The following is a 57,671-nucleotide window of genomic DNA, read 5'->3' as shown; positions in this document are numbered from 1 at the left end:
TGCGTTTTTCTTACTATTTTAAATAGATTCCTCAATCTTTTTAAAAAAACCCCAGCTAAGTTGAGGTGACATTATGGTCTTCGGTTCAATACATTGACAGCTCCGGTAGCCTCAATGACAGCTCCTGTAATCATATCTGAATTTTCACTGCATAAAAACGCAATCAGCCTTCCAATATCTTCTCCTGTACCGGATCTGCCAATCGGAGTCTCCGGATCTCGTTTTTCTCTTGCCTGAGAAATAGTCGCTTCCTTCATCTCTCCTGTGATATTGCCAGGGCAGATCATATTTGCTGTAATGCCGTATTCTGCTTCCTCAATGGCAATGGTTTTTGTGAGAGAAGCAAGCCCGGTTTTTGCTGCGCTGAAGGCTGAACGATGGAGCCAGCCGGATGATGAATCAGCTCCTTGAAAACCGTAGGTGATAATCCGCCCGTATTGCTGTTTTCGCATGATGGGAATTACTTTTTTCAAAAGATGAAAGACAGCGGTCAAATTGCCGTCTATCATTTCATGCCATTCCTCATCCAGATAATCAGCCAGTTTTTTTCTTTCAAATATGTAAGGACCGGCATTATTAATTAAACAGTCGATGCGGCCAAACTTTTTGAATGCCTCATCGACTAAATAAAGCAGGTCTTCTTTTTTTGTTACGTCCCCTTTAATAAAGAGCATACGGTCTTCAAGATGTGCATATTGTTTCTTTAGCTGCGCAGCGGCAGATTCATCACTGCGGTAATTAATTGTGACAGAGTAGCCTTTATTCAGGAACAGCTCTGTCACTTTTCTTCCTAAACCTTTTGAACCAGCTGTTATGATGGCATGTCTCAACGTTAAAATCCTCCTCGGTGCACCGGGATATATTATACTTTTTATCTTTTTCATTGTATTGAAATGCAAGCAATCTTACAATACGAAAAGCGGAACTGCCCGTTTAGCGCAGGCAGACAGATAAGAATTCATCCGAAAAGTCCGGGTTTGACTTTTTGGGGGAATTTGTTCTGGCCGAGGAGTTGGGCGGTGGGGCTGGACAATACAAAAAGCGGAAATTCTCCTAGCGCAGGCGACTTGAATCAGCTGAAGGTCATCAATTTACTATTTTGAGGCTTCATACGGATCCTTTTGTTATCCAATTCATCGATTTTTGCTGTATTAGGGCTTCATACGCATCCTATGATTACCCAATTCATTGATTTTTGCTGTTTTGGGGGCTCATACGTACCCTATGATTATCCAATTCATTGATTTTTGCTGTTTTGGGGGCTCATTCGCATCCTTTGATTACCCAATTCATTGATTTTTGCTGTTTTGGGGGCTCATACGTACCCTATGATTACCCAATTTATTGTTTTTAGCTGTTTTGGGGGCTCATACGTACCCTATGATTACCCAATTCATTGATTTTTGCTGTTTTGGGGGCTCATTCGCATCCTTTGATTACCCAATTCATTGATTTTAGCTGTTTTGGGGGCTCATACGTACCCTATGATTACCCAATTCATTGATTTTAGCTGTTTTGGGGTCCCATACGTACACTATGATTACCCAATTCATTGATTTTTGCTGTTTTGGGGCTCATACGTACCCTATGATTATCCAATTCATTGATTTTTGCTGTTTTGGGGCTCATACGTACCCTATGATTACCCAATTTATTGTTTTTAGCTGTTTTGGGGGCTCATTCGCATCCTTTGATTACCCAATTATTGGAGTTTAAGAGTTGGCTTTTTAAGTAATACATCTAATGCAGGCAATTTCTTCTTCCCGCATTGGCGGTTATGGAAGGAGGAGCCTCTTTATTTCAGTCTTTTTCTGCCTTTCGTTGATTGCTGGACAAAGATTTATTCTCTACTTGTATTTTACTACAAGGTCTGCAGCTCCTTCAGCCTTTGATATGCCCGCTTGACCAAATTCTGCTTTTTTGACAATGGCGCTTTATGCAAGCCTTGTTTTTGTTCAGTCTATTTCTGGTGTCAGCGCTTCAGCTGATATGGCGAGATACGCTCGGCTTTTACGCCGGCAATTTTTTTGGTTTAGCCTGACAGGATGCTTTGGGGTTTATAGTGCCTTTTATTATAACCAGCCGAATCCATTCATATCAGCAAGCTCTTTATCCGATTCATCCCAATCATGATGGGTATTTTACTTTGTTCGATTTTATCCATGTTTTCCATTAATTTGAACAATGATGGCAATTGTTTGCGGGTTAATGTATACATTTCATTATTCCTGAACGTTTTTCACCTGCTCTACTGGATCCTCATAAAAACAAGAAAAAAGTCATCATGATTGATGACTTTTTTCTTGTTTTCATGAGGTTTCACTATTCTTTTTCTTCTTCTCTCGGCTGAAGATTTTCCTGAAGGAAATTTTGCTCATATTGCTGCTCAACTACCCCGCTTGAATAAGCATCTATAATCAGCTGTGAAGTTTCATTTTCACCCTCATAATCATAATAAGCAGATTGATTTTTCGGATCTTTTTCTTTTCCCATCGATATCAGCTCCTCGTATTCAGATAGTGTATCTGTACTATCGTTTGTGAAAATGGAGCTGTTTACGATGGTAAAACCTTCAAATTTTACACATGTAATACTTTTTCAGCTTTAGCTATTGCTTCATTAACCTTTGAAAAACCGGTACCGCCATCACTGATTCTTTTTGCAACAGCAGTGTATGGATCGATTGTTTCGAATATATCTGAAGAAAATAAAGAAGATGCATCCTGATATTCTTCGAGTGAAAGATCTTTTAAATAAATGCCATTTTCAATGCAAGTATAAACAAGTTTCCCAACTACTTCGTGTGCTTCTCTGAAAGGCATGCCTTTTTTCGCGAGATAATCAGCAAGCTCTGTTGCATTTGAAAAGTCTTCTGTTGTAGCTTTCTTCATTTTCTCTTTTTTTACTTTCAGCGTTTCGATCATGCCAATAAATATTTGCAGACTTCCTTCTACTGTGCGGACTGTGTCAAACATGCCCTCTTTATCCTCCTGCATATCTTTGTTATATGCGAGCGGCAATCCTTTCAAAGTCGTCAGCAAAGCAAATAAATGGCCATAAACCCGTCCCGTTTTACCGCGAATTAATTCAGCCATATCCGGGTTTTTCTTCTGCGGCATCATTGAGCTTCCCGTTGCGTAAGTATCATCAAGCTCTACAAACTGAAATTCCTGGCTGCACCATAAAATCAGTTCTTCGCAAAAGCGTGATAAGTGCATCATCATCAGGGAGCTGTTGCTTAGAAATTCCACGATAAAATCACGGTCGCTTACTCCGTCAAGGCTGTTTTCATAAATTCCTTCAAACTCAAGCAGTTCAGCAGTTAAGTGACGATCAATCGGAAACGTTGTCCCAGCAAGCGCCCCGCAGCCGAGCGGGGAAATATTTATCCGCTTTAAGGATTCATCAAAGCGCTGTTTATCCCGCTCAAGCATCCAGAAATAGGCTAAGAGATGATGAGCAAACGAAATCGGCTGTGCACGCTGAAGATGAGTATACCCAGGCAAAATCGTTTCTACATTCTCCTTTGCTTTTTCTAAAAGCGTCTGCTGAAATGCTGTAATCAGCTGGGTAATTTCCTTTACATGATTTTTCAAATAAAGGTGCATGTCTGTAGCAACTTGGTCGTTCCGGCTTCTGCCGGTATGCAGTTTCCCTCCGACAGGTCCGATTTCATCAATAAGCAGCTTTTCAAGATTTAAATGTATGTCTTCATAATCAACTGAAAACTGAAGTTCTCCGTTTTCAGCTTTTTCTTTTAAGAGAAGAAGGCCTGTTTTAATTTGCTCGGCTTCAGCAGGTTCGATGATCCCGCATTGTCCGAGCATATGAACATGCGCAAGACTTCCCTGAAGATCTTCTAGAACGAGTTCTTTATCAAATGAAATGGATGCTCCAAATTCATCCACCCATTTTTCAGGTGTTTTTTGAAAGCGGCCACCCCACAGTTTTTTCATATATTCACCTTCTTTTTTCCCTGTACCATGCTGCTTACTTTGGTAGGAAGTCCATAAAGCGAGATGAACCCAACGGCTGCCTGATGATCAAATGAATCCTCTGTTGTATATGTTGCAAGCTTTTCATCATAAAGAGAGTATACAGATTTTCTTCCTTCAACAATGGCATGACCTTTAAAGAGTTTTACCCGAACCGTTCCTGTTACATAAGTTTGTGTCTCTTTCAGGAATCCAAGCAGGGCATCCTTGAGCGGCGAAAACCATAAACCGTTATAAATAAGCTCTGTCAGCTTCATTTCAATAACAGGTTTAAAGTGTGCCACTTCTTTTACTAAAGTCAGATCTTCTAATTCTTTATGAGCTTTAAGCAGCGTAATTGCAGCCGGACATTCATATACTTCACGCGATTTAATTCCAACAAGGCGGTTCTCTACATGATCAATTCTTCCGACACCATGCTTGCCTGCAAGTGCATTTAAATGAAGAATTAAGTCTGCAAGAGGATACGCAGTACCATTTAAGGAAACCGGCACACCCTGTTCAAATTCGATCTCCACCATGTCAGGTGAATCAGGTGTATTCTCAATGGAATTTGTCAGGTCATATGCTTCTTCGGGAGGAGCTGCCCATGGATCTTCAAGAACTCCGCACTCATTGCTTCGGCCCCATAAGTTCTGATCAATTGAAAACGGACTTCCAAGATTAATTGGAATCGGAATATTATTTTCCTGTGCATATTGAATTTCTTCCTCACGCGACCAGCTCCACTCGCGGACTGGAGCAAGCACTTCAAGGTTAGGGTTCAATGCTTTAATAGATACTTCAAACCGAACCTGATCGTTGCCTTTTCCCGTACAGCCATGTGCAACTGCTATGGCATTCTCCTGCTCAGCAACCTCTACAAGCTTTTTAGCTATCAACGGACGTGACAGGGCAGATATAAGCGGGTATTTCCCTTCATATAAAGCATGTGATTGAAGAGCAACCAATGCAAATTCATCAGCAAATTCCTTTTTAGCATCTATTACGTATGATTTAGAAGCTCCGACCTGCAGCGCTTTGCTTTGAATAAATGCAAGGTCTTTTCCTTCACCGACATCCAAACAGCATGCGATCACTTCATACCCTTGATCCTGAAGCCACTTGATTGCTACTGATGTATCTAAACCGCCTGAATAAGCCAACACTACTTTTTTATTTATATTCAACTTAATTTCCCCTCTCGGATGTATAAATATTAATTTTAATTTATATCTATTCATTTGATAAATACCACTTTAACAAGTTATTCATAGTTTTTCAATAGTTTTCTCAAAAATTTTTATGAAATAATCGTGAATTTTATGCACGTGTCATGTAGAATAAAGGAAAGCTTACGCACGGGGGAATGACAATGAAACATTTTCGTTTTAGCGAGCGGCTTGGAATCAATCTTCCAAACCTCGAAATGGCGTGGGAAAGAATTCACCCCCTTGAACAGGAAGAGATCCTGATGCAATGGGAAAAGATCCGGGGGAGCATACCGGACCAAATCGCAAAAATAGAAAAACAGATTAACGCGAAGCAGGATGAACTGAACAATGAAGAGGATTTTTCAAGATCCTGCAGGCTTAACGCCGAAATATCCGAGCACGCATCTATTATTAACGATTTATGGCTGTGGTTCAGACTTCATCAGCATGTATCAGATCGTGTGCATTATTAAGGTATAGATATCGGATAATTATGCATAAAAAAACATCACCTGAGACGGTGATGTTTTTAAGTTATTTCAGATCTTTATTAACTTCTCTTACAACATGTCCCAATTCCGGAATGATCAGCTTTTCCATTGCCAGTTTAACAGCACCCGCCGAACCTGGCATAGAGAAGATAACTGTATCATCTGAAACGCCGCCTATAGCTCTGCTCAGGATGGCTGATGATCCAATGTCCTCCTGGTAGCTCAGCATTCTGAACAGCTCTCCAAATCCTGGAATTTCTTTTTCAAGCAAGCTCTGAACTGCTTCAATAGTAACGTCTCTTTTTGCAATTCCAGTGCCTCCATTTAGAAGGATCACGTCAATCTCACTCGATTTGCACCCGCTGTTAACAGCGCTTTTAATTAACGTTTCTTCATCAGGAATGATTTCATATTGAACAACTTCATGACCTGCTTTTTTAATAAGTGCTGAGATTAGCTGACCGCTTTTATCCGTATCTGCCGTTCTAGTATCGCTTACCGTTATAATTTTGCAATATACCTTTGAAGGTGCCTGCAATTTATGTTCAATTGAACTCATAATCGGCATCCTTTTTTTCAAGCAGCAGCCTGTAGCGGTAATATTGATGGGCGAAATCTGTAATTTGTCTTGTCAGCTGGTAATTGATGCCGGCCCCAATGGCCATGCCGATCAAGGGAATACCGCCAATCATCTTTTTTCGCAGCATGGATATGGCTGATACTTTTACAAGCTGTTTAAGTAAATGATCAATACTCGCCAGATTTGCAAGCTTGTCTTCTCCCTCATAAAAAAACGGATTTTCATCTTTGTTATTCAGGTCTTCTGTCAGAGCAACCCATTGCTTATAGCGCAGATGCTTGGGAAGAAGTGAAGCATGGTAAACTTTTAAAGATGTCATCATTTCAAAAGGAGAATTCACTTCATAGCCGTAGCTTAGAGCCGTCATTTGTACTGCACGCAGGTTTAACAGCATTTGAGCTGGAAGATCAATCCCCATTAATAGGAATCCCCCTGTCCCTGCTAAACCGCCTTGAACGAATGAATAAAGACGATGCTTGGACAATTGTAAATCTGATATGTAATGCAGCTGCTCTACACTGAGTTTTTTTAGGTCATAAATGTGGTGAATGTCTTCATCAAATGTTTTTGCCGTCATGAGCAGCTGCTGTCTTGCATCATGCTGCACATGTGAGTTTTGAATGAAAGAATGCAAATGAAAGAGGATATCGTCAAACTTATCGAAGAATTTCCGTTTGATCGGCTCTGGAATGCCGTTAAGCTTTCGGTTTAGCCACTTGTCATACGTGCGGCCAAAATCTGAACGAAGATCCTCCCCCAAGTGCTGTTCCCACACTTGTATTTCTGCAAGCAACTGACTTTCCCGATTTGATAGCGTCATATTCCTTCCTCCCGTTTCAGACTCTCCATTATTTATTTAATTATATCATATTGGATCGTACAGATTCATTGATGGCAGTAAGCTGCTTTTTGCTCGCATCAATTTAATAAGAGACCTGCGGCAACATATAATATGGCTGCAGCTGCACAGCCGACTGCAGTAAAATTCAATTTATAGCGGGCATACTCTACAACAGGCATCTCGAGGATTGAGGCAGTAGTAATAGTAGTATCTCCTAGCGGCGAGGTCATGGCGCCAAATGCCCCGCTTGCAAATACTGCACCCACTGTAAGCGGTATGGAAGCACCCGAAGCGACTGCAAGTGTCATGCCAAGCGGCATAAATAATCCCCAGGTCCCCCAGGAAGATCCGATAAAATAACCGACAGCAGAGCCAAGCAAAAAGATAATGGCCGGCACTAAGGAAGCAGGCAGAACGCTCCCAAGCGTCAAACTGATGAAATCAGAAAAGCCAATATCCTCGGCTGAAAGGGACAGGGCCCATACTAGAATGAGAAGGATAATCGCCTGCATCATCTGATTGCCGCCGTCATAAAAATGATAGAGCGTTTCTTTCAGCGGGACACGGCGTATGCTGTAAAACAGAAAGGTAATCACCAGTGTCAAGAAGACAGCAAGCAGCATAACAAAGGTTGCATCCGCTTTAGCAAAAGCTTGAAAAACGGTGTTTCCGCCCTTTTCAGTGCCATCCTGCCAAAGAAGAAACATTGATAGTCCAAGAAGAAAAAATAAAGGGACAATTAAATGCCAGGGTTGGGCTTTTACTTCTTCCAGCTCTTGCTTAAGACCTATTCCATGATAAGGGTGCTCTTCTGCCGCTGCCTTTTGGCTTTTTGCCCTGCTCTGTTTTTTTGATTTTCTGAACGTGCTGATCAGTCCAAGAAAAAGCATGACAATTGCAAAGAAGTTAAAAGGTATGCTTGAGAGGTAAATTTGATAGGGATAGAGATCCAGGTGATTTCTTTCAATTCCGCCCTCTACCAGTGAAAGCATAAAGCCAGTAAATGCAGTGCCTGCAGGCAATAAAACAATTGTAGAAGCAGTTGAAACATCCATCGTAAAACCAATTTTTTGTTTTGACAGCTCGCTTTTTTCCATAAGCGACTTAATGACTGGCCCGATCATCATAATCCGAAACATCGGCATCATGAAGGTAAAGGGCAAAGACAGCCAAATAATGCTTAGCAGTCCCCGCTCTGACTTTACCTTCTTTCCGACCCACTCTGAGAACCCTTTAATTCCTCCGGATATTTTCATCATTCCGACTAACCCGCCAAATAAATACAAAAAACCGATAATTTTCATATTTGTATCATCCGACAGCGTTTCAAGCACATAATTCAGTACTTGCTGCAGACCTCCTAAAAGTTCAGCCTTTACAATAAAAGAACCTGCAAGCAGACCAAGCACGAGTCCGGGCAAAATTTCTTTCAGCCATATAGATAGTGCAATAACGATTAAAAACGGAACAAGTGAGAGCCAGGCGTATTCCAAACAGATTGCTCCTTCCTTTCATGCAATTTTTTATTAGTGTGCCAAAAACATAGCATTTCCACTAATGCATTTTGCTTGCATGAAAGGAAGAATTCAAAAAAAGACAGCCATCAATGATGACTGCCTTTCTATCATTCAATTCTTATTTAGCAATGCGTTCAACATCGCGCGCAATCATAACTTCTTCATTTGTCGGAATAATGATGACTTTTACTGGTGAGTGAGGATAGCTTACGAACGCCTCTTCACCGCGAACCTGATTAAGTGCAGGATCCCAGTATACACCCATGAATTCTAATCCGCGAAGTACACGTTCGCGAATATCGATGCTGTTTTCACCGATTCCGGCTGTGAAGATGATGGCATCTACACCTGACATGCGTGCTGCATAGGAACCGATATATTTGTGGATTCTGCTTGCAAATACTTCTAATGAAGTTCTTGCACGATCATTCCCCTCTTCTGCAGCTTTTGTAATGTCGCGAAGGTCGGATGATAATCCTGAAATTCCAAGCAGACCGCTTTTTTTGTTTAAAATGTCCAATACTTCAATTGCAGAATGACCAGTTTTCTCCATGATGAATGGAATTAAAGCAGGATCGATATTCCCTGAACGAGTTCCCATCGCTACTCCAGCAAGCGGGGTAAAGCCCATAGATGTATCAATGGATTTTCCGCCTTCAATCGCAGCAATACTTGCACCGTTCCCTAAATGACAGGAAATAAGACGAAGCTGTTCAATCGGACGGCCTAATAATTCAGCTGCTCTTTCTGAAACGTACTTATGGGATGTTCCGTGGAAACCGTATTTACGAATGCCGAATTTCTCATAATACTCGTATGGAAGGCTGTATAAGAAAGACTGTTCCGGCATTGTCTGATGAAAAGCTGTATCAAAAACAGCTACAGCAGGCACGTTTGGAAGAACCTCTTTAAATGCTTTAATACCGACAACATTAGCCGGGTTATGAAGAGGAGCAAGTTCTGAAAGCTCGTCTATTTCTTTCAATGTTTCAGGAGTAATAAGTACGGAATCATCGAATTTTTCTCCGCCGTGAACAACACGGTGGCCAATTCCTTCAATTTCATCCAGCGAACCGATAATTCCAAGCTCTGTTAATTTAGAAAGCAGAATTTTAACAGCAACAGCATGATCTGGAATATCTGTTGTTTCTGTTATTTTTTCCCCGTTTACTGAAATCGTAAATACGGCTTGCTCTAAACCGATTCGTTCTACAAGACCAGCCGTTAAAACGTCCTCAGCCGGCATCTCGAATAATTGGAACTTCAAAGAAGAGCTCCCTGCATTAATTGCAATTACTTTTGCCATTATGTTTACCGCTCCTTTTTATATAAAGCACTTTGCATATTTAATAAGAAATTGTTCTCTTCCTTATTCTTTACAAATGAACCCGAATATTATCTGACTTTCTCATTTAAACATTGCATGTCAGACATTTCAAGTACATTTCCAGCTTGCAATCGTTTACAGGTTATATTCATTTTATTCTGATTTTTCAAGTGAAGCAGAACCTTTCAGGTTGTTCAAAATTCCATAATGGCAGAGATGAAAATGTGCCCTTTCATTTTTTTTACATCTGCAGAGAGGTGCTCAGCTCAGCAAAAAAACGGGGAGACATCTGCTGTCTTCCCGTTTTTATTCTCAGCTATTTTATTTCAATTTAAAGCAGTAAAATTAATTTTTCATCCTAACTCACTTTTTATTCTCTGTAAACCAGCTGTCGAGCTGTTTCATAATGGACTGCATGGCTGCTTTATCTGAGAACTTGGGAAGTTCGGCAAGCATTGCGTGTTTAGGAGCAGTGACGCCTTCTCCCTTTTTCTGAAGGATAAAAATGCTTTTAGCATGCTGTTTGTCTTTGAACAAAGACTTTGGCAGCTGAAGAAGGCCTTGGACTATGACTTGTTCTTTTAAGTATTCCTTTAGCTTTGGAGCTTCTTTTGATTCAAATAAATGATTTGGCACGATAAAGAAAAGATATCCGCCTGCTTTTGTGTACTTAATGCTTTGCTCAATAAAGAGGTGGTGGGAATAGGAATGGCCGCTGTCAGCCTTGAGTTCAAATTTGTCTGCACCCACATCATTCGGATAATAGCCAATCGGCAAATCACAAATGACATAATCAACAGGATCAACATAGAGGGGTTCCAGAGAGTCCTGATTATAAAACTGAACGGAGTGCTCTCCCAGATTTGCATTTAAAAAAGCAAGTTTTATAAGAAGGTCATCAACTTCTACGCCAAAGCTTTCCGTTTGCTTTTGCTTCAAGTGATTTAGAACAGTTGTTAATAAATTCCCAGTGCCCACAGCTGGATCGAGAAGGGAGATTTCCTTTTGATCTGAAGCAAATTTATTAACTAGATATCCGGTGAACAAGCCCACTGTATCAGGGGTCATTTGGTGATTGGCATGGGCGCCTTCTTTCAGCCCTTTTAAGATAACGAGCTGGAACGCTTTGCGGATTTCTTCTTTTTCATATGAACGGATATTTAATTGCTCATATTTCTTTGCAAGGTTCTTTTTGGCGATTTCGCTCATATCCTCCTGAAGTACTTCATTTTGAAATAAATTCTCTCCAGTTTCGGCTACTGCCTCTATGTATGTACAATTTAATTCTTTTGAAATTAATTCGGCTGATTCGTTCATTAAACTAAACAGCTTCTCTACTTTCGAAACGGCTTGCATGGTCGTTTCCTCCTTCAATGTTCGTATCCCCCATTCTACTGATCAGCTATATATATTTCAAGCCGCAAACCCCAAGTCCTGCTTTTTCGCAAACAAAAAGAACCTCAGTGCCCCGGGGCCATGAGGTTCTTTTTGGCAATTATCAGTTTGCAGCTTTAGCAGCCTCAATTGCAGCATCGTAATTAGGGTGATCTGTTGCTTCACTTACGTATTCAACGTATGTCACTTTATCATTGGTGTCAACTACAAAAACAGCACGAGCCAGCAGTCTTAATTCCTGGATATGCACACCGTACGCTTCGCCAAAAGAAAGATCGCGGTGATCAGAAACCGTTTGGACATTTTCAATGCCGTTAGCTGCACACCAGCGCTTTTGTGCAAATGGAAGGTCTACACTGACAGTTATTACTTTTAAGTTATCCAATTTAGCTGCTTCTTCATTGAAACGGCGTGTTTGTGCATCACATACACCCGTATCAATGGAAGGTACAACTGAAAGAATACGGACTTGACCTTTAGAATCAGATAATGAAACTTCAGACATATCATTTGCAAGCACGGTGAAATTCGGAGCCGTGTCCCCAACCTTTACCTCATTGCCAATAAGCGTTACCGGATTTTGTTTAAATGTAATAGATGCCATAAAAAAACTCCTCCCCAATAAGTATGTACAGTGTTAATATAGCTTGATTAAAGCGCGTTTGCAATGTTTACGCCTATCTATTTACAAAATATTTAAATTATTAAATGGGAAATAAACGTTTACTCAAACATGCGGCGCGGATTTCATAAAAAAATGCCAGTCAATTAAATGACTGGCGCCTGTTATTAAATATCAAAATCTTCTTTTTGCTTCTGCTGATCCATTGATTGATTTTGGCCACTGCGATTTTTTTTGAAAATCCCCTGAATTTTCTCTACCGCCTGAGGAGCAGTATCCAGAATCTTTTCGTATAAATGCGTGCTTTCATCTAAATGAAGCATCTTTACGCCATTTGTGCCAACAATTAAAAATGCAATCGGAGTAATGGAAACACCGCCGCCGCTGCCTCCGCCAAAAGGTAATTTCTGACCTCCCGCTGACCCGCCTGTTCCAGTATGATTTTTTTCCTCGCTGCCTGAGGCGTTAAATTCACTTCCGCCAGCAGCAAAACCAAAGCCAACCTTTGAAACTGTTAAAATGACGCTGCCATCAGGTGTTTCTACAGGATCGCCAATGATCGTGTTCACATCAATCATTTGTTTCAGGTTTTCCATAGCTGTTTTCATAAGTCCTTGAATCGGATGATCACTCATGATAAGTAGCCTCCTCTAAGCTGGTTTATTTTTCTTTTCTTTAGAAAGAAAAGAAAGTTGCTGATTACTAAAGATTGGACGTCCGCCTCTCCAATATTTGAGCAAGCGTAATCCCGCTACCATAGCATGCCCGGTTCGAAAGTGAAGCATACATGAAAGGATCGTTTTTGAACTTTTTTGATAAAAATTTGGTTCAATTGATAGAATTGGCTGGCTTTTCAGCTTCATATGGGCACTGATAACCGCTACCGCTGCTCCTTTTATTGTCCAGCCCGGACCAATAAGCATACCTGTAGTCGCAGCATCTCCGGTCCCTAACTGAGAGCGCCATTCAAATTTAACAATTTGCACATGCTGTAAAAATTTCCGGATGATAGCATGTAAATGAACAATATGCTCTGTCAGTTCTTTAAAATCCTTTATATCCGTCAAAAAATCATCAGGTGAGATTTTTTCATCTTTTTCTTTCGGCTTGCTCGCCATACCCATTTTTTTCTCTTCCTTTAAAATGAGATTTGGGCCATTGGGATCTACTTTTATTAATGGGATTTTGATGGTATACTTCAGCAGCCCGAATACGGCTTTCAGTTTGACTTTTATTTCATCATCATCACCCACATGTTTTAAATCGAAAATAACCGTTATTTTCATAAAAGTAAGGAAAAGAAAGAACAAAAAAAGTGCACATGCAATAATCCAGATCCATAACACCTTCATTCACAACCTTTCAATCATTCATTATCACCTTCCTAAAAAAAAAATAAACCTGCAGCCATTATTCGGCAGCAGGTTCATGTTTTTTCATATATTCCGTTATAACAGCTGTATCTGCAAAGAGATCATGTACTCCCTGCTTTTTAGGCGTAAAGGCAGTGACAGCATATCCGATCCATGTGAATTTTGAAATGAAACGTCCGATCAGCTCTCTGAATAATATGGTACTCCACGACAGCTTTTCATGCTTAAGAGATATGACCTTAAGCCCAAATACCATTTTCCCCAATGTCTGACCCAAGTACTTTGTCATAAAGACAAAGTACAGGTAGAAAGAGACAGCCGTACAAATTTGAATGGGGGAGAAAATGAAATTGTCTGATGTCGGAATCTCTAGCCATGTAAACAGCGGATGAAAGACGATGCGATTTACGCTTCCAATGACAATTAAATCGATTAAATATGCCCAAAACCGGAGCCAGAAGCCTGCGTAATGAACATTCATTACTGGATGGCTTTCTTCTATTCTCTGAAGAGGCTGCTCATGGTTATGTCCTTCTTCATACGTAGCATCCATTTGCAAATCCTCCTCTTATTCTGAATACAGGTACATCATCCGCGGTGAATTAGATTGTGAGAAAAAGCGGTATAATCCCATCAGCTCAAATTCCTCGCTGAACACTTTATTGGCGCCAAGTGCAAGCAATGAATCGAGGCCTGCACTTGTTTCATATTCAATAACGTGAGCGCCTTCTAACTTCAGATCTTTTTTCATACCTTTAAGTGCATCATCGGAAAAACCCAGTTCATCAATTAAGTTTAATTCCTTAGCCTGACGTCCATCATAAATTCGTCCATCAGCAAGTTTGCGCACTTCCCCGTCAGACAAACCGCGTCCGTCGGCAATCACATCAACAAAGCCCTGATATGCATTATCAACCATCGTCTGCAGAATTTCTCTGTCTTCTGGCGTCATTTCACGTGCAGGAGACATAATGTCTTTAAACTCTCCGCTTTTCACCGTTTCAAATTTCACGCCGTACTTTTCTGCAAGACCGCTGTAGTTAATACCCTGCATAATAACTCCTAATGAGCCTGTCAATGTATCAGGCGCCGCATAGATTTTATCAGCTGGAGCTGAGATATAATATCCTCCAGAAGCAGCAGAGGTACCCATAGAAACATAGATACTTTTCTTGTGTTTTTCTTTTGCCTCGATTAAATGCTTATGTATTTCTGCACTTTCAACGACTCCTCCACCAGGAGAATTCACTTTCAGCATAATGCCGCGAACACTTTTATCTTTCGCAGCAGCATCAATCATATCTAAAAATTGCTGATGATGATAACCCGCCGTTTCAAAAAATGAAGTGACATTTTCGCCTGTATCCTGAATGACTCCGTTCACTTCAAGGACAACAATTTTTTTAGATTCATTTCCGGGTTCCAAAACCGTTTCGGTAAACTCTTCATTCGCTGTGAGAGCATTTGTAAAAGCATTGCTGTTTGCCAAAGCCATATTGGTTAAGCTGACTACTGCTGAAATACCAAACAGGACAGCAGCAATGACAAGGGCCCCCCATCGTTTTCCATTCATGATGATTCCTCCCTGATTTTCGCAAGACTTAACTGTTTTCGCATTTTATTGTTGTTTTTCACATAAAATTTGTTCCCGTCTACGGACTTATCTTAAGCACTTAAAACAACCAATTTTACGAAAAGAGATCATAAAAAACGTGCAATTCTTTCAATATTTATGTTAGAAATGGTAAACTAAATACCATAAAGTATTGTAACACCATTTGCTAAGATTGTGTAACTTTTCCAACATTAAGGAGGACTAACATGACAGATAATCGCCGCAACGTTTATTTTTATTACAAAAAAGAGGACGAACTCGTACATAAAGTGAAAGGGCTTACCTCTCTTGCTGAAGAACAGGGATTTACCGTTGTACCGGATTCAAAACAGGCAAATATAATCGTAAGCATAGGCGGTGACGGCACGTTTCTTCAGGCTGTAAGAAAAACGAATTTCAGAGATGACTGTCTATATGTGGGTATTTCAGTTAAAGGAACGGTAAGCCTGTACTGTGACTTTAAAATCGAAGAAACAGATAAAATCATTGAAGCAATGAAAGAAGCGCAAATCGAAGTAAGACGCTATCCGATTCTCGATGTTACAATTGACGGCCACACGACCTTTAAGTGTCTGAATGAATGCTCCATTCGCTCTGGCATTATCAAAACATTTGTCATTGATGTTTTCATTGACGGCCTTCATTTTGAAACATTCAGAGGAGACGGCATGATTATTTCCACGCCTACAGGAAGCACCGCCTACAATAAATCTGTACAGGGTGCTGTAGTTGATCCGCTCCTTCCATGTCTTCAAGTAAGTGAGCTTGCGTCACTTAATAACAATAAATACCGAACACTCGGATCTCCATTCATCTTAAGCGCAGACAGAAAATTGACTCTGAAAATTGTCCAGGATGGTAATGACCATCCCGTAATCGGCATGGATAATGACGCACTAAGCATCCGCCACGTCGAAAAAATTGAACTGTCACTAAGTCACTCAATAATTAAAACGGTAAAACTAAAAGATAATTCATTCTGGGAAAAAGTGAAGCGGACGTTTTTATAATTAGAAAAGCGGAGCCGACTGTTTAGCCCAGGCATGGCAGATAAGGATTCACCGGAAAAGTCCAGGTTTGACTTTTTCGGTGAATCTGTTCTGACCGAGGGGATGGGAGGTGGAGCTGGACACCACGGTCAGATAATAATCTGCATAAAACGGAGCCGATCTGGCGAAAAACATCAAACTGCATCTGCTTATTTAGCGGAAATCCCAGTTTTATTAGCGGTAATTTGATTTTATTTAGCCGATTTATTGAATTTATTAGCTATTTTCAATAATTTATTAGCAGACGATTTTTTTCCTTTCGCCTATATTATTAGGACCCTAGCTAAATTCTAATTTCCCAGCCGAAATGACCTTTATTTAGCCAAGATTCAGTGATTCATTGGATCCGAAAATTGGCCAAATTAAGTAGCACTGAAAGCTGTTCCAAAAGTCAAGAAAAGAGAAAGACATGAAGCTTATTTTGCATGTCTTTCTCTTTTATATACAATGGTATTGTCTACAACCGTCATAACCACTTCTGTTTCGAGCAATGCGTCATCTTTAAAAATATCCCGGTTCAGCACGGTGAAGTCAGCTGAAAATCCCTTTGCAATACACCCACGGTCATTTTCGTGATGTATGGCATAAGCGCTGCCTTTTGTGTAAAGCTCTACCGCTTCATACACAGAAAGCTTCTCTTCAGGCATATATACTTGTTGATCGTAAATGCTTTCTCGCTTGACTGCCGAATAAATTCCGAGAAGAGGATCAATTGGCTCAATAGGGGCATCTGAACCTCCTGCACATTTCAATCCTTCTGATATCAGCGTTTTCCAAGCGTAGCAATCCTTCATTCTATCCTCGCCAATTCTGTCAATCACCCATGGAAAATCACTTGAGACGAATCGAGGCTGAATATCCAATATAATCGGCAGTTTTTTGGCTCTTTCAATTAAGTCTCTTCTTAAGATTTGGGCATGTATAAGCCGGTCATGCTGATTCTTTTTCACAGGAGGATATGCTTCAATGGCATCAAGAGCCTTTTCGAAAGCTAAATCGCCAATCGTATGAATAGCCGCTTCCATTTCGTAGTTTCTTGCTGTTTGAATCAGGCGTTTCAGGTTTTCATCAGAATGAATGCTCACTCCGTTTGTTTCAGGATCATCGTAGTACGGACCGCTTAATAGAGCTGTTCTCCCTCCAAGCGCACCGTCTGCAAAGAGCTTCATTGCCCCAAATTCAATAAATGGCCCAAGATTTCTTTCCTTTTGCTTAAATTCATCTGCCACTAAATGATGGACAAGCAAATGAGCTCTGAATTTCTTTTTTTCATGATTCATGACTTCATCATATGCCATCAATGTATTTTCAAGGCTTCCATAATAGGCTAAATCCTCTGTATGTCCGCCTACAAGACCTTTTTTGTGGCAATCCTCTATCGATTTCATTAATGCTTCTTTTAAGTAAGCATCAGATACTTGAGGCTGCGCCTGAAAAACAAGTTCTTGTGCCTGATCAAGCAAGTAGCCTGTCGGATTTCCGTCAGGATCTTTTACGATAACGCCGCCTTCAGGGTCTGGGGTAGCAGGAGTTATTCCGGCAAGTTTCATTGCTTTGGTATTAACGATGACTGCATGATGGCAAATTCGTTTTAGCATCAAAGGGTGTGTGCAAGTTACTTCATCAAGCTCTCTGCGATGAATAATCTTTTTATCTTCAAACTGATTTTCATTCCACCCTTCACCAACAATCCACGTTCCCGGCTCAAGTCCTTCTGCCCTCTTGCGAAGACTCTGAATGACCTGATCAGATGAAGTCATGCCAGTAAAATCCAAACGGATCAGTTTTTCACCATGACCCATTAAATGCATATGGCTGTCTGTAAATCCCGGAATCATGATGCTGCCTTCAAGATTTATTTCATCCGTGCACGGGTAATCAGTCCGGAGCTTTTCCTCATCCCCGGCAGCCACTACAAGGCCATTTTCAACATAGACCGCTTCAACCGTATCGTTTTCTTCTATTAAAGTATAAATTGTTCCGCCAAACCAAAGCGTGCCCACGGTGACATTCCTCCAGCTTTCTTTTTCAATATATGTTATCACTCGGCGCATTGAAAAACCAGACAGAGTCATCCGTCTGGTTTATTTGCCTATTATGCTTCTGCAAGCTCCTTCTGCCTTAATTCAATTCTTCTGATTTTGCCGGAAGTCGTTTTAGGCAATTCAGAAACAAATTCAATTTTGCGCGGGTATTTATAAGGAGCTGTAAGCTCTTTCACATGATCCTGCAAGACAGGTATAAGTTCCGGCGAGCTCTCATCCACATCATCCTGCAGGACAACATACGCTTTTACGATGCTCCCGCGAAGCTCATCCGGACTTGCGACAACAGCGCACTCTTTTACAAAAGGATGTTTGACGAGTGCGTCTTCAACCTCAAACGGTCCAATTGTATATCCTGAACTGATGATGATATCATCCCGTCTTCCCTCAAACCAGAAATAGCCGTCTTCATCTTTTTTTGCTCTATCCCCGGTAATATAAAAACTGCCTCTAAATTGCATAGCCGTTCGCTCGGCGTCTTTATAATACTCTTTAAATAAAGCTGGTGTATCAACATGGACTGCAATATCACCTACATCTCCGACTTTGCAGATGTTTCCTTCATCATCAATGATTTCGACCTTATTTCCAGGAGTAGGCTTGCCCATTGAGCCTGGCTTTACTTCCATGCCCTTCATCACACCGACGAGCAGGGTATTTTCCGTCTGTCCGTAACCATCACGCACTTCGATGTTAAAGTAATTTCTAAATGTATCAATAACTTCCCTGTTTAAAGGCTCACCAGCAGAAACAGCACTGTGCAGAGAAGGAAGAGAGTATTCTTTTAAATTGTCTACCTTAGCCATCAGACGATATTCAGTCGGTGTGCAGCATAATACGTTAACTTTATAATCCTGCAGCAGCTGAAGATATTTCTTAGGCTCAAACCGCCCATTATAGACAAGTCCTGTTGCACCTGATCCAAGCACCGATAAGAAGGGGCTCCAGATCCATTTTTGCCAGCCCGGTCCTGCCGTTGCCCATACGACGTCATTTTCTTCAATGCTCAGCCAATTCGCAGCTGCTGTTTTTAAATGAGCAAAAGCCCAGCCGTGTGTATGTACGACCCCTTTGGGATTGCCCGTAGTGCCTGACGTGTAGGATAAAAAGGCGTGACTGTCCCTTTTGGTCTCCGCAAGCTTTAGCTCTCCTGATTCCTTCGCTGCTTCATCTTCAAGAGAGTACCAGCCTTCAGCTTTTCCTCCAATTGAAAATTTAAGGAGGGAATCAAATTCATTTATTCCTTTGCATTCCTCTGTGAAATCCGTATAAGAGATGATGGCTTTCACATCTCCGTGGGTCACACGATATTGAAGATCTTTAGTGCGCAGCATTTCCGAGCTTGGGATGACAACAAAGCCAGCCTTTAATGCCCCTAAGTACGCTGCATAGGCTTCAGGAAAACGGGGAATGATGACAAGAATTTTATCTCCCTGCATTAGACCTTTATTTAATAAAGCGCTTCCAATTCTGTTTGCTTTATCAAGAAGCTGTCCGTATGTAAGCTCTTCTTTATCGCCTTTTTCATTCTCCCACTTCAATGCGATTCGTTCTGCATCTTTTGCATGCTTTTCTACTTCTTCTACTAGGTTATAGTTTTCAGGCGCAATTAGCTCATCTCTCAACATTGTGACCCCTCCTTTGTTATCTCATAGTAAATTATACATAATATTTTAACATTTTTGAATATTATTGCAAAATATCTTATATTTTTATTGAAATCCTAGTTTAACCGCTCCATAAAAAAAAGCGCGGAAACATCATCCGCGCTCTCTAGCTTTAGCTTTGCTCATTTGATTCAACTGCGTTTTTAGGTTCATTTCTTCTTTTTCGGCCTTGCTTTTTAGACTTCTGAAGTTTTTGGTCCTGCTCCTGTCCGCCTTCAAATTCGATATTTGGACGATTATTCTTTGTCATGATGAAAAACCTCCTCTATTTAAAATGCTCCGCAAGCATAAAAAAGCGAAAGGAAAAGAGTGGGGTATGATCCCCACCCTTCGTAGCCATATCTATTTAGTTCAATTATTTTGAAAAACCACTCATGTTTTGTTGAGCGAAAGATACTAAACGTTTAGTGATCTCTCCACCTACAGAACCGTTAGCACGAGAAGTTGTTTCAGCTCCTAAGTTCACTCCGAACTCAGTTGCGATTTCGTATTTCATTTGGTCGATCGCTTGTTGTGCACCTGGTACTACTAATTGGTTTGAGCTATTGTTGTTTGCCATGTGTCTTCACCTCCTTGTGAGTATAGATTGTGTAAAAACACATGGCTTCATTCAAACTAATTTTGGTAATTGTTCACAATTTTCTTGGTTTAAAATAATCTTTTTAATTCTTTATCTTCAGCAGACGAAATGACGATTACATCCGTATCTTCAACAGCTTTATCAATCAGCGGTTCAAAATCCAGGAAACTTTCGAACCTTTGTGCTTTTTCAAGTTTTGGTTTTGTAGTTGGCGACGCTGGTGTAAAGATAGTACAGCAGTCTTCGTAAGGCAAAATGGAGGTATCATGTGTTCCAATTTGCTTGGCTATAGTTATGATATCCGTTTTATCATAAGTAATCAGCGGACGGATAATCGGCGTGCTCGTCACCTCATTTATAGCAAACATGCTTTCTAACGTTTGGCTTGCAACTTGTCCAAGGCTTTCTCCGGTGATTATAGCTAACCCGCCCTGTTTTTCGCGGATTCTGTCAGCTATTTTAAGCATCATCCGCCGTGTAGATGTCATGTTATAGCTTTCAGGCACTTGCTTTTGAATCGTTTCCTGTATTTCTGTAAACGGCACAATATAAAGCTTGATTTTCCCGCTGAAAGAAGTAAGCTTTCTTGCCAGGTCAATCACCTTTTGCTTGGCACGTTCACTCGTATATGGAGGACTGAAGAAGTGAACCGCTTCAACATCAATACCGCGTTTCATTGCAAAGAAACCTGCAACGGGACTGTCAATCCCTCCTGAGAGCATTAATACCGCTTTTCCGCTTGCCCCTGCAGGAAGACCGCCCGCTCCCTGATAATCTTTACAGGTCAAATAGGCAGCTTCCTCACGGACTTCAACTCTTAAATCGATATCAGGCTCATGCACATCCACTGTTAAGCCTTCCGAATTTTGCAGAATGTGGCTGCCGATTGCGTGATTAATTTCATTTGTAAGAAGCGGAAATGATTTATCCGCTCTTTTTGCAGATATTTTAAAGGTATCTCCAGGTTTATATTGCTCAGACATCAGCTCAAGTGCTCCATTTTTAATAGCCTCAAGCTCATTCTTTGTTTTTAAAGCTAAACTAAAAGAATGTATGCCGAAAACATTTTTCAGTTTTTCAAGAATCGGTTCGTGATTTTCACCGTGAAGCCTGATATACATACGGTCTCTGTTGCTGCTGTAGCCTAAGGCCGGAAACTCATGCAACACCAGTTTTATATTTTCTTTTAATTGATCGACAAACCGTTTTCGATTTTTTCCTTTTGTAGAAATTTCTCCATATCGAATTAAAATATGATCATAATTCATCTTACTACCTCGTTAATTTCGTTAATTTTTCAAGAGATTTCTTAAGAACATCCATAAATTCTTCCAGCTCTTCACTTGTATTTTCATAAGAAAGACTGATTCGGATCGAACTTGATGCGACAGCTTCTCCTTTTCCCATAGCGAGCAGTACTGTGCTGCTTTTTTTCCTTTTCGACGAACATGCAGAGGTTGTCGAGACATAGATTCCGGATTGTTCAAGCATATGTAAAAGCACTTCTGCCTGAATACCTGGTGCAGAAAAATTAATAATATGGGGTGCAGACTTATTCGCAGATGTATTTACGACAATACCTTCTATTTTATTTAATTTTTGGATCAGATTCGTTTTCATCTTTTGCAAATTTTCTTTACAATCTTCATTTTTTTCCATGGACATTCTTAATGCTTTTGCCATTGATACCGCAAGTGCGATGCTCTCCGTACCTGAACGGGCCTGCTTCTCCTGGGCCCCTCCCGAAAAAAGGGGCTCGAATTTCATTCCTTTTCGGGCATACAATACTCCGCAGCCATTAAGTGCATGGAATTTGTGGCCTGATATCGTACATAAATCAATCCCTTTAAGTGAAAGAGGAACTTTAGCCGCTCCCTGTACATGATCAACGTGAAAATAAATGTCCGGAAAATCAAGCAGCACCATGCTGATTTCTTCTATTGGCTGAATCGATCCTGTTTCATTATTTACATGCATAATTGATACTAAAATGGTTTCTTTTCTGATGTTTTTTTTAATTTCTTCTACTTCAACAATTCCTTCTTCATTTACAGGCAGATACGTTACGTCAAAGTCAAACAGTTTTTGCAGCTGTCTGCAGCTTTCAATAACAGAAGGGTGTTCAATTTGTGTAGTGATAATATGGTTCCCTTTCTTTTTTAAAGAAAGTGCCGTCCCTTTTATGGCTAAATTATTTCCTTCTGTGCCCCCGGATGTAAAAATAATCTCTTGTTCATCTGCTCCTAAAAGACCAGCCATTTGTTTTCTTGCCTGTGCTAATAGATTTTCTGCTTCTGCACCGAGACCGTGCAGCGAGGAAGGATTGGCAAAATAACGGGTTGCAACATGTGCAAAAGCATGCAATACTTCTTCATATGGTTTTGTGGTTGCACTATTATCAAGATAAATCAAAATATTCAATCCTCCAATACATTGAAAAACAAGGAGTCCTGAGACTATATATTTTTTAAAAAAAGTAATGGTGTACGAAACAAACAATCATAATAACATAAAACCAACAAATAAGAAATAAATGTATGACTATTTGACATATCAAATTTTTTGAATATAATAAAAACTGATTTAATATTATTTTTCGACAAATTTTTTAGATGATGTGGTAGGATGAAAACGTATACATTTCTAACACTCAGTCTTCAGGGGGATTTTTCATGTCAAAATCATTGCCATTAAAAGAAACTTTAACTATAGGACTTATGCTCTTTGCCCTATTTTTCGGAGCAGGTAATTTAATCTTTCCGCCCGGTTTGGGCCAGCAAGCTGGTGTAAACATGTGGGAGGCGATCATCGGTTTTCTGATTACTGGTGTTGGACTCCCGCTCCTTGGGGTTGTCGCGATTAGCGTATCAGGCAGTGATGTTCAATCTCTGGCAGGCAGGGTTCATCCCGTTTTCGGTTTAGTATTTACGTTTGTTTTATATCTAGCCATTGGTCCTGTCTTTGCCATTCCAAGAACAGGAACGGTCACATATGAAGTAGGTATATTACCTTTCTTGCCCGCTGCAGCAGCAGACAGCAGCTTGCCTTTGTTTATATTCACTATTATCTTTTTTGGAATTACGTTTTGGCTGTCACTCAATCCTGCGAAGATTGTAGATACAGTCGGGAAACTGTTAACCCCAATCTTACTGATTGTACTTGCACTAATCTCAGTTAAGATGTTCATAACACCTATGGGAGAAATGCAGGCTCCTAAAGGAGAATATGCAAATGGTGCCTTTTTCACAGGATTTTTAGAAGGATATTTGACAATGGATACTCTTGCAGCATTAGTTTTCAGTATTGTTGTCATAAATGCTGTTAAAGAACGAGGGATTACAGACCGTGCGGCCATTGCAAAAATCTGTATCAGATGCGGATTAATTGCAGCTGCGGGTCTTGCGGCTGTTTATATTGCCCTTGCGTATTTGGGAGCTACGAGCGTCAGCCAAATTGGTTATTTTGATAACGGCGGTGCAGTTTTGTCTGAATCAGTCAATATCCTATTTGGTTCACTGGGAAATGTGATCTTAAGCACCGCTATTACATTTGCTTGTCTGACAACAAGTATTGGCCTTGTTTCAGCTTGCGGGAAGTACTTTTCAATGGTCTTTCCAAATGTTTCGTATAAACTGATCATCACAGTTATTTGTTTATTCAGTACAATTGTAGCAAACGCGGGATTAACGAAGCTGATTGCTTTTTCTGTTCCCATTTTGATTGCTTTATATCCGCTTGCAATTGTTCTGATCATTCTTTCTTTTCTTCACAATTATTTTAAAGGTGCACCTGAAGTTTACATCGGCAGTTTAATCCTGACAACAGTCATCAGCATTGCTGATGGATTAAAAGCTGGAGGTCTGCTCCCAGGCGCAATTAACGAGTGGCTGGTATCCACTGTTCCGTTATTCGACTACGGCATTGGATTTTTAGTCCCTGCTATCATTGGCGGAGTGATTGGGTTTATCATCTCCTCCACCCGGACTAATCAGAAAAACGGTGCAGCCTTGGCAAGCTCGCGAAGAAAATAGAAATGAATAAAAAACCTCCCGTACCTTTTTGGTACGGGAGGTTTTTTTATGAGGATGGTTTTGTTTCTTCATCCAGAATGATCTGAAGCTTTGAAAGTGAACCTGGCTCAACTTGTTCAAGAGCCGCGGCTGCTTTTTCAAGCGACTTGCTGTATTCATATTTCCGGAAATGAAATTCCGCCTCTTTTAACTGATCAGCTACTGTTCCATTTCTTCTTCTGTATTTATTGCCATATTGAATGACTTTTTCAGCCAAATATACTTGTTCAATCATTTCCTCCGCCTGTGTGGAGAAAGTATCAATGTTCTTTGTAGCCTCATCAAGCATTGAATTAACCACAATCATATCCAATGGAATCTCTTCAAGCTTGCGTGAAACATGTGAAATCGATTGCTTCGCTTCCTGAAGCAGCTGCGCAAGACTCTCAGGCAGTCCAGGCACATTGCTTTTCTGGATTTTTCTGCTGGAGTCGTGAAGCTGCTTTCTTGCATCTGCCAATGCTTGTCTTGCTTCCCGTTCTTCCTTGCGGAGTGCCTGAAGCAGCTCACTGAAATCCTGATGCTCGGTTTTGACAGAAGCAATATGCTTCTCAAGTTCTTCAAGCTCTTCTTTTAAAATAGAATGGGCAAGCTGTTCTGTCTGCAGGTTATTTTGAATATGCGAGAACTGCTTATAGAGTGAATTAATCTGTTTTTCCAGTTTTCTTTGTTTATCCAAATCAACTTCAGAAATCTGGTAGCTCTGTCTAACAAGTTCTGCTTCTTCCTGCGTTTCTTTACGTTTAGTGAGAAGCTCTGAAATCTGCTGATCAATCTTGCTTGTTGCCGCTTGCACATAATGATGGGCAAGAACTTCTTTTTCCAGCAGATCATAGAATGTGTCAATTGCTTCCTGAATTTCTTCTAAGTTTTCTTTTACTTCAGCTGTATTTGTTTCAGCGAGGAGCTCCATATGCTCTTCAAGCTGCTTCGTCATTTTGAGAAGCTCTGTTTCAAACTGAATATGCTTTAAATGGAAGCCATTATCCAGCATTTCCTGATAGCCCTCAGCAAGCTCTGCAAGCTGACTCGGAATAACTGTGTGACACTCTACCAAAAGTTTTGGTATGTCATCAATCTTAGAGAGCAGGATCAGAATTTCTTCTTTCTGAACGAGCAGAATCTCTCTTGCAGCTAAATAGTTGCCTGCCTCAGTTTCTGCATCAAATTGTTTTAAAGCTTCAACGATCTCACCAAGCTTTGCATCAAGCTTTGCTTGAGCTTTGCCAAACGTATGGCTGTGTGCAAGAAGCTTCTTTTTTGCTTTTTTCACATTTGCCCTTACGTCCTCTATCTCTGTGCTGTTCTTTTCTTCGCTCGTAATCAGCTCATTGATCTCAGATATGATGATTTCAATTGATTCATCAACAATCTTCAGTGTTTTTTCGATGTGTTCCAAAACCTTCTTGGATTTAGTAAAACGGTATTTATCAGCATAGTCCTCTGCATCAAACAGAAGCTCCTCCACTTCAGGAAGCTGGGCAGTAATAATCTCATCCCATTCCTTCCTCCACCGTTCAAATAATTCTTCGGCTTGCCCCGTCATTTTCAAATCTTTGACTTTTGAAAGTTCATCTACAATCGACCGGTTCATAATCTCAATCTTCAAGGCTTCTAAACGATCTACTTCTTTGTATATGTTTCTTCTGATAACGTAGCCGACACTAAATAAAACCAGCAAAATGACAATAAGTCCAATAACGACTTCCATAATGAGCCCCCTCGTTGTGTTCCAGCAAATCGTCATAACAAGGTATAATATTTTTATATGAATGTAAGTAACGATTGTCGAATTCTTATGTAAAGTGTATTTATTTGTGAATGATGTTATTTCATTGTATTTATGATACCATGTAAACGACAATTTTTGACCGATAATTTAAATTTTTTTACATAATTTATCGCCATATTTCGCGGTTTTCGAGAGGTGTGACAAAGCATGATAAAAAAGGACGGACATGTCCATACTCCATTTTGCCCACATGGTACAGCAGACAGTTTTGAAATGTATATCGAAAAAGCTCTTAATATTGGATTGGAAGAAATAACATTTACTGAGCATGCTCCCCTGCCTGATGGTTTTTCCGACCCCGTTCCTGATTCAGACAGTGCAATGAGCAGGAGACTTTTAAATGACTATATCTCACAACTGTTAACAGTAAAAGAAAAATACTCAAAAGACATTAAGGTTAACATTGGATTTGAAATTGATTATATTGAGGGATTTGAACAAGAGACACAGGCATTTCTGGATGAATACAGCAAGTATGTTGATGATGCTGTGCTTTCGGTTCACTTTTTAAAAATAGGAGATCAATACTATTGCGTGGATTTTCATGAGAGTGCATTTCCTCAGATGATTGAAGCTGCAGGAAGCTTGAAATCACTTCATATAAAATATTATGAAACCATGCTTGCGGCAGTAAAATCGAATCTTGGGCCACATAAACCGAAAAGGCTTGGGCATCTAACGCTCATCAATAAATTTCAAAAGCGGTTTCCTGCAGATTTTGATTTAAAGAACATGCAATATGACTTGCTGCTTGCCACTAAAGAACAGAACATGGAGCTTGATTTTAATGTTGCAGGATTAAGGAAAGATTTATGCGGTGCCATTTATCTTGATCAATGGATGATTAACGAGGCAAAAAAACAAAACATCCCTCTCGTATACGGGTCTGACGCCCATAGTGCAAAGGATGTTGGTGCACATTATTCCCTTTTTAATGAGGCTCTTTTCTAAGATTCATATGCAGAATGATTGGGTGGAATCCTGTATTTCTTAAACAATAGCTTCTTTCTGTGCAGGTTCGCACAGCAAATGATCGATCCATATTTCAATTTCGTGGAAGTATTGTTTTACAAAATAGGTTTCATGTGTCTGTATATAAAGCACTTCAGTCATATATTGAGGCTGAAGGTAGGGCATATTCAGCAGGCTCTTCAGCTGCACTAAAATGTGCACCATTGGGGCCTTGCGGAAATAGCCGGTTTTAATGCCTTCTTCAAGAATGGCTTTTAAATAATACTTTTCCTTCGTCAGATACGTAGTCATGACTTCTCTTATTAAAATTGAGTCCAGGGTAACTTCTCTAAGCACAAACCTCGCAAGTTGACGATTATGATGCTGGTAGTTTAAAATGTCCTGAATTAAGAGAAGAAGACAATTTTTCGGTGTTTCATGGCTCAGGCGAATATAGCCTTCTTCAATGACAGAAAGGTATCCTTCATAATACTTGGAGACAAGGTACTCCAAGAGACCGCCCTTTCCATTAAAATAGTAGGAGATATGAGCAACATTCACATTTGCTTTTTTAGCGATTTCCCTGACAGAAGTCCCATTAAAGCCCTGTGTGTTGAATAATGCAATTGCTGCGTCAATGATCTTTTCTTTCGTTTGATTGGGGACGGTCGGCTGCATTGGCATAATTCTCACCCCTTTCATCATTACTATGTTATTTCAAGGAAGCAGGAGGTTTATCCTCTAATGTTTTCTCGACAAAGTTTGTCCGGCTCTTTATAAATTGCTGAAAAATATACAAAGGTGGGTAATAACCATGTTTCATGTCGAAAAATACAGCGGCAAACAAGAAGAAAATTATCAGCTGCTTATTAAGCAGCTGAAGGCTCTATTAGAAGGAGAAAGCGATCAAATCGCCAATTTATCAAACGCTTCTGCATTATTGAATCAATTTTTGCACGAAGTGAACTGGGTCGGTTTCTATTTATATAAAGACAGCGAGCTTGTATTAGGACCATTCCAGGGTCTTCCTGCATGTGTCAGAATCCCTATGGGCAGAGGAGTTTGCGGAACAGCCGCAGCCAATCAAAAGACTGAGCGCATCGCAGACGTTCACTCTTTCCCTGGTCATATTGCATGTGATGCAGCATCACAGTCTGAAATCGTTATACCAATTGTAAAAGATGGGCAGCTGTTCGGTGTGCTTGATATCGACAGCCCTGTAAAAAACCGTTTCAGTGAACTGGATCAAGAATATTTAGAAAAATTTACAGTGGCACTGACAGATTTTTTATAAGAATCACAAAACCGGAACCTTTAAGTTCCGGTTTTTTATTTTCTCTCTAGTGCTTGTTTTAAATCTTCCCAAATATCCTCGATGCTTTCAAGACCTACCGACAGCCGGACTAGATTATCTTCAATCCCCATTTGTTTTCTTTCATACTCCGGTATCACCGAATGTGTCATAGTTGCCGGGTGCTGAATCAAGGACTCTGCATCTCCGAGGCTAACAGCAATTTTTATCAGCCGGAGCGAGTTTAGGAAAGCTTGAGTTGCTGATTTATCATGGTACTTAAGAGTAAAGCTAATGAGTCCTCCGCCTTTTTTCATTTGCCTCTTAGCAAGGGCAACCTGCCCTGGTTCTCCCAAAAATGGATAGGCAACACGTTCAACAGATGGATGAGCAAGCAGCCTTTCTGCAATTTCCCCTGCATTTTCACAGTGGCGATCCATTCGGACAGGCAATGTCTTCAAACCTCTAAGCAAAAGCCAGGCATCAAATGGAGACATAATGGCGCCGATATCTTTTCTTTCTGTCATTGCAAGCTTTTGAATGTATTCTTTCTTTCCTGCAACAAAACCTCCGATTACATCCCCATGGCCGCTAATATATTTTGTTGCACTGTGCAGCACAATGTCGCACCCGTGCAAAAGAGGCTGCTGAAGATATGGTGAACAAAATGTATTATCAACTATTACTTTTAATTCGCGTGACTTCGCAGCAGCGGTAACTGTTTCCAGATCAATCATCTGCATAGTAGGATTAATTGGCGTTTCAATATAAATGCATGAAGTCGATGGTTTAATTGCAGCTGTTATTTCCTCTATACTGTTTAGTTCTGAAAATGAATACGTGACCCCAAATTTTTCTTCAAGCATTTTCAGCAATCCAAATGTACATCCATAAATTCCTTTAGAACAAAGAATATGGGAACCTGTTTTGACCATAGACATGAGAACCGCTGATACAGCTCCCATACCGGAACCAAAAGCAAGTGCTGCTTCAGCCTCTTCAAGTGCTGCTATTTTCTGTTCGGCTAATTGTACGGTTGGATTGCCTAATCGAGAGTAAATATGACCTTCTTCTTCTTCTCCTGCGAAACGCTTTTCTCCAGTTTCAGCCCGGTCAAATACGAATGTCGCTGTTTGATAAAGCGGAGGCGTTAAACTGTTATATGGGTCCATCATTTGTTTATGTCCGTGAATAACCTTTGTTTCAAAGCTGAATTCCTTCCCCATGTTCTCTCCTCCTTCTCTTCCTACATTCAATATCATATGATAGTTCTGTAAATTTTGAAAGCGCTTTCTTTATAAAAGAAAAAAGATGGCATCCTAAAATGACATCTTTCTTATACAACCTCTATATCCTCTTGAAAAATGACACAGTTTTTGCCGCTTTCCTTCGCACTGTATAAAGCTTTGTCTGCACGCCTGATGATTCTTTTCAGCGTATCATGACGGCCATCCCTCCAATGTGCGACTCCGCATGAAACAGTAACTGTTGGAACTGTTTCTTTCCGTACTGAAGCTGCAAGGCGGTTCGCAAAAGTGATTCCTGCTGCAAGATCCGCCTGAGGCAAATAGACCGCAAGTTCTTCACCGCCCCATCTTGCACCAATATCGTGTTCACGGATGCTGTTCTTAATAATCTTTGCGACTTGAATAAGAACTTCATCTCCAACTTGATGTCCATAAGTATCATTAATCAGCTTAAAATTATCTATATCCACCAAGATGAACGTTCCCTGCCGGTCTTTTTCAAAGGAACTCTGTAAGGACTCATCCAAAAAGTTGCGGGAGTGTAATTTTGTTAAATGATCGGTTTTAACAAGTTGCTCCAGTTCTTCCCGAAGCATGGAATTCATCAGGGCCAGCGTAGAATGATGAATAAGTGATTGCAGCAGCTTAAACATCTCAAATGTAAAGAAATAAGAGTCAGAATGAAGAATAATGGCAAATCCCTTCAGCTGTTCGCTTTGAATCATCGGGATGGCAATGAGCGAGGAAAATTCTGATCTTTCATTTACCCTTACTTCCCCCATAAACATACCTTCTAATTGCTGGCTAACTTTGCTGTGAACTAAATTAATATAAGGTTTTGATTCCCCTTTGTGAAAAAAGGGCGTACTGCCCGGCAAAATGTGCGGCTGTCCTTCCTCATTCATATAATAAAAGCCAACCTCTTCAGCAGAAAATGAACGCATAATTCGTTCTGACATGAAAGTCATCGTTTCAATTAACCGCAAGTTTTTATTCAGACGCTGAGAGGTTTCATTTATAAGCTGCAGGTCAGAAACAAGCTTTTTTGATTGTTCATAAAGTTTTGCGTTTTCAAGTGCATTGCCGGCAGCCTTTGCGAGAGATGTAATAATAAGCATGACATCGTTGTTCAAATAAGACTGATTTTGCTGTGTGACTTCTAAAACTCCATATACACCCTGATTTCCCTTAAGTGGAGCATAAACAAGCTGATTTGAGTTTTTGGAAAGCTCCCACTGTACATCCCCTGTCAAATAAGCCTCCATCGCTTTTTCATTTCCGTAATTCCCCTCATAATCCAAGCTTTTAATCAACAAATTTTGTTTATTGTCAATATCCTGTGACAGGAACAAATAAAAAAGATAGGCAGGAAACATCGTTTGAAGAGAAAAGATTAATTGATTCAAAACTTCGTCCTTGCTCATAGTAGAATGAAGTTTTTCTGTCAGCTGATACAGTGATTTATGTTTTGCGTCGCTCTCCTTTTTATTAAACAGCCTGATAAAATAGGAAAGGAACTGATGACATTCACTTTGAAGTTTATCGTAGAATTCCTTACTGAATGCCTTCTTTTCTTCTTTTATTACGATAAGAAATTCTCCCCGAATTAATAGTTCAACCTCACGATCATGCATTTCTACTTGATTTTGCTGTTTAACAATGCGATTGAATTGATAAAAGCCGGCAGTTGCAGCCAGCAGAACAAACTTATGATTCTCATATTTAAAAAGCGCAACATCCTCTGAATTCATTGCCTTTTGCAGGGTGCTGACAAAGTATTCTTCATGTGTTTTGCTGTTTTGCAGGCTTTCGATGCTGATATAATCAAAGAAAAGACTCTTAATAGACATTAACGTATACTCTGATAGGTGTGTCACAAAAATCCCCCGTATTGTCGAATCCTGCATTATTTATTTCAGTATAGCATAGAATATTTTCCAATTTATCTATTTAATGTTTTTTTCAAAAGATTCATCACTGCACCTTTTTCAAATGTTTCCTTGACTTTATATTATTAAAATCATATAATGTTCGTTGTGTAAAATAAATATTCGCAGCCTATTGATACCACTGCTGTGATTTCATTTTGTTCCTCCATCGTGAGGTGTATCGTGTAACTCTCTGCTGCTGGAGCGAGGATATATGAAAACAAAATGTGCATGTCAGTCAGGATCAGTCTGTTTTTATTTTATGCCAAATAAAAACATGTAAGGAGGAGACATATATGTCTCGTTATACAGGTCCAAGTTGGAAACTTTCCCGCCGTCTGGGAATTTCATTAAGCGGAACAGGTAAAGAATTAGAAAAGCGTCCATTCGCGCCAGGTCAGCACGGCCCGACTCAACGCAAAAAATTATCTGAGTACGGCTTACAATTACAGGAAAAACAAAAGCTTCGCCACATGTTCGGTGTGAACGAGCGTCAATTCCGCAACACATTTGACAAAGCTGCTAAAATGACTGGTAAACACGGTGAAAACTTCATGATTCTTCTTGAGTCTCGTTTAGACAACGTTGTATATCGTCTTGGTTTAGCTCGCACTCGCCGTCAGGCACGTCAAATCGTTAACCATGGTCACATCATGGTTGATGGAAGCCGTGTAGACATTCCATCATTCCAAGTGAAACCAGGTCAAACAATCACTTTACGTGAAAAATCAAGTAACCTTGACATCGTTAAAGAATCAATCGAAGTAAGTAACTTCGTTCCTGAATTCTTAACTTTCGATGCTGACAAATTAGAAGGTACTTTCACTCGCTTACCTGAGCGTTCTGAATTGCCGGCTGAAATTAACGAAGCTCTTATCGTTGAGTTCTACTCACGTTAATTGAATTGCTAAGTTAACGAAGTATTTAAAAGCTCTAAAAACCTTATTTTCTCTAGGTTTTTAGGGCTTTTTTTATTTTTCGCTTTGCAAACTGGCTAAGTCTCTATTTTCTAAAGGCGTAAATGAGATGAATAACATTAATACTGAAATGAGAGATGCGTTAGAGACTAAGATAGAAAGGTATGAATTATAATACCGCCTGAAATCATTCAGGTCGTTTATTGTTTGTGTATTATTTTTATGAATTTCTATAAAATGTAAAAAACGTGTCTTTTAAGCAGTTAATGTCCCTATTCAATTCTTTTATTTCTGAATAAGATATTTTGTAGAAAGGAGGATTGAGTACAATTAATAATGAAACCAAGTTTGTTGATGCTTTATTTGATAAATACAACTCTTATTTAAAATTCAATTCTATTCAAAATGCAGATAAAGATCATTTAATTAATAGAGTTGATCAATTTAGTAAACAGGTAATAATACAGAGAACGCTGCAGCTATATACACAACTGCATAGTTCTTTGCGTAATTAATCCTTTTTCAGAAAAGTATATAATTTCAATCGGCATCTGCTGATTTTTTGATTTCTCCAATAAGACCTTCATAATATCAGCTCCTTTATTCTCCTTTCATCATATGCAAACAAATGTTCTGTTACAACAGATAATACAAATTTATTTTCGTGTAATTTTTGGAAAAGGTAAGATATTATATATTTCAGCATTTTTCCTGCTGTCCTGATAAATTTTTCTCCAAACCAATATGGTAAACTTCGCAAACTGTCTTCCAACACTATTTCTTCAATTTTCAGGCCAAGTCTCAAGATCTTTTTCTAGTGATTCACTGGAATTTTTTACAAATAAGTCATAAACCGTTTTCTTTGCCTAAAAATAGCCCATTCTTTAAATCCTATTTCTTTTAGCACACTCTGCACCTCCTCAAATTCATCTCCGACACGTGCAGGGGTGTGGGCATCTGACCCGAATGTGACCTTCACTCCATGATAAAGCGCTCTTTCCAGTATTTCGTCAGAAGGATACCATCCTCCGCAAAATTTGTTTTTGCCGGATGTATTGATTTCAATCGCTACATCACACTCTGAAATGATGGTTAACGTCCTGTCCACCGCCTCGGTTTGAATCGCTGAAAAATCGGGATAATAACCTTTCATGGCGTCTATGTGACCAAGAATTTGAAACACGCCACTGTGGGCAGATTTCTGAATCAAGGTGTAATAGTTGTCCTTCGTCTTCTGTTTCTCCTGTTCAGTGAGCCCTTCCCAGCGATCTTTTTTAAAGATATTCAGCCCTTCTACATGATGTACCGATCCAATCACATAATCGAATGGATACTTTTCGAAATACTGCTTGTACATATGGATATGCTCCGGAAAAAAATCAGATTCTACACCGAGAAGAACTTCGATTTTGCCTTCATACTCTTTTTTCAGGCTCAGCACTTCCTCCACGTATTCTGGAAAATGACTTTTTGCCATCGCAATATTTGGATACAAATGGTCTTCTTCGCTGTATAGATATGGAGAATGGTCTGAAATCCCTATGATATCCAGCTGTTTTTCCAATGCCGCTTCCACGTAATCGCGAATGGAGCACTCTGCATGTCCGCATCTTTCATGATGAGTATGGTAATCAAATTTCATTTTCTACACCCCGCTTTTCTTTTATTAGTAGTGTATCAATTTTCCGTCATGCTAAAAAGACACCTATTTGTAAGGTGTCTTATCGATTAATCGAAGAATAAACGATGTTGGCGATTTTCTTAGACAGCGGTCCTGTGCTCGCATAGCTTCCGCTCGGGAGCTGTCCATTGTTTTGTTTGTTGGTAAGCAGGATGATCTGCAGGTTGTATTCCGGATCTATAATCACTTGAGTTCCTGTAAATCCTGTATGACCAAAGGCTTTTTCCGAATACTGGTCACCCATGTACCAGTTTTTCGCTTTCTCAAATCCATACCCTTGTCCGAACGCTTGGTCAGAAGTAAAGGTGTTGACCGTTTCCTGATTGTAAATTTCCACTTTGCCATAGGACCCGCCATTCAGCATGACCTGTCCTAATACGGCTAAATCCATAGCCGTTGAAAACAAACCGGCATGACCGGCAACCCCGCCGTTTCCGTAAAAGCTGTTGCCATCATTCACTTCTCCAACGAGTGTATAGTTCCTCCAATAAGGAAACATGTCTGGATCTTCATCTACATCGTATCCAAAGTCAGGATCATCAATCATTTTATACTCATACGGATTTCCCCATGAAGTAGCGGCGATTTTCTTCTTCTGCTTCTCATCAGGCGTGAACATCGTATTCTTCATCTTGAGAGGCTTGTAGATTTCGTTTTCCAAGTATCGATCAAGTCGCTGGTTACTGATTTTTTCAATCACAAATCCAAGTGTCATAAAACTGAAATCACTGTATTTCCGCTGCGTGCCTGTACCGTATTCAAGCGGCAGCTTATTAATATAGTTCAGTACTTCTTTTGAATTGCGGGCGTAAAGGTAGGTAGGGTACCAAGGGGTTAATCCTGACGTATGCGTTAATAAATCTGCTATGGTTACATGCTCTTTCCCATTTTGACCAAATTCAGGAATGTATTTAGCTGCAGAATCGGATAGGGATAATTTATTCTCATACTCGAGCTTCATAATCCCCTGGGTTGTGCCCATCACTTTTGTAACAGAGGCTAAATCAAAAATATGATCCTTTTTCATTTTTCGGGGATGATCGAGAAGGTTTCCCATATCGTATTTTTGAGCATCACCGTATGCTTGTTCCTTGAGTATTTTTCCGTTTCTTGCAACGAGCACGACCGCTCCGGGTGTAATTCCATCTTCTATTGCACGGTAAACAGCACCATCGATTTCTGATAGAAACTTTGGATCCATACCTTCTGTTTTAGAATTCCCATAGCTCAGTTTGCCAGGCTTTTCTTTAGCGGATACGCCGGCTGAAACTGGAGCTATAAATAGGAAGATGATCATCAGATATACACCTATCTTTTTCATTCTTTGCCCTCCTTTTTAGTTCGCATTCAAGATTTCTCTCAAAAAACTTCTTCCATATTCAGGAGCGGGGATATTGGCATATTCGGCCATGGTTGCCGCAATATCCGCCATCGTTTCCCGTTCTCCGATTGACACTGGCTTGACTTTGTTTCCAATCACAAGAATTGGCGTTTGCTCTCTTGTATGGTTGGAGTGGCCGATTGTCGGATCGTTTCCGTGATCAGCTGTGACGATCAGCAAATCATCATCTTCGAGTTTTTCCCGGAATACTGCAAGAAAGGAATCGGATTGCTCAAGCACCGAGCGATACCACTCGCAATCCTGTTTGTGCCCCGCTAGATCGGTTTCCTGGACATTTATAAGAAAAATCGCATCCTTTTCTGCTTTCCGGTAGTGGTGCTCAAAAGACGAGAGCACTTTGACGGTTTCAACAGCGGAGTCACTGAATCCCTTTGCCTGAACGACATCGGCGGTTTTCCAAATCCGGTAGACTGGCAGACCTTCCCTCTCTGCCAGGTGGGCAAACTGTCTGCTGTAATCCACTCCAAATCCAAGATGCAGCACATGGTAGCCTTCGCCGTATACATGGGCTTTCGGACTATCCACTCCCCACTGACCGTTCGGCTTGTTCATTACGGCTGATAATATTTTCACAATAGACGTTTTTTCATTCCCGAATACGATGACCCTGCTCGTGTCCACGCAGCTTCTTACAACTCTTGCAATCTCACATGCTTCTTCAAATGCAATTTGATTTAAATCGCATATTAAATTAATAATATTTCCAGGTGAGGACTCCAGATTGTCGCCAATTACAATACAGTCATTCACCAGTAAAAGCGGAGCTTCTGGAACCGGATACTCTGCACGGCAGCCGTTTTTGATCAGCTTCAACTTGATGCGCCTGCTGACTTCTTTCATCAGCCGTTTTTTAGGAACTCCAGGTTTGCTGCCCATCAACTCCTGGTGCCCCATAAACGTATCCGCTCCATCATGTGCAAGGTTGCTTTTTCCATAAGCAGCGACTGGCAATCCGGTTCCATCAGTCAACTGGTTTAATCCGGAGTTATATAGAAAAGGAATGTTCAGTCCAGATGCTTCCTTCAAGTGCTGATATGTGTTCGCATTCATGTCCTCCGGCTTGGCAATTGCACAGTCCTGCATCGCTCCTATGCCGAAACCGTCCAAAATAAATAAAGATACCTTTCCCATTTTCCTACACCCCTCTTCTCTGAAAATGAACCACCTCAGGAGTTTTTGAATCTGCATTTTTAAGAAAAGCCACGTGGGATCTCGTAACAAAAATTTGCGTTCGGAAAGCGTAAAGAACCGTATCTCCAACATTCATCTTTGGACCCCGCTTCAAGCTTCCGTAGTAATCAATGTTTTCTGTAGAAGCCGTATGAACCGCTGTTTCCTGATCCAAACGATCTCCAAAGAGTGCCTTTTTCATATTGGAACGGGCATAAAACCCGCCTGCAATGGTGTACGCCTGATCTTCATCCATATGCGAGATTTCCGATAAATAAGCCATGCACGGTTTCTCTATCAGATTTTCAGTATACGCATGCAGAGGAGTCGTTCCCGTCAAGGCGTGACCCGGCTCACCGTGCGTAATTCCATATTCGCGAAGAAGGGGCATCGTATGGCAGCAAGTGGAACTCGGCGCATTAAGATGAATTACTTCTATTCCCTGGTTAACAAGAATATCTCTGGATTTTAGCAGGGTTTGCAAATTACTGGTGAATTCAAAATCGGTTTTGGCCTTGTTCAGCTGCAAGACCGGAAAACAGGTTGCTCCAATGACGTTTATTCCAGACATCAGCTGCAGCTCACGTATACTCGACTCTAAGTTGTCAATTAAAAATCCGCCGTATTGACCCGGATAAATGAAATCATGCTGGCTAATCACCCTTAATATAACGTTCTGTTTCAGTCCCAGTTTGAAGGCTGCATCTGACAGCTGTCTGGCTCTTTCCAGGGAGAAAAGTGTGACCACTTCAGGCCGGAGCTGTTTTAGGACCATTTCCCATTGATTTTTTCCGGGCTGTACAAGATGGCCAAGGTTCCCTATTTTGCAGCCTGCCTCTGAAAGATTGAATGCTTCATCAATATCAACTGCAACCGCTTTCTCGATACCGTTTCGCTGGATGGTCTTCCCGACAAAACCGCTTCGTCCAATTTGTTTCGTCATATAAAACAGCTTAACGCTGTTTGCCTCGGCTGATTTTGCAAGAGCCCGTACATTTGCCTTAAATGAGTCCAAGTCGATGACGTACGTATTCGGAGGGATAGAACCACTCTGATGCAAGGCAGCTGCTGCCTTAATTAATGCAGGGTTTCGTTTCTGTATCATGTCTAAGAACAAGGCTGTCTCATCCCCTAACGATTTCATTAACTGAAAGCTCAAGTATCCGTAAAATGGTTTCCGCAGATGCTTTCATTGGATTGATTCTCAAACCGTATTCTCTTAATTGAGGCTGGCTTTCTAAAAAGCTCCCGGATACGCGATAAATCATTGGCAGAATATCGTACTTTGATTCTGCTCCGACTGGATAGGTTGCCGCTCCGAATGAAGAGGCTTTTTCAATCACTTTTGGTGCGATCGGTGCTGAAAGTTCAACAATCACATTCTTTGATTGAGAGTTTGTGATATACGCTTCTTTAACAAATGAAAAACCTCCATGATTAAGGTTTTCGCATAACTGCTCCACCTGTTCATTCTGAATAGCCAGCATAACTGGAGCCACCGTCATGGCCCGCAGCAGTTCATGGGCTTCGTGCCCCTGGACCTGACCGCCTCCGGAATAATTGGTTTGATGTATTTTTTCAATGATTTCACTTGAACCGAGAATGAGGCCGATGCCTTCAGGGCCAAGCACTTTAAATCCGGAAAAAGTAGAAAGGTGCGCTCCATACTCAACGCCAATGCCCTTCATTTTCATTGCACAGTAGTTATCATCAACCAAAATGATGACATCCGGCCTTGACTTTTTAACAAGAGCAATTATTTCTTCTAAATCATAAGTATCGGTCGGCTGCTGTCTTGCATGCTGAATGTAAAATACCTTTATATGCAGCTTTGTTTCTAATGCATTTTTCACATTGTCCATCTGATTGAAATTTACAGCCTCTTGCTTGAGTCCCATCATTCGAAACGTTTCTTTTGTGGTCATGTACATCGGTGCTTCATGGACAAAAATAGAATCTCCCGGCTCCGCTATCATACTAAGCGCAATCCTGATCGCACCGGAACCGCTTCCTCTTACAAGAGCGCAGTCCTCGGAATCAAACACGTTCGATAACACCTTCTCGGCAGCTGCTGTTGTCTTCGGGCGGTGATAATCCGGATGAAGCCCCACATCTCCTGTTTCAAAAAAGGCATTGTTTCGAAACACCTTCGTCATTTCATCAATCAGTTTGAATTGAAGTTCTTTTGCCTCTTCCATCGTCCGATTAATAAGTATGGAATTTGCATATTTTAACGCCATTTTCCATCATCCTTCCTAACCGATGCTGAATGCCTTTTGAGGATTGGTTACAAGCAGTTTATTTATAATAGAGCCGCTGACTCCATGGCTTTTCAGTGCCGGTATAAACGACCTGAGAACTATATCATATCCCTGCCCTCCGAGCGACTTTAGATGGGATTTCCTTGTCAGGTCACTAGAGAGCAAGAGCTGATTTTCAAAACCTTTTTCAAGAAATGTGAGCAAAGACCGGATCCGGTCTTCATCCGCCCGGTAATTTTCTTTGCCGATCGTATCCATCGCCGCAAATGCTCCGCTGTTCAATACTTCCAGCACAACTTCATCGTTCGTATTCAGATCCTGATGGCCGATGATCACCTTTTCAAGAAACAGACCTTCTTTTTGAAAAAGATCGATCTGCTCTAGGGCACAAGTGCCGAGCGTTGTATGGGTGGAGAGCGGAAGCTTTGTGGTTTTGGCCGCTTCGATGGCTCCATGGAAAAGCTCGGTTTCGATCGGTTTAAATTCATTCAGACTGCTTCCGATCTCACCGATTACCCCCGGTTTAATTCCTGTATCTCCTATTCCCTCTTTGATTTCCGTGATCATCCACTCTGCAAATTGATCCCGATTCCATTCCTTTTTGTCATCCGGAATGAATGGATCCTTATAGCAGCCCGTACTCGCAATGATTTGCAGACCAGTTTTCCGGCTAATTTCCGCAAGCTGCTCTGCGTCTCTTCCCATCCCCTCATTTGTGACTTCTACAATCGCTTTGCCTCCAAGAGCGGCAAAACTTTCTAAGTCTTCCATGATGAGTTCAATATCCTGCAAGCAAGTATCTTCGTTCTTTTTCACTCTGCTTAAGTCCACATATAGATGTTCATGACAGGCACACACACCTAACTCCTGCGGCTCCAGTTTACCTAGAACGGTTTGAATATACATTGAAAAGCCTCCTTATCCTGCGGGCGGTATGTAGAGCCCAAGAAGTACCAGGATGTTTCCGATAATTCCTACTGCAATTGCTCCAACAGGCCCAACTGCCATACGGACGATTGGACGTCCAGCTGCTTCATTCAGTAAATAGATCCCGGCAATGGCGAAGAAGCCCAGACCTGGAACAATGGCATTCGCAGCATTTGCGCCTCCAATGAGAAGGGCCACTTCCAACACGCGCGTCATCGCTGTCCTGATGTTTTCACCAGATGCCCGAATACCGGGATAGCGGTCGAGAACTTTTGCTAATTGAGTCAAAATCATCACTTCCACTAAGATGATGACAGCTCCTAAAATAGCCGCGATGATTGGATTTGGGGAGAAAATTCCAGCCCCGAAAACGAAGGTAAACCCTACTGGACCATATACCCCTGTAGCAATCGCTGTACTTGCGATCAGTGGAACGAATCCGATTGCTTTTGCAAGAGAGGCAATACCGCCTTCGGCAATCTTCCCTTCCGATAGCAGGTTAAGAGAGATCGGGTCGCCGGCGATTAAAAGCTGGCTCGTAGCTGCGGCTACAAGTCCGCCGCTTATCATAAGTACCCATACATATTTTTTAATTTTCGAGACGCGTTCTGTGAACAATGCCGCTAAAGTGGACAGGCTCTTCTCATCCGACTTTTCCCGTACAGCAAATGCGATTAAGAAAATCATTCCGATGATAAGAGCAATCCCTTCCGGACTTAAAACAACTTGCGTCCCATTGATGCTGATCAGCTTTTCCGTGTTCGCAAAAACGATAAGCTGTCTTGCAATAGCTGCCACAATAAACGTCAGAATCCCTTTTTTAATTCCAAATTGAAGAGCAACAGCGATGGCCGGAAACACCATGAAGGAAACGACAACCGGTTCGCCGATTTTATTAAATCCTTCAGCGAAATTCAGCGGCAGCATCGCAAATGCATCGACGACAACTTGCAGACCATAGTAAATGCCAGCGCCATATAAAGCTCCGGCAGCCCCTGCGAGCACGGAATTAATTTTTCCTCTGTTGAACGCAAGACCAATGATGTCTGTACCAAGCAAAATACTATGAATAAGAATAATGCTTCCCGCAATTGAAATCGGAATCCCAAACCCGATGACAAGACCGAAACTCATGGCAAAGGCGGTAACCCCAAGCTCTTTTCTGCTCATCCGCCCTTCAAGATTTTCCGGAACAATCGGTCTGAGCCCATCGTTAAATACCGCAATCCCTAAATTTGCCATGACGGCTGCTAGAGCCCCAATACAAGCCATTAAAATTACTTCTACCATCTCTCTTCCCCCATCCCCATATCAATCTATTTGTTTTTTAGTAAAGCCTCCATTAAATACTCAACAGCTTTCTCCTTGTGATCCCCAGTAAATCCAAAAGCTGTTGCCCCCTGATCGACTGCTAACTGCACGTTTTCTTTTAGCGGAGTCTTGCCGGGCATAGAGATGGTTGCGCACTTTGGTTTTCCAAGCAGCGCTATTGCCATAGCCAAAGCTCCCCCTCCTCCGGTATGGCAGGCGCCGACGTAATAATCCGCTCCCCCTGATTTCAGCAGCATCGCCGCTTCTAAATCAGCTTTCACGGTTACTTCTACCTGCTCTCCTCCGTATTTCTTAACTAAACTCTCAATCTCTTTTTTCTCAACCTGACCGCCTACTACAATTTTCATTCTTTATTCCTCCCTTTATGCTGTTAATGCTGTTACAAAGTGCATATATAGAAACTCTTTTTCTTCTTTTGGTATGGTGATGCTGCATTCGCTTTCAATCCAATTGACTCGTCTTTGCGCTTCTACAAGATTTGGAGAATTATATATTTCCGCCATAATCGATGATGGCGGAGCATTCAGCGGTTCGTTTCTCTCCACCCTTGTCACTGCCATGGCCAAATGAGTAATGAGCATTTGATAGTTAGCAGCTTCCGTTTGAGACACGTATGCATCAATCGTTTTATGGCAGATGATTTGAGCATTTTCTGTAATGGCATCCGTTGATTTAAGTATTTCGAGTCTTTCAAACAGTTCTTTCATGATTGCGCCCCTCCCAATGTACAATAAATTGTATTTTGATTATAAAAGGGATTCTTAGTATTTCGGAATGTAATCCCCTTTTTCCACCAGTGATTGTATTCTTTTAATCTCATGTAAATCCAAATGCTGCAGAATATACTCCGCCTTTTTGTTTTCTTTTCTAATGACGCAGACAGCTTCACCTATATTCAACTCTTCTTTTTTTGCTATTTCAGAGGAAAGCGGTATCGTATTGTATAACCCACTGTCAATTTCATCAATGTTCCAAATGGTCGCATCAATCGTTTTCGCTCTTAAATGCTGTAGAAGATGCATGTAATTGAGCTCAACAAACTCTACCTGTTTTTCATTTGTTTCCGCTTTAACGAGAATTTTTTGATCGGTTGAATTATGGTCAATTCCTACCTTCATGCCATCTTTGATTTCAAGATTTCCCTTTTCGGAAAAGAAGACCGCGTGCTTTGAAACATACGTATGGCTCCCGAAAGCGAGAGCAATAGAAAGATCCGGGTCCTGTTTCAATGCTTCTGCTGCTGAGAATTTGGAAACAAGGGCAAAGTCGTATCTCCCTTTGCTCACTTCATCAATTCTCAGTTTAGCCCCTCTCATGAAAGCAATGCTTAAATTCAATTGGTTTTCCTCAAATTGAGACGTAAGACCGGATGCCAGCCCTTCATATTTTTTGGAATACGGCAAAGGCATCACTCCGGTCATTCTTTCAGCACCGCAATACTTGAACAAAGAGGGGATATTTTTCTTCCTTAAAAAGGTACCCATATGTCCTTTAGGTTCAAGACTAATGCTGCCGGTTTGCTCTAGATATTTCAGGGCTGTCTGTACTGTTCCCCTGCCAACATTAAATCTTTCTGAAAAATCTCCTACTTTTGGTATCCGCTCATTCAGTTCAATAAATAATAGATCCTCTGCTATTTTCTGCAAAATTAACCCCTTTTTAGAAAGGAGCGACTCAAAAATCTCCATAGCACCACTCTTGTACAATTATTTGTATATTCATTCATTGATGCAAATTTACCATATATTTAAGCTGTTTACAAGATTGATTTTTCTGAATAATTTGTTAAAAATGTATTGTCTGCTCCTTTTTATCTTTTTGTTAACGAAGATTAAACTTAATATGTAATGTATATCGTATAAATCAAGTTAATCTATAAAAAATCCTTTAAAATAAAAAAATAGCACATCAATTAGACTGCTAATTGATGCGCTATTTCTTAGGTTTATTGAAGTGTGGTTTGCACCTTTCAACCTAACCCGTTACAGCAAGTGAGGCTTTTCATCAGTTCTTGTATTGAATTAACGTGTACTTCTTCTTCCCTCTGCGGATAACAGTGAATTTGCCGTCAATGCGGTCGTCTGCTCCAAGGACTTTGTCCGTCTCCTGGATTCGCTCGCCATTGATGTATACCGCTCCATTTGAAACATCTTCTCGTGCCTGGCGTTTTGAGGGAGAGATTTTTGCATTGACAAGCAGGTCGATTAAGCCGATTTCTAGTTCTTCGGCTGTAAATGCAGGTACATCTTTAAAGCCCTGCTCAATCTCCTCTCCAGTCAGCTCTTTAATGTTTCCGCTGAAAAGCGCCTGAGAGATTTTGATTGCTTGCTCCAAAGATTCTTCTCCGTGTACTAGCTTTGTCATATCCTCGGCAAGTGCTTTTTGTGCAGCGCGATTTTCTGGTGCATTTGTCAGTTCTTGTTCAAGTGCCGTAATCTCTTCATGAGAAAGGAATGTAAAGAACTTGATGTATTTGATGACATCGCGGTCATCTGTATTGATCCAGAACTGGTAGAACTCATAAGGAGTCGTTTTTTCTTTATCGAGCCAGATAGCTCCGCCTTCTGTTTTGCCGAATTTTGTACCGTCTGATTTTGTAACCAATGGAACAGTTAATCCAAATGCTTTTGAATTTTCCTCAGATTTGCGGATCAGCTCAAGTCCAGCCGTAATATTTCCCCACTGATCGCTTCCTCCAATTTGAAGTTTGCAGCCAGCGGATCTGTATAAATTTAAAAAGTCATATGACTGCAGAATCATGTAGCTGAACTCTGTGTAGGAAATTCCTGATTCAATTCTTGAAGACACCGTATCCTTTGCAAGCATGTAATTAATACCGAAATTTTTTCCTACATCCCTTAGAAACGTGATCAAATCCATAGATCCGATCCAGTCAAAGTTGTTGGCTAGAGTAGCAGGATTTTCACTTGAGGGATCAAAATCAAGGAAACGGGAAAGCTGATCTTTAATTTTGTTTGTCCACTCCTGCACAATATCAGAAGTATTAAGCGTTCTTTCTGCTTTCTTTCCGCTTGGGTCGCCAATTAAGCCAGTTGCTCCGCCGACTAAAGCAATTGGGCGGTGTCCTGCCTGCTGAAAGCGGCGAAGAGTTAATATCGGAAGTAAATGCCCGATGTGCAGGCTGTCTGCCGTCGGATCGAAACCAGAATATAATTTTACTGATTCCTCTTCTAATAACTTTCTCAGACCTTCTTCGTCTGTCATTTGATTAATTAATCCTCTGAACTGCAAATCATTCAATAATTCACTCATTCTGATTAGCTCCTTTTTATCATAAAATACAAAAAACACCCCTTCAAAAATGAAGGGGCGTGATTACGCGGTACCACCCTACTTAGGAAAAAGATAAACTGATTCCTATCTCGGCATATATAACGGCATTCTAACCGTCTTTCGCTATTCGGCAATAGCTGCCTTTCACAAAAGAAGCTCCTGGAGGTAATTCATGATTCATCTGTGTGCTGATTTTCATCGGCCATCAGCTTTCTAAAACAGGGAGATGTTCACTACTAATTCCATTCAAAGCATTTTCAATTCTAATAAATCTTTTTTACCATATAGAATGTTCCTTGTCAAACGATTCATCAGCATCTGACAAGATCATACAAAAGTACTGTTTTTATATGATATAATTGAGTGGGTGTATTGTATAGGGGGGGGATGATAAATATATGGATAAATTCAAAACTTGGTACAGCAAATTTATGCCTTACAAACATAAAACAGTAAAAGGGTTTAACATTACATACGGGGTCGTCTGGAACCTGATGCTGATCTTTTTTGTCATCGGTTTAATTGCCGCATCGTTTGGCGGCGGACTCGGTGCAGGGTACTTTGCATCATTGGTTAAGGATGAACCTCTCCGCACTTATAGTTCCATGAAAAAAGATATTTATAATTACGAAGAAACCTCGCAGATTTATTTTTCTGATTCGGTGTATTTAGGAAAGCTCCGTGCAGATATTGAAAGACAGGAAGTAAAGATTGATGAAATTTCAAAGCATGTAAAGAATGCCGTAATTGCTACAGAGGATGAATTTTTTTATGAGCATGACGGGGTTGTCCCTAAAGCGATTATGCGCGCCCTTTTTCAGGAAGTGACAAATTCCTCTAATCGTTCTGGGGGGAGTACACTTACACAGCAGCTGATCAAAAATCAAATTCTAACAGATGAAGTTTCTTTTGACCGCAAAGCAAAAGAAATCCTGCTTGCTCTCCGCCTTGAGCGCTTCTTTGAAAAAGAGGAAATCCTGGAGGCTTATCTGAATGTAGCTGATCTGGGCAGAAATGCTTCCGGCCGAAATATAGCGGGAGTTCAGGCCGCTGCACAAGGTATTTTCGGTGTGGATGCGAAGAATTTATCTCTTCCTCAATCTGCTTTTATTGCAGGTCTGCCACAGAGTCCTTTCGGCTATACCCCTTTTACAAACAGGGGAGAAATAAAGGAAAACCTGGATGCAGGAACGTCCAGGATGAAAACTGTTCTTAGACGCATGTATGCAAAAGGCTTCATCTCGCAAAAAGAATACGAAGAAGCAGCCAAATTTGATTTAAGGAAAAGTCTGGCCAAGGCCAAACCTTCCTCTATAGAACAATATCCATGGCTCACTTACGAAATTGAAGAACGCGCCGCTGATATCATCTTAACGCAGCTGGCTGAAAAAGACGGCCACAAAATGGACGAACTGAAAAAAAATAAAGAATTGTACGCAGAATACAAAGCCCTTGCTGACCGGAACTTGCGTCAAAACGGCTATAAAATTCATACAACCATTCAAAAAGATATTTATGACAAAATGAAAACCATTGCTGAATCGTATGAATACTACGGCAGCGATAAGACCGAAGTGAAGGTAGACAAAGATACCGGGAAGAAAATACAGGTTCAGGAGCCCGTTGAGGTTGGAGCTGTTTTAATTGAGAATAAGACAGGGAAAATCATCAGCTTCGTTGGAGGAAGAAATCATAAAAGAGAACAAGTTAATCATGCGACAGATACTCCCCGATCAAACGGATCGACGATGAAGCCCCTGCTTGCTTATGCTCCTGCAATGGAATCAGGCGCCATCCAGCCAGGTTCAGTACTTGCAGATGTACCGCTGCAAATCGGCGAATGGAGCCCTAAAAATTTCGATGGCCGCTTCCATGGATTTACAAGCGCCCGTTATGCACTTGAAAAGTCTTATAATATACCTGCCATTAAGTCGTACTTAAAAGTGATGGATCAAAATCCTCTTAATTATTTAAAGAAAATGGGAATCACAACTATCTCTAAAAATGATGGCGGTCCAGCTACTTCAATTGGAGGGCTTACTAATGGCATAACCGTCGAAGAAAACGTAAATGCCTATGCAACCTTTGCAAATGGCGGAAAGTTTATCGATGCTTATCTCATTGAAAAAATTGAAACAAAATCAGGCGAAGTCATTTATCAGCACAAATCAAAAGCAGTTGATGTATTTACACCTCAGACTTCCTACTTAACAATCGATATGATGCGCGATGTTATTAAACAAGGAACGGGTACAGCCGCTAAGAATTATCTCTCATTCAGTGCAGACTGGGCAGGAAAAACAGGAACAAGCCAGGAGTATAAAGATATATGGTTTGTCGGAACGAATCCAAATGTCTCGTTTGGAACGTGGATAGGATACGACACCCCTAAATCAGTTGAAAAAGATTATAAAGGCATGTCCTACAGCCGCAGAAACATTCTTTTATGGTCAAAGCTGATGAATGCAGCCCATGAAGTTAATCCGGGTCTTATTGCACCGAAAGAAACGTTTAAAATGCCCGGCGGAATTGTTCAGAAATCATATTGCGCACTGTCCGGGGATCTGCCTTCTGCCATGTGCCAGCAGGCTGGACTTGTTGCTACAGACCTCTTTAATGCGAAGTTTGTTCCGACAAAAACAGATGACAGCTTAACATCAGGAAAGTATGTTTATGTAAAAGACAGAGCATACCAGGTACCCCCTTCTGCTCCTTCTGAATTTGTTCAGCAAGGTGTGATGTTAAAAAAAGAAATTCTGCAAAAGCATAATTTAAGCAGCTTCAGCGCTTTAAAAGAACTGCTGCCAAACAAAACAAACTGGGGCAATATCGTTGTAACGGATGGAAATCAGATCAGCGACAACGGATCAGCTCCATCACAAGTATCCGGAGTAAGAATCAGCGGCGGGCGCCTGAGCTGGAACACGAGCGGTGATTCAGATGTAATAGGATACCGCGTTTATGCTGCCGGTAACTTTTCTAAGAATTTCAGAAAAGTAGCAAGCATCCCAGCTTCGAAAAGCCTGTCAGCATCTATTGGAGGTTCACCTGCTGCCTACTATGTAGCCGCAGTTGACGTAGCAGGAAAAGAATCACCTGCATCTGCAACGGTAACAAGCGGATCCTATCAAGCTCAGAAGCCGGCAACAAAGCCTGCTGATCCTAAGCCCACAGATCCGAAACCAGCTGAACAAAAACCCGCGGATCCAAAGCCTAATGATCCGAAACCAGCCGAACCAAAACCGGATCCAAAGCCTAATGATCCGAAACCAGCCGAACCAAAACCGGATCCAAAGCCTCCTGAAAAACCTGCAGATAACGGAGAGCAGACTCCTCCGGAAGAAAAACCGAATGGCTGACCTTGTTCGCAGATTTCAGGATGGACGTTGCTGCAGCTGTACTGCGCAGAACACATTAAAATGCAAAAGTCATATTAATAGAATCCCAAAAAAAGCTTGCAGAATGTCTGCAAGCTTTTTTAATAGATTCTAACTATTAATCTTCCATTGTCGACAAATCGCCAGTCGGCAAGTCGAGCTCCCATGCTTTTAAGACGCGGCGCATAATTTTTCCGCTTCGAGTTTTTGGCAGTTTATCTCGGAATTCAATTTCACGCGGAGCAGCGTGAGCAGCAAGTCCCTTTTTAACAAAGCTGCGAATTTCCTCTTTGAGGTCATCTGTTGCTTCGTACCCATCCCGAAGAGCAACAAATGCTTTTATAATTTCCCCGCGGACTGGATCCGGCTTACCGATTACACCAGCTTCGGCAATGGCAGGATGTTCAACAAGCTTGCTTTCGACCTCAAATGGGCCGACGCGCTCGCCTGATGTCATGATTACATCATCAATTCTTCCCTGGAACCAGAAGTAGCCGTCTTCATCCTTGTACGCTGAGTCACCCGAAACATACCAGTCCCCAGGCATAAAATAAGACTCGTACTTTTCTTTGTTGTTCCAGATTGTATGCATCATGGAAGGCCAGCCTTTTTTAATGGCCAGATTCCCCATGCGGTATGGCGGAACTTCATTGCCCTGGTCATCAACAATCGCAGCCTGAACGCCTGGAATTGGTTTCCCCATAGACCCCGGCTTGATTTCCATAGATGGATAGTTGCAGATTACCTGTGCACCCGTTTCTGTCATCCACCATGTATCATGAATACGATTGGCAAAGACTTTCATCCCCCATCTGACAACTTCAGGGTTTAATGGTTCACCAACGCTCAAGATGTGTCTCAATGAACTAAGGTCAAACTGTTTCACCAGCTCATCCCCCGCACCCATAAGCATGCGGAATGCCGTTGGTGCACTGTACCATACCGTTACTCCGTAATTCTGGATCGTTTCATACCATTGTTCAGGCTTAAATCTGCCCCCTACGATGACGTTTGACGCTCCGTGCAGCCAAGGTCCAAAGATGCCGTAAACGGTCCCTGTAACCCAGCCTGGATCAGCTGTACACCAATAAACATCATCTTCTTTTAAATCAAGAACCCAGCTGCCGGTCTGATAATGCTGGATCATTGCCTGATGAACATGCAGAACACCTTTCGGCTTGCCTGTGGAACCGGATGTATAATGCAGCAGCAGGCCATCTGTTTTTTCTACCCATTCTATTTCAAGCTTTTTGCTTGCTGTCTTCATTCTTGTTAAGAAATCTATGTATGGACCATCTTCATGAACATTGTCCCCTACGAGAACAACATGCTTTAGAGCAGGCAGATCATTAAATGGAACTCTTTCAAGAAGCTCTGGTGTTGTGACAATGACTTTCGCCTCGCTGTCCTTCAGGCGGTCACTCACTGCTCCCTCCATAAACGCCTCAAATAAAGGACCGACAATGGCACCCAGCTTAATTGCTCCAAGCACCGTAAAATACAATTCTGGAGTTCTTGGCATAAAGACGAATACACGGTCGCCTTTTTCTACGTCTGCACATTGACGAAGAATGTTTCCTGCTTTATTTGAGTGATCCTTCATCTCTTTAAACGTATACTTTTCTTCTCTTTCAGGGTCACGGTAATATAAGGCTACCTTGTTTTTCCGGAATGATTCTGCATGTTTGTCAATTGCTTCGTATGCAGCATTAATTCTTCCTGTTTCAGACCACGATAAATGCTTTTCTGCTTCTGCCCAATCAAAATTTTCGTAGGCTTTAGCATAGTCTTCTAGATTGTGGTTCCCCTTTGCTGCTGGCAGCGCTTCCAACCTCATCCTTAACTCCCCCTTATTCAGTATATACATTCTCTATTATAGAACAGATTCTATCTTTTCTCAATTTTTAAAAAAATCACAGTTTTTTAATGTAACCGCTTCATTTATTGTATTTTCTAGTATAATAGATTTATGTCCAGCATCAATAGAAGGCGGTGAATGAATGGAACATCCTAAAACTTATAACGCAAAAGAGATTAAAACTCCTTATGGGCCGCTTATTATAGAAGGTCCCATAAAAGCCGAGAAACTGGCAGGTCTTGAATTTCATCATGATCTGGTAGCTTTCAGACAGCCTGAGCAGCAGCACAAAGCTTTAATTGAGATAGCTGCTCTGCCAGAAGGACGAATTATTATAGCCAGAAATCGCCATACCATAGTCGGGTATGTTACATATTTATATCCAGATCCACTGGAAAGATGGTCAGAAGGCAAGATGAAAAACCTGATTGAACTTGGCGCAATCGAGGTGATTCCTGAATACCGGGGCTATTCTGTCGGAAAAAATCTCCTGAGGGTTTCCATGATGGATGATGCAATGGAAGATTATATTACCATTACGACAGAGTACTATTGGCACTGGGATTTAAAAGGTACAGGCCTTAATGTGTGGGAATACCGGAAAGTGATGGAGAAAATGATGAATGCCGGCGGCTTGGAGTGGTATGCAACAGATGAGCCCGAAATCAGCTCCCACCCAGCAAATTGCCTGATGGCTAAAATCGGAAAAAGAGTGGATCAGGATTCAATTCAGCAGTTCGATCAGCTCAGATTTAAAAACCGGTTTATGTACTGATCTTCTTTCGTTCACGCTTTAAAACAAAGGGGTTATAAGTATGATAGTTGAACAAATCATGAAGAAAGATATTGTGACACTCACACCTGATGCAACAATTGCAGAAGCAATTAAAAAAATGGCTGAACACCGGATTCGCCATATCCCGATTGTAGCTGAAAATGACCTCCTTGCCGGGATTGTCTCCGACCGGGACATTAAAGATGCTAGTCCTTCCATCTTTCAGCTGAGTGAAAATAAAGAAGCCTTGAATACACCTTTAAAATCAATCATGAAAACAGATGCCATTACAGGCCATCCTCTTGATTTTGTCGAGGAGATTTCCTCTATTTTTTATGAGCACAAAATTGGATGTCTGCCTATTATTAAGCATGGAAAATTAGTAGGGATTGTAACAGAAACTGATTTGCTGCATACCTTTGTTCAGCTGACAGGGGCCAATCAGCCCGGCTCCCAAATCGAGGTAAAGGTTCCAAACGTGGCGGGCATGCTTTCTGAGGTGTCTGATGTTTTCAGAAAAAGCAAAGTAAACATTGCCAGTGTTCTTGTTTATCCTGACAAAGACGAACGGTTCAAAGTTCTTGTATTCAGAGTGCAGACCATGAATCCCATGGCATTGATTGAGGAGCTTGATAAAGAAGGATATACCGTATTATGGCCTAACATCCCGGGGATTTCATCATGAAAGAAAATATTTTCATCTATTCTCCTCTTTTTCAGCAATATAAATTCAGCCAGGATCACCCGTTCAATCAGCTGCGGGTGGAATTAACATATGACCTTCTGAATAAGATGAATGCATTGTCAGATGATGAGCTGGCAGCACCAAGAATAGCGACGGATGAAGAACTCGCTCTTGTTCACGATCAAAAGTACATTGATGCTGTCAAAAAAGCAGGTTCGGGAGAATTAGATCCAAAAGAAGCGCTTAATTATGGAATCGGGACTGAGGATACACCTATTTTCAAGAACATGCACGAAGCAAGCGCGCTGCTCGTCGGAGGTACTTTGACCGCTGTTGAACACGTAATGGAAGGCAAAGCTAAACGGGCTCTGAACCTCGGAGGCGGCCTGCATCACGGCTTCCGCGGAAAAGCTTCAGGCTTCTGCATTTACAATGACAGTTCCGTCGCGATCAAATATATACAGGAAAAATATCACGCAAAAGTTTTATACATTGATACAGATGCTCATCATGGAGATGGGGTGCAATGGACGTTTTATGATGATCCAAGTGTCTGCACATTATCCATTCATGAAACGGGCCGCTATTTATTTCCTGGGACAGGCAATGTTACCGAACGGGGTGCAGGACAGGGCTATGGCTACTCTTTTAACATTCCGCTGGATGCATTTACAGAAGATGAATCATGGATCGATGCCTACAGACAATCTATAAGAGAAATTGCCGCTTTCTTCAAGCCTGATGTCATTCTTACACAGAATGGAGCAGATGCGCATTTCTACGATCCTTTAACCCATTTTGCAACAACAACTGCCATTTTCAAGGAAATACCAAAAATAGCTCAGGAAATTGCGGATCAATACTGCGGCGGGAAATGGATTGCGGTTGGAGGCGGAGGCTATGATATCTGGAGAGTCGTCCCCCGGGCTTGGGCCATGATCTGGCTGCAGATGAAACAGCAGACTGTAAACGGCCCTCTTCCAAAGGAATGGATCAAACGCTGGCAGCCAGAAGCACCCGTTACCCTTCCCTCTATATGGGAAGACAGCAAGGATCAATATAAAGCCATTCCAAGAAAGCTTGAAATAGAAGAGAAAAACGCACAAACTGTGGAGAAAGCTCTATTTCCACTCCGTCAAAATCATGGAAAAGACAGAAAGACACTTTCATGAACAAAGGCGCAATATGTTTATTTCACAATCCACAGCCTATAAATTTTTATCATTTCCAAAAACAAAACTTGAAAGCATGGACCAAACAGATCCATGCTTTTACTTTTTAGTAAGGCTAACATCTTATTTCATCTTTTTTCAATATTAAAGAAAACAAAAAGAGCATCAGCTATAACAGCCAATGCTCTTCAATATTAAGCTCTAGTTGATTGTCTGATTTCAATTCGATGCGGAAGCTCAACAATATGATTTTCAACTTCTTCTTTGTTCATCAGTTTAGTCAGAAGGCGCATCGCTACAGCACCGATATCATATGTCGGCTGGACAACTGTTGTTAATTGAGGACGAACCATAGTTGCTAATTTCGTATTATCAAACCCGATGATTTCAATATCGTTCGGAATAACATAGCCATTATCCTGCGCTGCATGAACGACTCCTAATGCCATTTCATCTGTGCCTGCAAAAATAGCTGTAGGCTTATCCGATAATTCGTTAATTTTTTCGAATGCTTCTAGACCTGAATCATAGGTGTAGTCACCTTCCGTAATTAAATCTTCATCAACGGTAATTCCTGCTTCAGTCAGTGCACGGCGGTATCCGTTCATTTTCATCTGTTTATTAATTGGCTCTTCCATTGGACCAGTCACATAGCCAATGCGTTTATGCCCTTTTTCAATCAGCATGGAAACAGCATCAAATGTTGCCTGTTCATAATTAATGTTAACTGATGGTGTTACCTCATTCACATCAATTGAAGCAGCAAGCACAATCGGTACAGGAGAACGTTTAAATTCTTCTACATGCTCATCCGTAATATTCCCGCCCATGAAAACAATGCCATCTACTTGTTTGCCAAGCATTGTATTAAGCAAGTGTAATTCTTTATCACGGTTTTGATCAGAGTTACTCAAAATAATGTTGTACTTGTACATTGTCGCAATATCTTCAATACCGCGTGCCAGCTCAGCATAGAAAGTGCTTGAAATATCAGGAATAATAACGCCTACTGTTGTCGTCTTTTTGCTTGCAAGTCCACGTGCAACAGCATTTGGGCGATAGCCTAGACGATCAATTGCTTCTGATACTTTCTTGCGTGTTGTTGGTTTTACATTCGGATTGCCGTTTACAACCCGGGAAACAGTAGCCATTGAAACATTTGCTTCGCGGGCTACATCGTAAATTGTAATATTATTCATTTTCTTACACTCCTTCTGGTTCCTTATCTATGTATAGTTAGCATTTACAATTTTTAAAGTAAAATGTCACCATAATGACGATTTATGTACATAATGATACGATACTATGAAAACGTAAGCAATCTATTTACAGTGTTTTTATCTAAGAAGATCTATTTTGTTCAAGATTGAGCAAACTTTATGATAAATTTCACTGTTTTTAATCTTAAAGAAAATACAGGAAAAGTGCAAGTCAATATCAAAAAGGGTGACTCGCGAGATAGAATGTTTCACACATTCTACTCTCGAGTCACCCTGAGTTTTGTTTTGTTTTGTTATGCTTTTACTTTTGTTAATGGTCTAATTTCATTCATGAACTCTGCGAACTGATCGAAATCCATTTGCTGAGCTGAATCAGAAAGCGCGACTGCAGGATCCGGATGAACCTCAGCCATTACGCCGTCTGAACCAATCGCAAGCGCTGCTTTAGCACAAGGAATAAGCAAGTCGCGGCGGCCAGTTGAATGTGTAACATCAACCATTACCGGCAAATGTGTTTCTTGTTTTAGAATCGGCACAGCTGAAATATCAAGTGTATTTCGAGTGGCTGTTTCGTATGTGCGTATACCGCGTTCACAAAGAATGATTTGATCGTTTCCTTGTGAAATAATATACTCAGCTGCATTTACAAACTCATCAAGTGTAGCAGCAAGGCCTCGTTTTAATAAAACAGGCTTTTTAACCGCACCGGCAGCTTTTAATAATTCGAAGTTTTGCATGTTGCGCGCTCCGATTTGGATAACATCAATGTATTGAATGGCCGTTTCGATGTCCGCAGGATTGACAATTTCACTGATAACAGCCATATCATATTCATCTGCAACACGTTTTAAGATTTTTAAGCCTTCAAGACCAAGACCCTGGAAATCATAAGGGCTTGTGCGTGGCTTGAATGCTCCGCCGCGCAATAAGCGGATTCCCTGTTTTTTAGCCTCTTCTGCAACAGCAGCTACCTGCTCGTAGCTTTCAACTGCACAAGGCCCAACAATCAATACTTGGCTGCCGTCGCCAATTTTGACTCCTTTAACATCAACAATTGTATCTTCAGGCTTCTTTTTGCGTGATACAAGAAGCGCTTTGCGGTGATCGTCTTCCTGCAGCTCCAAGCTAGCTTTAAAGATCTCTTTAAAAATATGCTGCAATGTGGAGTCTTCGAAAGGCCCATCATTGTTCTCTTTAATTTTATTAAGCATTCTTCGCTCACGGACGGGATCATATCGATTAACGCCCTGCGCTTCCTTGGCTTTACCTATATCCTGTACTAGCTTTCCTCGCTCATTAATCAGCTGTAAAATCTGCAGATTAATCTCTTCTGCTCTCACTCGCAATGCTTCTAACTCGGCGTTACTCATCTCTCTCATCCTTTCGCGTTTTTTAAAATTGAAGAAAATCATATGAAAAGCCGAAATCCGGCTTGTACATGCATCCCTTCAAAACTAGTGGTTTAGCGTGATGCAAAGCTGCACCAGCTTTCTTAAAAAAAGAAAATATGATACATTTTCTTTAGTAATTAGTGATAATTATATACAAAATCCTTCGTGTTGTCACGCATTTTTCTTTAACATTTAAACGCTTTTAAGTGATAAAGCGTTTTTTTGAGTGATCACAATGCTGATTTATCTTGTTTTTTGAGTTTTATAGTTTAATAAAAGAGGTGCTCATTTTGAGAAAAGAGACTTATACATTTGCATTGGATATTGGCACCCGCTCAGTAGTTGGTTTATTATTATCCGAAAAAGGCGGCACCTATGAAGTCATTGACACAGTTATTCAGGAACATGGAGAGCGCTCGATGCTTGATGGACAGATTCATGATGTCATCGCTGTTTCGAACGTGATTGCCTCTGTTAAGGAAGAGCTTGAAAAAAAGCATGGCCCCCTTCGCGAAGTTTGCGTGGCTGCAGCAGGCAGAGCTCTAAAAACCGTACGGGCAGGCAGAAGCTCAGATCGAAATAGGGGGCAAACCCATTATTCAGACAGAAACGGTTTTTCACCTCGAGCTGATGGCCGTTCAAGAAGCTCAGAAACAGCTTGCCCAAAAAGAAAAAGCCACGCAGGAGTATGATTGTGTCGGCTACTCTGTTATTCATTATAAACTCGATTATCAGGAGATTGGCAGTTTAGTAGATCAGCAGGGCAAGGTTGCCTCTGTTGAAATCATTGCGACTTTTTTGCCTAAAGTTGTTGTAGAGTCTCTCCTTGCTGCCTTAAATAGAGCAAACCTGGAATTGAAAGCATTGACTCTGGAGCCCATTGCGGCAATAAACGTTTTAATTCCTTCCTCAATGAGAAGATTAAATGTTGCTCTTGTAGATATAGGGGCAGGTACATCTGATATCGCGATAACAAATGAAGGAACTGTCACGGCGTACGGAATGGTCCCAATGGCTGGAGATGAAATAACGGAAGCGATTTCTGATCAGTTCCTATTGGATTTTCACGATGCTGAATGGGCAAAAAGAGAGCTGAATATATCTGAGAGCATCCTTGTTAAAGATATTTTAGGATTTGAAAATGAAGTCTTAAAAGAAGAAGCTATTACGCAGATTCACAGTGCCATTGACAGACTCGCAAATGCGATAAAGGAAGAAATTTATTCTTTAAACCAGGAGTCTTCTCCAAAAGCAGTCATGCTGATTGGAGGAGGGAGCTTAACACCCAAGCTTCCAGAATTGATCGCCGAAAAACTGAATCTGCCATTAAACAGGGTTGCGATAAGAGGAATTGACGCCATCAAGCAGCTCAGGTTTGCAGAACATCTGAAAACAGGTCCAGAACTTGTTACCCCCATCGGAATCGCCATTTCTTCCAATCAAAATCCGATACAGTATGTCAGCGTCAAAGTAAATGGACGCTCAGTCCGGCTGCTGCATATGAGAAAACTGACGGTTTCAGACAGTCTGCTCTCTTCAGGAATACAGCTGAATAAATACTATGGAAAGCCAGGACTCGCATTTATTGCAGCATTAAACGGACAATCTATAACAATACCAGGCACCTATGGCGAAGCACCTTTGCTCTTTAAAAATGGAAGAGTATGTTCAGTTGATGAGGAAATCATAAATGGGGATGAAATCATAATTGAAAAAGGGAAAGACGGCCGTTCACTCAATGTCGCCATTTCTGATTTAATTGATGTAGTTCCAGCAAAACAAGTCATTTTAAATGGGGAACGGGTTCAAGTTGAGGCAAATCTTGCATTAAATGGAGAGCCTGCTTCTTTAACGGATCTGATAGCTGACAGAGATTCGATCACTTATTCGTTTCCTGATCAGGTAAAAGAGATTTTGCCTGATGAATTCTCCTTTGCGCCATTTCATCTTTCAGTGGACGGCAGCAGGACAAAGGTTGATGCATTCTCTGGAAAAATCCTGATCAATCACGTTCCTGCCATGCCAACATCTCGATTTGAGGAATGGGATCAAATAACAGCTGTAAAAACAGAATCGCCATCTCTAAGCCAAGTGCTGGCCGAGCTTAAAATAACAGCATATGAATCTCTGACAGTTCTCTATAACCAGAAGCCGCTGACGATTAAGAAGATGATGGCTGAAGTTTACAGGGACGAAATGCTTCTTTCCTTAGAGGATAAAATTAATAATGGCGATCATCTAACCATCAAGAAGCAGCAAGCAAGTTCATTTATTTTTCAGGATGTTTTTACTGCTGTCGACGTGACTATTCCATCAGAGGGAAGCAATAAATTCCTCCTGTTAAAAAATGAAAAAGAAACAGCATTTCATGAAGAATTGCTGCCTGGTGATCGGCTAAGTATTAAATGGTTCTGAGAAAAACGGAACCGACTGTTTAGCGCAGGCAGATATGGATCCGCCGGAAAAGCCTTTACTGGCGGATCTTTCTGACCGAGGAGTTAGAAGGCGGACACCAAGAAAAAGAGGAACAGGCTGTCCGCCCTGACAGGCAGATCGTTCTGATCAAAATCTAAAAAGCCTGCTGCAAATTTAGCGGGCTTTTAGTATTTGTATTGCCTTTATTTATAATCAAGCCGATAA

Annotated in this window: 49 protein-coding genes, 1 pseudogene and 1 other annotated feature (1 of these 51 cut by a window edge); of the genes and pseudogenes, 11 read left to right on the top strand and 39 right to left on the bottom strand. The window is 41.0% G+C overall.

Going from position 1 to position 57,671, the window contains the following annotated elements; translation table 11 throughout:
• Nucleotides 1-71: 71 nt before the first annotated feature.
• The 4 genes from QFZ72_RS08095 to QFZ72_RS08080 form a co-directional block, all read right to left on the bottom strand.
• Complete coding sequence (locus QFZ72_RS08095) at nucleotides 72-830, bottom strand: SDR family oxidoreductase (RefSeq protein ID WP_307431683.1); 759 nt, start codon at nucleotides 828-830, stop codon at nucleotides 72-74.
• Between the two features lie 1,492 nt (nucleotides 831-2,322).
• A complete protein-coding gene (locus tag QFZ72_RS08090) occupies nucleotides 2,323-2,493 on the bottom strand; it encodes a hypothetical protein (RefSeq protein WP_307431680.1) in 171 nt (56 codons plus the stop codon).
• A gap of 86 nt (nucleotides 2,494-2,579) precedes the next feature.
• On the bottom strand, nucleotides 2,580-3,956 hold the full coding sequence (argH, locus tag QFZ72_RS08085) for an argininosuccinate lyase (protein WP_307431677.1): 1,377 nt from the start codon (nucleotides 3,954-3,956) through the stop codon (nucleotides 2,580-2,582).
• A complete protein-coding gene (locus QFZ72_RS08080) occupies nucleotides 3,953-5,164 on the bottom strand; it encodes an argininosuccinate synthase (RefSeq protein ID WP_307431675.1) in 1,212 nt (403 codons plus the stop codon). Before QFZ72_RS08080 ends, argH begins: the two co-directional genes overlap by 4 nt.
• Before the next feature lie 185 nt (nucleotides 5,165-5,349).
• On the opposite strand from QFZ72_RS08080, the gene QFZ72_RS08075 reads away from it, so the two are divergent.
• A complete protein-coding gene (locus QFZ72_RS08075) occupies nucleotides 5,350-5,661 on the top strand; it encodes a hypothetical protein (RefSeq protein ID WP_307431672.1) in 312 nt (103 codons plus the stop codon).
• Between the two features lie 61 nt (nucleotides 5,662-5,722).
• Here the strand turns inward: QFZ72_RS08075 and QFZ72_RS08070 are convergent, their stop codons facing one another.
• From QFZ72_RS08070 to sppA, 10 genes are all read right to left on the bottom strand, one after another.
• A complete protein-coding gene (locus QFZ72_RS08070) occupies nucleotides 5,723-6,238 on the bottom strand; it encodes a MogA/MoaB family molybdenum cofactor biosynthesis protein (RefSeq protein WP_307431669.1) in 516 nt (171 codons plus the stop codon).
• Nucleotides 6,225-7,079 carry an EcsC family protein gene (locus QFZ72_RS08065; RefSeq protein ID WP_307431665.1) on the bottom strand — a complete coding sequence of 285 codons (855 nt, stop codon included), beginning with the start codon at nucleotides 7,077-7,079 and terminating at the stop codon, nucleotides 6,225-6,227. Before QFZ72_RS08065 ends, QFZ72_RS08070 begins: the two co-directional genes overlap by 14 nt.
• Nucleotides 7,080-7,177: 98 nt before the next feature.
• Complete coding sequence (locus QFZ72_RS08060; protein WP_307431661.1) at nucleotides 7,178-8,593, bottom strand: Na+/H+ antiporter NhaC family protein; 1,416 nt, start codon at nucleotides 8,591-8,593, stop codon at nucleotides 7,178-7,180.
• 142 nt (nucleotides 8,594-8,735) lie between these two features.
• On the bottom strand, nucleotides 8,736-9,923 hold the full coding sequence (locus tag QFZ72_RS08055) for an acetate kinase (protein ID WP_307431657.1): 1,188 nt from the start codon (nucleotides 9,921-9,923) through the stop codon (nucleotides 8,736-8,738).
• A 384-nt stretch (nucleotides 9,924-10,307) separates the two neighbouring features.
• Complete coding sequence (locus QFZ72_RS08050; RefSeq protein WP_307431654.1) at nucleotides 10,308-11,300, bottom strand: class I SAM-dependent methyltransferase; 993 nt, start codon at nucleotides 11,298-11,300, stop codon at nucleotides 10,308-10,310.
• A gap of 142 nt (nucleotides 11,301-11,442) precedes the next feature.
• Nucleotides 11,443-11,943 (bottom strand): thiol peroxidase, encoded by a 501-nt coding sequence (gene tpx, locus QFZ72_RS08045; protein ID WP_307431651.1) that lies wholly within the window; start codon nucleotides 11,941-11,943, stop codon nucleotides 11,443-11,445.
• A gap of 185 nt (nucleotides 11,944-12,128) precedes the next feature.
• Nucleotides 12,129-12,596, bottom strand: a complete 468-nt coding sequence (ytfJ, locus tag QFZ72_RS08040; protein WP_307431649.1) for a GerW family sporulation protein — start codon at nucleotides 12,594-12,596, stop codon at nucleotides 12,129-12,131.
• A 15-nt stretch (nucleotides 12,597-12,611) separates the two neighbouring features.
• Nucleotides 12,612-13,313 (bottom strand): DUF2953 domain-containing protein, encoded by a 702-nt coding sequence (locus QFZ72_RS08035; protein ID WP_307431646.1) that lies wholly within the window; start codon nucleotides 13,311-13,313, stop codon nucleotides 12,612-12,614.
• A 58-nt stretch (nucleotides 13,314-13,371) separates the two neighbouring features.
• Entirely contained in the window at nucleotides 13,372-13,887 is a 516-nt protein-coding gene (locus tag QFZ72_RS08030) for an RDD family protein (RefSeq protein ID WP_307431643.1), read from the bottom strand.
• 15 nt (nucleotides 13,888-13,902) lie between these two features.
• Nucleotides 13,903-14,907 (bottom strand): signal peptide peptidase SppA, encoded by a 1,005-nt coding sequence (sppA, locus tag QFZ72_RS08025; RefSeq protein WP_307431640.1) that lies wholly within the window; start codon nucleotides 14,905-14,907, stop codon nucleotides 13,903-13,905.
• 248 nt (nucleotides 14,908-15,155) lie between these two features.
• Between sppA and QFZ72_RS08020 the strand changes: the two genes are divergently transcribed.
• Nucleotides 15,156-15,959 (top strand): NAD kinase, encoded by an 804-nt coding sequence (locus tag QFZ72_RS08020; RefSeq protein WP_307431637.1) that lies wholly within the window; start codon nucleotides 15,156-15,158, stop codon nucleotides 15,957-15,959.
• A gap of 455 nt (nucleotides 15,960-16,414) precedes the next feature.
• Here QFZ72_RS08020 and QFZ72_RS08015 read toward each other — a convergent pair whose 3' ends face one another.
• From QFZ72_RS08015 to QFZ72_RS07990, 6 genes are all read right to left on the bottom strand, one after another.
• Complete coding sequence (locus tag QFZ72_RS08015; protein ID WP_307431634.1) at nucleotides 16,415-18,001, bottom strand: amidohydrolase; 1,587 nt, start codon at nucleotides 17,999-18,001, stop codon at nucleotides 16,415-16,417.
• A gap of 92 nt (nucleotides 18,002-18,093) precedes the next feature.
• Nucleotides 18,094-19,671: an acyl-CoA synthetase MbcS gene (gene mbcS / locus QFZ72_RS08010; protein WP_307431631.1), complete on the bottom strand. Its 1,578-nt coding sequence runs from the start codon at nucleotides 19,669-19,671 to the stop codon at nucleotides 18,094-18,096.
• 151 nt (nucleotides 19,672-19,822) lie between these two features.
• Nucleotides 19,823-19,960 carry a hypothetical protein gene (locus QFZ72_RS08005; protein WP_307431628.1) on the bottom strand — a complete coding sequence of 46 codons (138 nt, stop codon included), beginning with the start codon at nucleotides 19,958-19,960 and terminating at the stop codon, nucleotides 19,823-19,825.
• Nucleotides 19,961-20,065: 105 nt separating this feature from the next.
• The gene (locus tag QFZ72_RS08000) at nucleotides 20,066-20,269 is read right to left on the bottom strand and encodes an alpha/beta-type small acid-soluble spore protein (RefSeq protein ID WP_223437249.1); all 204 of its coding nucleotides are present in this window, start codon (nucleotides 20,267-20,269) and stop codon (nucleotides 20,066-20,068) included.
• Nucleotides 20,270-20,358: 89 nt separating this feature from the next.
• Nucleotides 20,359-21,558: a tRNA uracil 4-sulfurtransferase ThiI gene (gene thiI / locus QFZ72_RS07995; RefSeq protein WP_307431624.1), complete on the bottom strand. Its 1,200-nt coding sequence runs from the start codon at nucleotides 21,556-21,558 to the stop codon at nucleotides 20,359-20,361.
• 4 nt (nucleotides 21,559-21,562) lie between these two features.
• Entirely contained in the window at nucleotides 21,563-22,702 is a 1,140-nt protein-coding gene (locus QFZ72_RS07990) for a cysteine desulfurase family protein (RefSeq protein WP_307431622.1), read from the bottom strand.
• A 260-nt stretch (nucleotides 22,703-22,962) separates the two neighbouring features.
• Here QFZ72_RS07990 and brnQ point away from each other — a divergent pair, with 260 nt between their 5' ends.
• Nucleotides 22,963-24,321, top strand: a complete 1,359-nt coding sequence (brnQ, locus tag QFZ72_RS07985) for a branched-chain amino acid transport system II carrier protein (RefSeq protein ID WP_307431619.1) — start codon at nucleotides 22,963-22,965, stop codon at nucleotides 24,319-24,321.
• Nucleotides 24,322-24,367: 46 nt separating this feature from the next.
• On the opposite strand, the gene ezrA is transcribed toward brnQ, so the two are convergent.
• On the bottom strand, nucleotides 24,368-26,071 hold the full coding sequence (gene ezrA, locus QFZ72_RS07980) for a septation ring formation regulator EzrA (protein ID WP_307431617.1): 1,704 nt from the start codon (nucleotides 26,069-26,071) through the stop codon (nucleotides 24,368-24,370).
• Between the two features lie 228 nt (nucleotides 26,072-26,299).
• On the opposite strand from ezrA, the gene hisJ reads away from it, so the two are divergent.
• Complete coding sequence (gene hisJ, locus QFZ72_RS07975; RefSeq protein WP_307431614.1) at nucleotides 26,300-27,103, top strand: histidinol-phosphatase HisJ; 804 nt, start codon at nucleotides 26,300-26,302, stop codon at nucleotides 27,101-27,103.
• 39 nt (nucleotides 27,104-27,142) lie between these two features.
• Here hisJ and refZ read toward each other — a convergent pair whose 3' ends face one another.
• A complete protein-coding gene (gene refZ, locus QFZ72_RS07970) occupies nucleotides 27,143-27,781 on the bottom strand; it encodes a forespore capture DNA-binding protein RefZ (RefSeq protein WP_307439655.1) in 639 nt (212 codons plus the stop codon).
• A 136-nt stretch (nucleotides 27,782-27,917) separates the two neighbouring features.
• Here refZ and QFZ72_RS07965 point away from each other — a divergent pair, with 136 nt between their 5' ends.
• Nucleotides 27,918-28,397 carry a GAF domain-containing protein gene (locus QFZ72_RS07965; protein ID WP_252201876.1) on the top strand — a complete coding sequence of 160 codons (480 nt, stop codon included), beginning with the start codon at nucleotides 27,918-27,920 and terminating at the stop codon, nucleotides 28,395-28,397.
• A 35-nt stretch (nucleotides 28,398-28,432) separates the two neighbouring features.
• Here QFZ72_RS07965 and megL read toward each other — a convergent pair whose 3' ends face one another.
• Both megL and QFZ72_RS07955 read right to left on the bottom strand, forming a co-directional pair.
• A complete protein-coding gene (gene megL / locus QFZ72_RS07960; RefSeq protein WP_307431611.1) occupies nucleotides 28,433-29,620 on the bottom strand; it encodes a methionine gamma-lyase in 1,188 nt (395 codons plus the stop codon).
• Nucleotides 29,621-29,730: 110 nt separating this feature from the next.
• Complete coding sequence (locus tag QFZ72_RS07955; RefSeq protein ID WP_307431608.1) at nucleotides 29,731-31,518, bottom strand: sensor domain-containing diguanylate cyclase; 1,788 nt, start codon at nucleotides 31,516-31,518, stop codon at nucleotides 29,731-29,733.
• Between the two features lie 347 nt (nucleotides 31,519-31,865).
• Here QFZ72_RS07955 and rpsD point away from each other — a divergent pair, with 347 nt between their 5' ends.
• Nucleotides 31,866-32,468 carry a 30S ribosomal protein S4 gene (gene rpsD, locus QFZ72_RS07950; protein ID WP_307431605.1) on the top strand — a complete coding sequence of 201 codons (603 nt, stop codon included), beginning with the start codon at nucleotides 31,866-31,868 and terminating at the stop codon, nucleotides 32,466-32,468.
• 853 nt (nucleotides 32,469-33,321) lie between these two features.
• Here the strand turns inward: rpsD and QFZ72_RS07945 are convergent.
• From QFZ72_RS07945 to tyrS, 11 genes are all read right to left on the bottom strand, one after another.
• Complete coding sequence (locus QFZ72_RS07945) at nucleotides 33,322-34,128, bottom strand: histidinol-phosphatase (RefSeq protein WP_307431602.1); 807 nt, start codon at nucleotides 34,126-34,128, stop codon at nucleotides 33,322-33,324.
• Nucleotides 34,129-34,207: 79 nt separating this feature from the next.
• On the bottom strand, nucleotides 34,208-35,488 hold the full coding sequence (locus QFZ72_RS07940; RefSeq protein WP_307431599.1) for a serine hydrolase: 1,281 nt from the start codon (nucleotides 35,486-35,488) through the stop codon (nucleotides 34,208-34,210).
• Nucleotides 35,489-35,503: 15 nt separating this feature from the next.
• Nucleotides 35,504-36,700 (bottom strand): phosphopentomutase, encoded by a 1,197-nt coding sequence (locus QFZ72_RS07935; protein ID WP_307431596.1) that lies wholly within the window; start codon nucleotides 36,698-36,700, stop codon nucleotides 35,504-35,506.
• A gap of 4 nt (nucleotides 36,701-36,704) precedes the next feature.
• The gene (locus tag QFZ72_RS07930) at nucleotides 36,705-37,883 is read right to left on the bottom strand and encodes a YhfX family PLP-dependent enzyme (RefSeq protein ID WP_307431593.1); all 1,179 of its coding nucleotides are present in this window, start codon (nucleotides 37,881-37,883) and stop codon (nucleotides 36,705-36,707) included.
• Nucleotides 37,864-38,979, bottom strand: a complete 1,116-nt coding sequence (locus QFZ72_RS07925; protein WP_307431591.1) for an aminotransferase class V-fold PLP-dependent enzyme — start codon at nucleotides 38,977-38,979, stop codon at nucleotides 37,864-37,866. Before QFZ72_RS07925 ends, QFZ72_RS07930 begins: the two co-directional genes overlap by 20 nt.
• A 15-nt stretch (nucleotides 38,980-38,994) precedes the next feature.
• A complete protein-coding gene (locus tag QFZ72_RS07920) occupies nucleotides 38,995-39,906 on the bottom strand; it encodes a phosphotriesterase family protein (protein ID WP_307431589.1) in 912 nt (303 codons plus the stop codon).
• A gap of 12 nt (nucleotides 39,907-39,918) precedes the next feature.
• Nucleotides 39,919-41,217, bottom strand: a complete 1,299-nt coding sequence (locus tag QFZ72_RS07915) for a YhfT family protein (RefSeq protein WP_307431586.1) — start codon at nucleotides 41,215-41,217, stop codon at nucleotides 39,919-39,921.
• Between the two features lie 26 nt (nucleotides 41,218-41,243).
• Entirely contained in the window at nucleotides 41,244-41,606 is a 363-nt protein-coding gene (locus QFZ72_RS07910; RefSeq protein WP_307431583.1) for a DUF2620 domain-containing protein, read from the bottom strand.
• Nucleotides 41,607-41,621: 15 nt separating this feature from the next.
• Nucleotides 41,622-41,966, bottom strand: a complete 345-nt coding sequence (locus tag QFZ72_RS07905; RefSeq protein ID WP_307431580.1) for a PRD domain-containing protein — start codon at nucleotides 41,964-41,966, stop codon at nucleotides 41,622-41,624.
• Nucleotides 41,967-42,020: 54 nt separating this feature from the next.
• Nucleotides 42,021-42,947, bottom strand: coding sequence for a GntR family transcriptional regulator YhfZ (gene yhfZ / locus QFZ72_RS07900; protein ID WP_307431577.1), 927 nt, complete (start codon nucleotides 42,945-42,947; stop codon nucleotides 42,021-42,023).
• A gap of 316 nt (nucleotides 42,948-43,263) precedes the next feature.
• Nucleotides 43,264-44,532, bottom strand: a complete 1,269-nt coding sequence (gene tyrS / locus QFZ72_RS07895; protein WP_307431574.1) for a tyrosine--tRNA ligase — start codon at nucleotides 44,530-44,532, stop codon at nucleotides 43,264-43,266.
• Between the two features lie 50 nt (nucleotides 44,533-44,582).
• Nucleotides 44,583-44,812 (bottom strand) — a binding site (T-box leader).
• Nucleotides 44,813-44,951: 139 nt separating this feature from the next.
• Here tyrS and QFZ72_RS07890 point away from each other — a divergent pair.
• Nucleotides 44,952-47,912, top strand: a complete 2,961-nt coding sequence (locus QFZ72_RS07890) for a transglycosylase domain-containing protein (RefSeq protein WP_307431571.1) — start codon at nucleotides 44,952-44,954, stop codon at nucleotides 47,910-47,912.
• Between the two features lie 136 nt (nucleotides 47,913-48,048).
• On the opposite strand, the gene acsA is transcribed toward QFZ72_RS07890, so the two are convergent.
• Complete coding sequence (gene acsA, locus QFZ72_RS07885; RefSeq protein WP_307431568.1) at nucleotides 48,049-49,767, bottom strand: acetate--CoA ligase; 1,719 nt, start codon at nucleotides 49,765-49,767, stop codon at nucleotides 48,049-48,051.
• A gap of 163 nt (nucleotides 49,768-49,930) precedes the next feature.
• Between acsA and QFZ72_RS07880 the strand changes: the two genes are divergently transcribed.
• Genes QFZ72_RS07880 through QFZ72_RS07870 form a run of 3 tightly spaced genes read left to right on the top strand, consistent with a single transcriptional unit; the run spans nucleotide 49,931 to nucleotide 52,420 of the window.
• A complete protein-coding gene (locus QFZ72_RS07880; protein WP_223437310.1) occupies nucleotides 49,931-50,563 on the top strand; it encodes a GNAT family N-acetyltransferase in 633 nt (210 codons plus the stop codon).
• 40 nt (nucleotides 50,564-50,603) lie between these two features.
• Entirely contained in the window at nucleotides 50,604-51,248 is a 645-nt protein-coding gene (locus tag QFZ72_RS07875; RefSeq protein WP_307431565.1) for an acetoin utilization AcuB family protein, read from the top strand.
• Nucleotides 51,245-52,420 carry an acetoin utilization protein AcuC gene (locus tag QFZ72_RS07870; RefSeq protein ID WP_373464446.1) on the top strand — a complete coding sequence of 392 codons (1,176 nt, stop codon included), beginning with the start codon at nucleotides 51,245-51,247 and terminating at the stop codon, nucleotides 52,418-52,420. Before QFZ72_RS07875 ends, QFZ72_RS07870 begins: the two co-directional genes overlap by 4 nt.
• 194 nt (nucleotides 52,421-52,614) lie before the next feature.
• On the opposite strand, the gene ccpA is transcribed toward QFZ72_RS07870, so the two are convergent.
• Together ccpA and QFZ72_RS07860 are read right to left on the bottom strand one after the other, a co-directional pair.
• Nucleotides 52,615-53,619, bottom strand: a complete 1,005-nt coding sequence (gene ccpA, locus QFZ72_RS07865) for a catabolite control protein A (protein WP_307431562.1) — start codon at nucleotides 53,617-53,619, stop codon at nucleotides 52,615-52,617.
• A 314-nt stretch (nucleotides 53,620-53,933) separates the two neighbouring features.
• The gene (locus QFZ72_RS07860) at nucleotides 53,934-55,010 is read right to left on the bottom strand and encodes a bifunctional 3-deoxy-7-phosphoheptulonate synthase/chorismate mutase (RefSeq protein WP_307431560.1); all 1,077 of its coding nucleotides are present in this window, start codon (nucleotides 55,008-55,010) and stop codon (nucleotides 53,934-53,936) included.
• 311 nt (nucleotides 55,011-55,321) lie between these two features.
• On the opposite strand from QFZ72_RS07860, the pseudogene pilM reads away from it, so the two are divergent.
• Nucleotides 55,322-57,446: pseudogene (gene pilM / locus QFZ72_RS07850) on the top strand (pilus assembly protein PilM).
• Nucleotides 57,447-57,649: 203 nt separating this feature from the next.
• Here pilM and QFZ72_RS07845 read toward each other — a convergent pair.
• Nucleotides 57,650-57,671: the final stretch of an SAM-dependent methyltransferase gene (locus QFZ72_RS07845; RefSeq protein ID WP_307431551.1), read on the bottom strand. It continues 590 nt past the right edge of the window; only the last 22 of its 612 coding nucleotides appear in the window; the start codon falls outside the window, past its right edge; the stop codon is at nucleotides 57,650-57,652.

The organism is Bacillus sp. V2I10, assembly GCF_030817055.1.
In the GTDB taxonomy this organism is placed as follows: Bacteria; Bacillota; Bacilli; order Bacillales; family Bacillaceae; genus Bacillus_P.
The sequence above is the reverse complement of the archived record's forward strand: the minus strand, read 5'-3'. Positions and strand labels throughout refer to the sequence as shown.

Excerpts from the sequence above, each read along its gene's own strand:
- QFZ72_RS08090 (WP_307431680.1), bottom strand. The coding sequence starts at position 2,493 with ATGGGAAAAGAAAAAGATCCGAAAAATCAATCTGCTTATTATGATTAT.
- argH (WP_307431677.1), bottom strand. The coding sequence starts at position 3,956 with ATGAAAAAACTGTGGGGTGGCCGCTTTCAAAAAACACCTGAAAAATGG.
- QFZ72_RS08075 (WP_307431672.1), top strand. The coding sequence starts at position 5,350 with ATGAAACATTTTCGTTTTAGCGAGCGGCTTGGAATCAATCTTCCAAAC.
- QFZ72_RS08070 (WP_307431669.1), bottom strand. The coding sequence starts at position 6,238 with ATGAGTTCAATTGAACATAAATTGCAGGCACCTTCAAAGGTATATTGC.
- QFZ72_RS08065 (WP_307431665.1), bottom strand. The coding sequence starts at position 7,079 with ATGACGCTATCAAATCGGGAAAGTCAGTTGCTTGCAGAAATACAAGTG.
- QFZ72_RS08055 (WP_307431657.1), bottom strand. The coding sequence starts at position 9,923 with ATGGCAAAAGTAATTGCAATTAATGCAGGGAGCTCTTCTTTGAAGTTC.
- QFZ72_RS08050 (WP_307431654.1), bottom strand. The coding sequence starts at position 11,300 with ATGCAAGCCGTTTCGAAAGTAGAGAAGCTGTTTAGTTTAATGAACGAA.
- tpx (WP_307431651.1), bottom strand. The coding sequence starts at position 11,943 with ATGGCATCTATTACATTTAAACAAAATCCGGTAACGCTTATTGGCAAT.
- ytfJ (WP_307431649.1), bottom strand. The coding sequence starts at position 12,596 with ATGAGTGATCATCCGATTCAAGGACTTATGAAAACAGCTATGGAAAAC.
- QFZ72_RS08035 (WP_307431646.1), bottom strand. The coding sequence starts at position 13,313 with ATGAAGGTGTTATGGATCTGGATTATTGCATGTGCACTTTTTTTGTTC.
- QFZ72_RS08030 (WP_307431643.1), bottom strand. The coding sequence starts at position 13,887 with ATGGATGCTACGTATGAAGAAGGACATAACCATGAGCAGCCTCTTCAG.
- sppA (WP_307431640.1), bottom strand. The coding sequence starts at position 14,907 with ATGAATGGAAAACGATGGGGGGCCCTTGTCATTGCTGCTGTCCTGTTT.
- QFZ72_RS08020 (WP_307431637.1), top strand. The coding sequence starts at position 15,156 with ATGACAGATAATCGCCGCAACGTTTATTTTTATTACAAAAAAGAGGAC.
- mbcS (WP_307431631.1), bottom strand. The coding sequence starts at position 19,671 with ATGTTGAGAGATGAGCTAATTGCGCCTGAAAACTATAACCTAGTAGAA.
- QFZ72_RS08005 (WP_307431628.1), bottom strand. The coding sequence starts at position 19,960 with ATGACAAAGAATAATCGTCCAAATATCGAATTTGAAGGCGGACAGGAG.
- QFZ72_RS08000 (WP_223437249.1), bottom strand. The coding sequence starts at position 20,269 with ATGGCAAACAACAATAGCTCAAACCAATTAGTAGTACCAGGTGCACAA.
- thiI (WP_307431624.1), bottom strand. The coding sequence starts at position 21,558 with ATGAATTATGATCATATTTTAATTCGATATGGAGAAATTTCTACAAAA.
- brnQ (WP_307431619.1), top strand. The coding sequence starts at position 22,963 with ATGTCAAAATCATTGCCATTAAAAGAAACTTTAACTATAGGACTTATG.
- ezrA (WP_307431617.1), bottom strand. The coding sequence starts at position 26,071 with ATGGAAGTCGTTATTGGACTTATTGTCATTTTGCTGGTTTTATTTAGT.
- hisJ (WP_307431614.1), top strand. The coding sequence starts at position 26,300 with ATGATAAAAAAGGACGGACATGTCCATACTCCATTTTGCCCACATGGT.
- refZ (WP_307439655.1), bottom strand. The coding sequence starts at position 27,781 with ATGCAGCCGACCGTCCCCAATCAAACGAAAGAAAAGATCATTGACGCA.
- QFZ72_RS07965 (WP_252201876.1), top strand. The coding sequence starts at position 27,918 with ATGTTTCATGTCGAAAAATACAGCGGCAAACAAGAAGAAAATTATCAG.
- megL (WP_307431611.1), bottom strand. The coding sequence starts at position 29,620 with ATGGGGAAGGAATTCAGCTTTGAAACAAAGGTTATTCACGGACATAAA.
- rpsD (WP_307431605.1), top strand. The coding sequence starts at position 31,866 with ATGTCTCGTTATACAGGTCCAAGTTGGAAACTTTCCCGCCGTCTGGGA.
- QFZ72_RS07945 (WP_307431602.1), bottom strand. The coding sequence starts at position 34,128 with ATGAAATTTGATTACCATACTCATCATGAAAGATGCGGACATGCAGAG.
- QFZ72_RS07940 (WP_307431599.1), bottom strand. The coding sequence starts at position 35,488 with ATGAAAAAGATAGGTGTATATCTGATGATCATCTTCCTATTTATAGCT.
- QFZ72_RS07935 (WP_307431596.1), bottom strand. The coding sequence starts at position 36,700 with ATGGGAAAGGTATCTTTATTTATTTTGGACGGTTTCGGCATAGGAGCG.
- QFZ72_RS07930 (WP_307431593.1), bottom strand. The coding sequence starts at position 37,883 with ATGAAATCGTTAGGGGATGAGACAGCCTTGTTCTTAGACATGATACAG.
- QFZ72_RS07925 (WP_307431591.1), bottom strand. The coding sequence starts at position 38,979 with ATGGCGTTAAAATATGCAAATTCCATACTTATTAATCGGACGATGGAA.
- QFZ72_RS07920 (WP_307431589.1), bottom strand. The coding sequence starts at position 39,906 with ATGTATATTCAAACCGTTCTAGGTAAACTGGAGCCGCAGGAGTTAGGT.
- QFZ72_RS07915 (WP_307431586.1), bottom strand. The coding sequence starts at position 41,217 with ATGGTAGAAGTAATTTTAATGGCTTGTATTGGGGCTCTAGCAGCCGTC.
- QFZ72_RS07910 (WP_307431583.1), bottom strand. The coding sequence starts at position 41,606 with ATGAAAATTGTAGTAGGCGGTCAGGTTGAGAAAAAAGAGATTGAGAGT.
- QFZ72_RS07905 (WP_307431580.1), bottom strand. The coding sequence starts at position 41,966 with ATGAAAGAACTGTTTGAAAGACTCGAAATACTTAAATCAACGGATGCC.
- yhfZ (WP_307431577.1), bottom strand. The coding sequence starts at position 42,947 with ATGGAGATTTTTGAGTCGCTCCTTTCTAAAAAGGGGTTAATTTTGCAG.
- tyrS (WP_307431574.1), bottom strand. The coding sequence starts at position 44,532 with ATGAGTGAATTATTGAATGATTTGCAGTTCAGAGGATTAATTAATCAA.
- QFZ72_RS07890 (WP_307431571.1), top strand. The coding sequence starts at position 44,952 with ATGGATAAATTCAAAACTTGGTACAGCAAATTTATGCCTTACAAACAT.
- acsA (WP_307431568.1), bottom strand. The coding sequence starts at position 49,767 with ATGAGGTTGGAAGCGCTGCCAGCAGCAAAGGGGAACCACAATCTAGAA.
- QFZ72_RS07880 (WP_223437310.1), top strand. The coding sequence starts at position 49,931 with ATGGAACATCCTAAAACTTATAACGCAAAAGAGATTAAAACTCCTTAT.
- QFZ72_RS07875 (WP_307431565.1), top strand. The coding sequence starts at position 50,604 with ATGATAGTTGAACAAATCATGAAGAAAGATATTGTGACACTCACACCT.
- QFZ72_RS07870 (WP_373464446.1), top strand. The coding sequence starts at position 51,245 with ATGAAAGAAAATATTTTCATCTATTCTCCTCTTTTTCAGCAATATAAA.
- ccpA (WP_307431562.1), bottom strand. The coding sequence starts at position 53,619 with ATGAATAATATTACAATTTACGATGTAGCCCGCGAAGCAAATGTTTCA.
- QFZ72_RS07860 (WP_307431560.1), bottom strand. The coding sequence starts at position 55,010 with ATGAGTAACGCCGAGTTAGAAGCATTGCGAGTGAGAGCAGAAGAGATT.